52 protein-coding genes (1 of these 52 running past the window's edge) are annotated in these 57,671 nt (G+C 59.6%); 3 read left to right on the top strand and 49 right to left on the bottom strand.

Annotated elements, in window-relative coordinates; genetic code table 11:
- The 15 genes from PA598K_RS19040 to lspA all read right to left on the bottom strand — a co-directional run.
- Positions 1 to 657, bottom strand: partial view of an ABC transporter ATP-binding protein gene (locus PA598K_RS19040; protein WP_128658480.1) — the 5' portion only. The gene continues 171 nt to the left of window position 1, outside the view; only the first 657 of its 828 coding nucleotides appear in the window; it begins with the start codon at positions 655 to 657; the stop codon falls past the left edge of the window.
- Between the two features lie 218 nt (positions 658 to 875).
- Complete coding sequence (locus tag PA598K_RS19035; protein ID WP_260405490.1) at positions 876 to 1,700, bottom strand: ABC transporter permease; 825 nt, start codon at positions 1,698 to 1,700, stop codon at positions 876 to 878.
- Positions 1,684 to 2,493, bottom strand: a complete 810-nt coding sequence (locus tag PA598K_RS19030) for an ABC transporter permease (RefSeq protein WP_185602090.1) — start codon at positions 2,491 to 2,493, stop codon at positions 1,684 to 1,686. The genes PA598K_RS19035 and PA598K_RS19030 overlap by 17 nt, the downstream gene beginning before the upstream one ends.
- Positions 2,490 to 3,500 (bottom strand): ABC transporter ATP-binding protein, encoded by a 1,011-nt coding sequence (locus PA598K_RS19025; protein ID WP_128658479.1) that lies wholly within the window; start codon positions 3,498 to 3,500, stop codon positions 2,490 to 2,492. The genes PA598K_RS19030 and PA598K_RS19025 overlap by 4 nt, the downstream gene beginning before the upstream one ends.
- A 285-nt stretch (positions 3,501 to 3,785) precedes the next feature.
- Entirely contained in the window at positions 3,786 to 4,238 is a 453-nt protein-coding gene (locus PA598K_RS19020) for an AraC family transcriptional regulator (RefSeq protein ID WP_128658478.1), read from the bottom strand.
- A 205-nt stretch (positions 4,239 to 4,443) separates the two neighbouring features.
- On the bottom strand, positions 4,444 to 5,088 hold the full coding sequence (pyrE, locus tag PA598K_RS19015) for an orotate phosphoribosyltransferase (RefSeq protein WP_128658477.1): 645 nt from the start codon (positions 5,086 to 5,088) through the stop codon (positions 4,444 to 4,446).
- Positions 5,085 to 5,813, bottom strand: a complete 729-nt coding sequence (gene pyrF / locus PA598K_RS19010) for an orotidine-5'-phosphate decarboxylase (protein WP_128658476.1) — start codon at positions 5,811 to 5,813, stop codon at positions 5,085 to 5,087. Before pyrF ends, pyrE begins: the two co-directional genes overlap by 4 nt.
- 126 nt (positions 5,814 to 5,939) lie before the next feature.
- Positions 5,940 to 9,152, bottom strand: a complete 3,213-nt coding sequence (carB, locus tag PA598K_RS19005) for a carbamoyl-phosphate synthase large subunit (RefSeq protein WP_128658475.1) — start codon at positions 9,150 to 9,152, stop codon at positions 5,940 to 5,942.
- On the bottom strand, positions 9,139 to 10,284 hold the full coding sequence (locus tag PA598K_RS19000) for a carbamoyl phosphate synthase small subunit (protein WP_128658474.1): 1,146 nt from the start codon (positions 10,282 to 10,284) through the stop codon (positions 9,139 to 9,141). Before PA598K_RS19000 ends, carB begins: the two co-directional genes overlap by 14 nt.
- A gap of 120 nt (positions 10,285 to 10,404) precedes the next feature.
- Positions 10,405 to 11,691 (bottom strand): dihydroorotase, encoded by a 1,287-nt coding sequence (locus PA598K_RS18995; RefSeq protein ID WP_128658473.1) that lies wholly within the window; start codon positions 11,689 to 11,691, stop codon positions 10,405 to 10,407.
- A 22-nt stretch (positions 11,692 to 11,713) separates the two neighbouring features.
- Entirely contained in the window at positions 11,714 to 12,613 is a 900-nt protein-coding gene (locus tag PA598K_RS18990) for an aspartate carbamoyltransferase catalytic subunit (RefSeq protein WP_128658472.1), read from the bottom strand.
- On the bottom strand, positions 12,610 to 13,173 hold the full coding sequence (pyrR, locus tag PA598K_RS18985) for a bifunctional pyr operon transcriptional regulator/uracil phosphoribosyltransferase PyrR (RefSeq protein ID WP_128658471.1): 564 nt from the start codon (positions 13,171 to 13,173) through the stop codon (positions 12,610 to 12,612). Before pyrR ends, PA598K_RS18990 begins: the two co-directional genes overlap by 4 nt.
- A gap of 315 nt (positions 13,174 to 13,488) precedes the next feature.
- Positions 13,489 to 14,724 (bottom strand): LL-diaminopimelate aminotransferase, encoded by a 1,236-nt coding sequence (locus PA598K_RS18980; RefSeq protein ID WP_128658470.1) that lies wholly within the window; start codon positions 14,722 to 14,724, stop codon positions 13,489 to 13,491.
- Between the two features lie 209 nt (positions 14,725 to 14,933).
- Complete coding sequence (locus PA598K_RS18975) at positions 14,934 to 15,896, bottom strand: RluA family pseudouridine synthase (protein ID WP_128658469.1); 963 nt, start codon at positions 15,894 to 15,896, stop codon at positions 14,934 to 14,936.
- A complete protein-coding gene (gene lspA / locus PA598K_RS18970) occupies positions 15,868 to 16,392 on the bottom strand; it encodes a signal peptidase II (protein WP_128658468.1) in 525 nt (174 codons plus the stop codon). Before lspA ends, PA598K_RS18975 begins: the two co-directional genes overlap by 29 nt.
- Before the next feature lie 223 nt (positions 16,393 to 16,615).
- On the opposite strand from lspA, the gene PA598K_RS18965 reads away from it, so the two are divergent.
- Positions 16,616 to 17,317, top strand: a complete 702-nt coding sequence (locus tag PA598K_RS18965; RefSeq protein WP_128658467.1) for a TraR/DksA C4-type zinc finger protein — start codon at positions 16,616 to 16,618, stop codon at positions 17,315 to 17,317.
- Between the two features lie 18 nt (positions 17,318 to 17,335).
- Here PA598K_RS18965 and PA598K_RS18960 read toward each other — a convergent pair whose 3' ends face one another.
- From PA598K_RS18960 to PA598K_RS18800, 33 genes are all read right to left on the bottom strand, one after another.
- Positions 17,336 to 17,668, bottom strand: coding sequence for a DUF5665 domain-containing protein (locus PA598K_RS18960; RefSeq protein WP_128658466.1), 333 nt, complete (start codon positions 17,666 to 17,668; stop codon positions 17,336 to 17,338).
- Positions 17,669 to 17,768: 100 nt separating this feature from the next.
- Positions 17,769 to 20,858: an isoleucine--tRNA ligase gene (gene ileS, locus PA598K_RS18955; RefSeq protein WP_128658465.1), complete on the bottom strand. Its 3,090-nt coding sequence runs from the start codon at positions 20,856 to 20,858 to the stop codon at positions 17,769 to 17,771.
- Between the two features lie 729 nt (positions 20,859 to 21,587).
- Positions 21,588 to 22,079, bottom strand: a complete 492-nt coding sequence (locus tag PA598K_RS18950) for a DivIVA domain-containing protein (RefSeq protein WP_128658464.1) — start codon at positions 22,077 to 22,079, stop codon at positions 21,588 to 21,590.
- 82 nt (positions 22,080 to 22,161) lie between these two features.
- On the bottom strand, positions 22,162 to 22,944 hold the full coding sequence (locus PA598K_RS18945; RefSeq protein WP_128658463.1) for a YlmH family RNA-binding protein: 783 nt from the start codon (positions 22,942 to 22,944) through the stop codon (positions 22,162 to 22,164).
- Positions 22,945 to 22,965: 21 nt separating this feature from the next.
- On the bottom strand, positions 22,966 to 23,238 hold the full coding sequence (locus PA598K_RS18940) for a YggT family protein (RefSeq protein ID WP_128658462.1): 273 nt from the start codon (positions 23,236 to 23,238) through the stop codon (positions 22,966 to 22,968).
- Between the two features lie 7 nt (positions 23,239 to 23,245).
- Positions 23,246 to 23,710: a cell division protein SepF gene (locus PA598K_RS18935; RefSeq protein ID WP_128658461.1), complete on the bottom strand. Its 465-nt coding sequence runs from the start codon at positions 23,708 to 23,710 to the stop codon at positions 23,246 to 23,248.
- Positions 23,710 to 24,408, bottom strand: coding sequence for a YggS family pyridoxal phosphate-dependent enzyme (locus PA598K_RS18930; RefSeq protein WP_128658512.1), 699 nt, complete (start codon positions 24,406 to 24,408; stop codon positions 23,710 to 23,712). The genes PA598K_RS18935 and PA598K_RS18930 overlap by 1 nt, the downstream gene beginning before the upstream one ends.
- Before the next feature lie 16 nt (positions 24,409 to 24,424).
- A complete protein-coding gene (gene pgeF / locus PA598K_RS18925) occupies positions 24,425 to 25,279 on the bottom strand; it encodes a peptidoglycan editing factor PgeF (protein WP_128658460.1) in 855 nt (284 codons plus the stop codon).
- Between the two features lie 62 nt (positions 25,280 to 25,341).
- On the bottom strand, positions 25,342 to 25,638 hold the full coding sequence (locus tag PA598K_RS18920; protein ID WP_128658459.1) for a YlmC/YmxH family sporulation protein: 297 nt from the start codon (positions 25,636 to 25,638) through the stop codon (positions 25,342 to 25,344).
- A 530-nt stretch (positions 25,639 to 26,168) separates the two neighbouring features.
- Complete coding sequence (gene sigG, locus PA598K_RS18915) at positions 26,169 to 26,951, bottom strand: RNA polymerase sporulation sigma factor SigG (RefSeq protein ID WP_128658458.1); 783 nt, start codon at positions 26,949 to 26,951, stop codon at positions 26,169 to 26,171.
- 132 nt (positions 26,952 to 27,083) lie between these two features.
- The gene (sigE, locus tag PA598K_RS18910; protein ID WP_128658457.1) at positions 27,084 to 27,806 is read right to left on the bottom strand and encodes an RNA polymerase sporulation sigma factor SigE; all 723 of its coding nucleotides are present in this window, start codon (positions 27,804 to 27,806) and stop codon (positions 27,084 to 27,086) included.
- 20 nt (positions 27,807 to 27,826) lie between these two features.
- Positions 27,827 to 28,765: a sigma-E processing peptidase SpoIIGA gene (spoIIGA, locus tag PA598K_RS18905; protein WP_128658511.1), complete on the bottom strand. Its 939-nt coding sequence runs from the start codon at positions 28,763 to 28,765 to the stop codon at positions 27,827 to 27,829.
- A 272-nt stretch (positions 28,766 to 29,037) separates the two neighbouring features.
- Positions 29,038 to 30,153 carry a cell division protein FtsZ gene (gene ftsZ / locus PA598K_RS18900; RefSeq protein ID WP_128658456.1) on the bottom strand — a complete coding sequence of 372 codons (1,116 nt, stop codon included), beginning with the start codon at positions 30,151 to 30,153 and terminating at the stop codon, positions 29,038 to 29,040.
- A gap of 14 nt (positions 30,154 to 30,167) precedes the next feature.
- The gene (ftsA, locus tag PA598K_RS18895) at positions 30,168 to 31,409 is read right to left on the bottom strand and encodes a cell division protein FtsA (RefSeq protein WP_128658455.1); all 1,242 of its coding nucleotides are present in this window, start codon (positions 31,407 to 31,409) and stop codon (positions 30,168 to 30,170) included.
- Positions 31,410 to 31,643: 234 nt separating this feature from the next.
- Complete coding sequence (locus tag PA598K_RS18890) at positions 31,644 to 32,402, bottom strand: cell division protein FtsQ/DivIB (protein ID WP_128658454.1); 759 nt, start codon at positions 32,400 to 32,402, stop codon at positions 31,644 to 31,646.
- Positions 32,403 to 32,597: 195 nt separating this feature from the next.
- Entirely contained in the window at positions 32,598 to 33,881 is a 1,284-nt protein-coding gene (murA, locus tag PA598K_RS18885; protein ID WP_128658453.1) for a UDP-N-acetylglucosamine 1-carboxyvinyltransferase, read from the bottom strand.
- Between the two features lie 15 nt (positions 33,882 to 33,896).
- Positions 33,897 to 34,802 (bottom strand): UDP-N-acetylmuramate dehydrogenase, encoded by a 906-nt coding sequence (gene murB, locus PA598K_RS18880; protein WP_128658452.1) that lies wholly within the window; start codon positions 34,800 to 34,802, stop codon positions 33,897 to 33,899.
- Positions 34,803 to 35,005: 203 nt separating this feature from the next.
- Positions 35,006 to 36,118: an undecaprenyldiphospho-muramoylpentapeptide beta-N-acetylglucosaminyltransferase gene (gene murG / locus PA598K_RS18875; RefSeq protein ID WP_128658451.1), complete on the bottom strand. Its 1,113-nt coding sequence runs from the start codon at positions 36,116 to 36,118 to the stop codon at positions 35,006 to 35,008.
- A 7-nt stretch (positions 36,119 to 36,125) separates the two neighbouring features.
- Positions 36,126 to 37,223, bottom strand: a complete 1,098-nt coding sequence (gene spoVE / locus PA598K_RS18870) for a stage V sporulation protein E (RefSeq protein ID WP_128658450.1) — start codon at positions 37,221 to 37,223, stop codon at positions 36,126 to 36,128.
- Positions 37,224 to 37,269: 46 nt separating this feature from the next.
- The gene (gene murD / locus PA598K_RS18865) at positions 37,270 to 38,697 is read right to left on the bottom strand and encodes a UDP-N-acetylmuramoyl-L-alanine--D-glutamate ligase (RefSeq protein ID WP_128658449.1); all 1,428 of its coding nucleotides are present in this window, start codon (positions 38,695 to 38,697) and stop codon (positions 37,270 to 37,272) included.
- A 74-nt stretch (positions 38,698 to 38,771) separates the two neighbouring features.
- Entirely contained in the window at positions 38,772 to 39,734 is a 963-nt protein-coding gene (gene mraY, locus PA598K_RS18860) for a phospho-N-acetylmuramoyl-pentapeptide-transferase (protein WP_128658448.1), read from the bottom strand.
- Between the two features lie 13 nt (positions 39,735 to 39,747).
- Positions 39,748 to 41,154, bottom strand: a complete 1,407-nt coding sequence (locus PA598K_RS18855; protein WP_128658447.1) for a UDP-N-acetylmuramoyl-tripeptide--D-alanyl-D-alanine ligase — start codon at positions 41,152 to 41,154, stop codon at positions 39,748 to 39,750.
- Positions 41,151 to 42,644, bottom strand: a complete 1,494-nt coding sequence (locus tag PA598K_RS18850; protein ID WP_128658446.1) for a UDP-N-acetylmuramoyl-L-alanyl-D-glutamate--2,6-diaminopimelate ligase — start codon at positions 42,642 to 42,644, stop codon at positions 41,151 to 41,153. The genes PA598K_RS18855 and PA598K_RS18850 overlap by 4 nt, the downstream gene beginning before the upstream one ends.
- A 40-nt stretch (positions 42,645 to 42,684) precedes the next feature.
- Entirely contained in the window at positions 42,685 to 44,625 is a 1,941-nt protein-coding gene (locus PA598K_RS18845; RefSeq protein ID WP_128658445.1) for a stage V sporulation protein D, read from the bottom strand.
- A 114-nt stretch (positions 44,626 to 44,739) separates the two neighbouring features.
- Positions 44,740 to 47,052, bottom strand: a complete 2,313-nt coding sequence (locus tag PA598K_RS18840; protein ID WP_185602089.1) for a penicillin-binding transpeptidase domain-containing protein — start codon at positions 47,050 to 47,052, stop codon at positions 44,740 to 44,742.
- Positions 47,053 to 47,067: 15 nt separating this feature from the next.
- Positions 47,068 to 47,475, bottom strand: a complete 408-nt coding sequence (locus PA598K_RS18835; RefSeq protein WP_128658444.1) for a septum formation initiator family protein — start codon at positions 47,473 to 47,475, stop codon at positions 47,068 to 47,070.
- 24 nt (positions 47,476 to 47,499) lie between these two features.
- A complete protein-coding gene (rsmH, locus tag PA598K_RS18830; RefSeq protein ID WP_128658443.1) occupies positions 47,500 to 48,450 on the bottom strand; it encodes a 16S rRNA (cytosine(1402)-N(4))-methyltransferase RsmH in 951 nt (316 codons plus the stop codon).
- A 44-nt stretch (positions 48,451 to 48,494) separates the two neighbouring features.
- A complete protein-coding gene (gene mraZ / locus PA598K_RS18825; RefSeq protein WP_128658442.1) occupies positions 48,495 to 48,932 on the bottom strand; it encodes a division/cell wall cluster transcriptional repressor MraZ in 438 nt (145 codons plus the stop codon).
- 207 nt (positions 48,933 to 49,139) lie between these two features.
- Positions 49,140 to 50,402, bottom strand: a complete 1,263-nt coding sequence (locus PA598K_RS18820) for an adenosylhomocysteinase (protein ID WP_128658441.1) — start codon at positions 50,400 to 50,402, stop codon at positions 49,140 to 49,142.
- A gap of 52 nt (positions 50,403 to 50,454) precedes the next feature.
- The gene (gene bshC, locus PA598K_RS18815; protein WP_128658440.1) at positions 50,455 to 52,101 is read right to left on the bottom strand and encodes a bacillithiol biosynthesis cysteine-adding enzyme BshC; all 1,647 of its coding nucleotides are present in this window, start codon (positions 52,099 to 52,101) and stop codon (positions 50,455 to 50,457) included.
- A gap of 120 nt (positions 52,102 to 52,221) precedes the next feature.
- Positions 52,222 to 52,620 carry a DUF3397 domain-containing protein gene (locus tag PA598K_RS18810; protein WP_128658439.1) on the bottom strand — a complete coding sequence of 133 codons (399 nt, stop codon included), beginning with the start codon at positions 52,618 to 52,620 and terminating at the stop codon, positions 52,222 to 52,224.
- Positions 52,621 to 52,638: 18 nt separating this feature from the next.
- Positions 52,639 to 53,568, bottom strand: a complete 930-nt coding sequence (locus tag PA598K_RS18805) for a ketopantoate reductase family protein (RefSeq protein ID WP_128658438.1) — start codon at positions 53,566 to 53,568, stop codon at positions 52,639 to 52,641.
- Between the two features lie 139 nt (positions 53,569 to 53,707).
- Positions 53,708 to 54,349, bottom strand: a complete 642-nt coding sequence (locus PA598K_RS18800; protein WP_128658437.1) for an RsfA family transcriptional regulator — start codon at positions 54,347 to 54,349, stop codon at positions 53,708 to 53,710.
- 306 nt (positions 54,350 to 54,655) lie between these two features.
- Here PA598K_RS18800 and PA598K_RS18795 point away from each other — a divergent pair, with 306 nt between their 5' ends.
- Together PA598K_RS18795 and PA598K_RS18790 are read left to right on the top strand one after the other, a co-directional pair.
- Positions 54,656 to 54,892: a DUF2626 domain-containing protein gene (locus PA598K_RS18795; RefSeq protein WP_128658436.1), complete on the top strand. Its 237-nt coding sequence runs from the start codon at positions 54,656 to 54,658 to the stop codon at positions 54,890 to 54,892.
- A gap of 223 nt (positions 54,893 to 55,115) precedes the next feature.
- On the top strand, positions 55,116 to 56,201 hold the full coding sequence (locus PA598K_RS18790; RefSeq protein ID WP_128658435.1) for a hypothetical protein: 1,086 nt from the start codon (positions 55,116 to 55,118) through the stop codon (positions 56,199 to 56,201).
- Between the two features lie 28 nt (positions 56,202 to 56,229).
- Here PA598K_RS18790 and PA598K_RS18785 read toward each other — a convergent pair whose 3' ends face one another.
- A complete protein-coding gene (locus tag PA598K_RS18785) occupies positions 56,230 to 57,507 on the bottom strand; it encodes an ABC transporter substrate-binding protein (protein WP_128658434.1) in 1,278 nt (425 codons plus the stop codon).
- Positions 57,508 to 57,671 lie beyond the last annotated feature (164 nt).

Genomic DNA, 57,671 nt, shown 5'->3' with positions numbered 1-57,671 from the left:
AAGCAGCAGCTTCGGACGATGCGCGATCGACTTGGCGATCGCTACCCGCTGCTGCTCGCCGCCAGACAGCTCGAACGGCCGGTGATGCATCCGCTTGGCGAGTCCCACCATATCGAGCACCTCCGTGACGCGCCGCTTCCACTCGCCTCGCGGCACCTGCGCCATGCGCAGCGTCAGCTCGACGTTCTCATAGGCCGAGAGCATCGGCATGAGCGCGTACGCCTGGAAGATGAAGCCCATATCCCGCCGCCGCACCACAGTCCGCTTGTCATCGCTCAGCTTGTGGAACGGCTTCCCGTCGAACCAGATTTCGCCTTTGGTCGGCTGATCGAGCCCGCCGATCATGTTCAGCAGCGTCGTCTTGCCCGAGCCGGAGCGGCCTCTCAGCATGAGCAGCTCGCGCCGCTCGATCCGGGCGTCGATGCCCTTCAGCACATGCAGCGGGCCTCCGGCTACGTGGAATACGCGCTCCACGCCTTTGACTGTGAGCAGCGGTCCGGTCGGCTCCGGCTCTGCCGCGCGTTCCTTTGCCTTCGGCTTTACATTATCCCCCATGCCTGCCAACGTCTCTTCGACCGGTTCTGCGGCAGCCGCCGCTTCCTCGATTGTTGCTGTCGTCTCATTTGTCGGGGGGCTTTTTTTTCGCAGCCAAGCCATCTTGTGTCACGCTCCTCCTCCCTATGTCCCTGTATCGCAGGGTTTCATTATATCGTATAGACGATAGGGAAAGATTAAAAGTTACATATTTTTCTCATCTTTCCTAACTTAATTTTTCCTAAAGAAGCCCGGATCGCCGCAAGCCCAGCCTTCCAAGTCTAGTAATCGCATCCATCCGCGCTGCGGCGATCCATAGAGATGAGCTCCAATACGTCGGATTAGCTTCTCATCATGATCTGATTGCCCGAGGTGTAGCGGCGCAAGCCGTAATAAAAAGCGGCAAAGCTGATCGCTCCGAGCAGGAGCATCATCCCGACCGCTTGCAGCAGGAAACCGAACCCCGCCGTCTCCCGCAGCAGACCGATCGGCATGTAGCTGATCCAGCCCGCCGGCACGACCGTGAACAGCAACAGGCGCGCCGCGCCGCGGAACAGATCGGACGGATAGGTCGTCAGCGCAAGGAAGCTGTTGAACACCTGGAAGGCCAGACCCTCCGACTGCCCGATATAAAACACTAGCGTATTGGCCAGCAGCACGAAAAACAGGAACAGACAGCCGCTGATCAGCAGCCCGCAGCCGAAGCGGAAGGCGCCGAGCCAGCTATGATCCCCTACCCAGGCGTAGATCGCCAGTCCGAACAGGAAGTCGCCGATCGCCGTCAGCGACATCCGGCTCACCAGCAGATGGATCAGCACCGGCTTGGGCTGTGCCAGGTACAGGTCCAGCTCGCCAGCCGCCGTCATCGTCGCCACCCGCGTGAAGTTGCCGAACAGTATGCTCGCCCAGCCAAAGCCGCCCGCGCTGATCGCCCAGAGCAGCATCACATCCTGCAGCTCCCAGCCGTTGACGACCGGGAAGCGCGTGAAGAAGATGCCCCAAAACGCCAGCCAGATCATATTGTTGACAAACATCATGCCCGCCGTCAACAGGAAGCTCATCCTGAACTCCATCGCTCCTGCCAGATTCAGCTTCCAACATGTCCACACCAGTCGCCAGACGGCGACCGGCGTTGCCCGCTCGGGCCGATTATCCGCCATTGACATGCAGCTTGCTCACTCCTCTCCGATACATCAACATGACGACTGCGCCAAGTACCGCCACCCAGCCCCACTGGATGAGCAGATACGTCCGCAACAGTTCAGCGTCATAAGAGACGGCCATGCGCGCCGGCACATACAGCACCGCCTGGAACGGCAGCCAGGCGCAGATCGACTGCAGCCAGTCCGGCATCATCTCCAGCGGCAGCAGCATGCCTCCGACCGTGAACTTCAGCTTCTGCAGCACGAACTCCAGTCCTCTTGTCTCCTCGACCCAGAAGGCGCACAGCGCCACCGTCATCAGCAGCAGAAACGCCACGACGAACGATCCCGGCGCCAGCAGCGCCAGCGCACCCAGCCCGAGGCCAAAGTCCGGCGGGCCGACGAACAGCCAGGCGATCAGACTGCCCACCGCCAGATGGACGAGGAAGCGCAACCCAGCTTCGCCCAAATAGGCCGCCAGGTGATAACCAGTATAAGACAGCGGACGCAGCAGCCGGGTTGCGATGTCGCCTTGCTTGACCTCGGCCTCGACCTTCTCCGCAAGCCGCGGGCTCGCCATCGTCAGCGACTCGGTGAAGACGAGATACCAGACGATCTGCTGCAGCGTGAATCCGGCGATCACTGCCTCCGTGTCGCCTGCGTACGCGGCGCTCCACAGCTGGATGAAGACGTAGAGGATGAGCAGCAGGAACAGCGAGCGCAGGACAAAGTCCGTCACATAGGCCAGTTGATGCCGCATGGTGATGACTCCGACCGCTTCGTACTTGCGCAGCTTGGATACGATTCGCAGCCTCATGCATCCCCCTCCTCCCGACGACCCAAGCCACCCTGGTAGATCGCCCGGATAACATCGTCCATCGGCGGGTCCTCCATCGTCATATCCTCGATCCGATAACGCGCCATCAGCTCAGTCAGCACCTCGGTCATGCTCACAGCCGCCGTATCGACCATCAGACGCAGCACCCTTGGCGCTTCGCGATGCGTCTCGACTCCTGGCAGCGCCGCGAGCTCGGCAGCTTCCTCGGCCAGCCTGACGACAACCCGCTTGTAGCTGAGCACGTTACGCCGCAGCCGTTCGACCGGCTCGTCGACGATGACGCGCCCGTGATCGATGACGATCGCGCGGCGACACAGCCGTTCGATATCCCCCGGGTCATGCGAGGTCAGGAATACCGTCGTCCCCTCCTCACGGTTCAGCTCGAAGATCAACTCGCGGATCCGCTGCTTGACGATAGCGTCCAGACCAATCGTCGGCTCATCGAGGAACAGCAGCTCTGGTCGATGCAGAAAAGCGATCGCGATCTCGCAGCGCATTCGCTCGCCCAGCGACAGTCGGCGCACTGGCGTATCGATGTACCGTCCCAGCTCGAAGCGCTCGATCAGCAGATCGCGCCGCTGGCGGTAGACGGCCCGGTCCAGCTCATAGATACGACTCATCAGCTCAAAAGAGTCTGACGGCGGCAGGTGATACCAGAGCTGCGACTTCTGACCGAACACCGCGCCGATTCGGTAGGCCAACGCCGTCCGCTGCCGCCATGGGTCGTAGCCAAGCACATGCGCCTGCCCGCTCGTCGGATGGAGGATGCCGGTCAGCATCTTGATCGTAGTCGATTTCCCCGCGCCATTTGGTCCGAGGAAGGCGACCGTCTCGCCCCGTTCCACGCGCAGATCGATGCCGTCGACTGCCTTTTTGTCCTCGTAGCTCGGCCGCCACAGCGTCCGCAGACTGCCGCCCAGCCCTGGCAGCTTGCGCTTGACGCGGAAGTGCTTAGTCAGCCCCTCGACTTGCAATGCCTCATTCATCGTCTCTGTCTCCTCCCCCGTTATCAGTCACAGCGACAACAAGCCCACCAATGCAAAAAAGACCACCGGCAGCCGCCTCATAAAAGGCGGAACTTGCCGGAGGTCTTTTATTCCCCTGGTGTAACGCATGCCGGTCTCCCGGACACGCGCCGGTTTCGCTTGGTTCGCCCGCAGGCCACCAATCGCGCGGCCCGTTCGTCGGATCCCTAGAAACCCTTCCGTTTGATGTTATATATTACTATCGGATCAGGATATTGGCAACCGTTAATTTGGAGCGCGCTAACTTTACAGCTCCCGAACGGGGATACAGAGCTCGCAGCGGTCTGCAAGCAGCAGCTGTCCACGGTAACGTTCGATTATTGGTCTATCGTCGATGGAGTACCCTTCGGCAACCAGTCTTGCCGGAATCGACGCCCATGCCTGCTCCATCGCCGCTGCCGTATGCTCCAGCTCGAACACGGCATAACGACCGCCGCCCCATGTCCCTGTAGCCACCTCATCCTCCGCCAGCGCTTCCTCATCGCCGATGATGAGGCAGGCATCATAGCGACATGCCTCCGGAACCGTCGTCCTCGGATCATCTTGCGGGATGCCGAGGAAAACCGCCTCCTCCGTCAGCCTTCCCTCCTTCGCGGCCCAACGCTTCAGCGTCTCCATGGCCTCTCGGTTGTCGGGACCGTAAAGCCCCATTTTGCGGACATAGGCAATTCTACAAGCGGCAATCGTTTCCATTTGCATCGATTATTCTTCCTTTCCATATGGAGGTTTCACTACAAGCTGAATGCTAACATGATATAAAATATATTTACACACCTTTTTTTAGTAAATTTTCAAATCAAACGTTCTAAAACACAAATAAAACGGGCAAGCTCTTCTGCAAAAGAAGAACTTGCCCGTGATATCGTCTATAGTCAAGAATTCGTGGAGACGCTTCGTGCTTCGCTTACTTCCCGAAGCTCTGCGGGTCCTCGCGCCACGAATGGAGCACCGCCATCTCTTCGCTCGTGATCGCGCCGATCTCGCCTGCCGCCTCGACGAGCTTGGAGTAGCTCGACAGCGTCGTCAGCGGGATGCCGGCATTAGCGAAGGCTTCGAGCGCCTGCGGGAATTCGTAGGTGAAGATCGCCAGCGTCGCCAGCACCTCGCCGCCCGCCTCGCGTACCGCCACGCCTGCCTTAAGCGAGCTGCCGCCGGTGGAGATCAGATCCTCGATGACGACGACCTTTTTGCCCTCCGGCAGCTTGCCCTCGATCAGGTTTTGCTTGCCGTGACCCTTCGCCTTGTCGCGCACGTAGATCATCGGCAGCTGCAGCTTGGCAGCGACCCATGCCGCATGTGGGATGCCGGCGGTAGCCGTGCCTGCGATCACCTCGACTTCCGGGTAGCGCTCGCGGATGATCGAGGCGAAGCCGTCGGCGATGCTCTCGCGAATCTCTGGATAGGACATCGTCAGCCGATTGTCACAGTAGATCGGCGCCTTCAAGCCGGAGGCCCAGGTGAACGGGTCTTGGGGACGAAGGACGACTGCTCCGATCTGGAGCAACTGCTTGGCGATATGGTTCGCCAGTTGATCTGTAGTCTGAGTCATGCGTGTACCATCTCCTCTAGGATAGATTCGAGCGCCGCTCGCGGGTCGGCGGCCGCCGTGATCGGTCGGCCGATGACCATATAGTCCGTGCCTTGCGCGACCGCTTCGCGCGGCGTCATGATCCGGGTCTGGTCGCCGAGCGCAGCGCCGGACGGCCGAATGCCCGGCGTCACCGTCAGGAACGATTGGCCGCAGGCTGCCTTTACCGCTGCCGCTTCCTGCGGCGAGGCGACGACGCCGTCGAGACCGCTGGCGGCCGTCAGCTTCGCATAGCGCAGCACCGCATCCTCGACCCGGCCCTCGATGCCGATCTCCTCGTTGAGCACCGCCTGACTTGTGCTCGTCAGCTGCGTGACCGCGATGACGAGCGGTCTTCTGCCCGTTCCGCTGGCAGCGGCTGCCCCTTCCATCGCCGCCTCCATCATCGCCGAGCCTCCGGCGGCATGGACGTTGAACAGATCGACGCCGAGCCTCGTGACGCTCGCTGCGCCCCCCTTGACCGTGTTGGGGATATCATGCATCTTGATGTCGAGGAAGACGGAGTAGCCCCGCTCCTTCAGACTCGCCACGAAGCCTGGACCCGCCGCATAAAACAGCTGCATACCCACCTTCATGTAGCAAGGAACGCCAGCCAGTTCGTTCAGCAGCGTCTCGGCGGCTGCCGCGTCGGGATAATCCAGCGCCACCATGATCCGTCCGGCGGCCTCTTCTCTTGTCAGCGACATTGCTGCACACACTCCTTACGTTTACGGATAGTGACTTGACTGCACACAAGGGCGGCCATCCGCCGCGCTGCCATCCCGATCCTGTCGGGACGACAGCGCGCGGCTGGCCGCGTCTCTCGAAGCTCTCTATTGCAGCACCGGCATCGGCCGGGAGGAGAAGTTTATCGTCTGCATCATGACGAGCAGCGCCCGCACCGTGTCGAGCGAGGTCATACAGACGACGCCGTTCTCGACCGCCTCGCGGCGGATTCGGAAGCCGTCGCGCTCTGGCGTCTTGCCCTTGGTCAGCGTATTGACGACGAAGTGCGCCTGGCCGCCTCGCAGCAGATCGAGGATGTTCGGCGAGCCTTCGCTCAACTTGTTCACTCTCGTCACGCGCATGCCCGCTTCCTCGAGCGCCTGGGCTGTGCCGCCGGTAGCGATCAGGTTGTAGCCCAGCTCATAGAAGCCGCGCAGAATCTCGATCGCTTCCGCTTTGTCCTTATCCGATACGGTGGCGATGATGCCGCCCGATTGCGGTACGCGCATGCCGGCGCCGATCAGACCTTTGTACAGCGCCTTGGCATACTGCACATCGCGTCCCATGACCTCGCCTGTCGACTTCATCTCCGGCGTCAGCGTCGGGTCGACGCGGCGCAGCTTGGCAAAGGAGAATACCGGCACCTTGACGGAGACATACTCGTCCTCCGGCCAGAGGCCCTCGGAGTAGCCTTGCTCCGACAGCTTGGCGCCGAGGATCAACTTGGTCGCCAGGTTCGCCATTGGGATGTTCGTCACCTTGCTCAGGAATGGCACCGTACGGGACGAACGCGGGTTGACCTCGATCACATACACCTTTTCATTGAAGATGACGAACTGGATGTTGACCAGACCGAGCACCTTGAACTCCTTGGCGATCTTGATCGTGATGTCGACGATCTGCTGTTTGATATCCTCCGAGAGCGACTGTGGCGGGTACACCGCGATCGAGTCGCCGGAGTGAACGCCCGCGCGCTCGACATGCTCCATGATGCCGGGGATCAGCACCTGCTCGCCGTCGCAGATCGCGTCGACTTCGGCTTCCTTGCCCAGCATATAGCGGTCGATCAGCACCGGATGCTCCGGATTGATCTTCACCGCTTGCTCCATATATGTCAGCAGCTCCTGGTCGGAGTATACGATCTCCATCGCCCGGCCGCCGAGTACGTACGACGGACGCACCAGTACCGGATAGCCCAGGCCGCTCGCGGTCTCGACCGCTTCGTCGACCGAGATGACCGTCTTGCCTTCCGGCTGCGCGATATCCAGCTTGCGGAGCAACGCCTCGAACTTCTTGCGATCCTCGGCAGAGTCGATCGACTCGAGACTCGATCCGAGGATGCGCACGCCTGCCTTGCTCAGCGGCGCCGCCAGGTTGATCGCCGTCTGTCCGCCGAACTGGACGATGACGCCGATCGGCTTCTCTTGCTCGATGACGTTCATGACGTCCTCGAAGAACAGCGGCTCAAAGTAGAGGCGGTCCGACGTATTGAAGTCCGTCGACACCGTCTCCGGGTTGTTGTTGATGATGACCGCTTCATAGCCGGCATCCTGGATCGCCCATACTGCATGCACCGTAGAGTAGTCAAACTCGATGCCTTGGCCGATCCGGATCGGACCGGAGCCGAGCACCAATACCTTTTCCTTCTCGGTATGGAGCACTTCATTCTCCGTCTCGTAGGTCGAGTAGTAATAAGGCGTCGTCGCTTCGAACTCGGCCGCGCATGTGTCGACCATCTTGTATACCGGCTTCAGCCCTTGCGCCAGACGATGCGTACGGATATCGTCCTCGCGGGTCAGCTCGGCGCCCGGTTGGCCTTCCTGGCGCAGCTCGGCGATCGCGCGGTCGGTGAAGCCCATCCGCTTCGCCTCATACAGCAGCTCGTCGGTCAGTGCTTCCTTGCGCAGTCTGTCCTCGAACTTGACGATCGCCTCCAGCTTGTCGAGGAACCACCAGTCGATGTTAGTCAGGTCCTGGATCTCCTGCAGCGCATAGCCTCTGCGGAATGCTTCGGCGACCAGGAACATCCGCTCGTCGTCCGGCTTCTGCAGACGAGTGCGAAGGATCGCGTCGTCGAGCTGCTCCGCATCCTTCAGGTAGATACGGTGCGCGCCGATCTCCAGCGAGCGGACCGCCTTGTGCATCGACTCCTCGAACGTACGGCCGATCGCCATGACCTCGCCAGTCGCCTTCATCTGCGTGCCCAGCTTGCGGTTCGCCGAGATGAACTTGTCGAACGGCCAGCGCGGGATCTTGGAGACGATGTAGTCGAGCGTCGGCTCGAAGCAGGCATACGTCTGGCCTGTGACCGGGTTGACGATCTCGTCGAGCGTGTAGCCAATCGCGATCTTCGCCGCCATCTTCGCGATCGGATAACCAGTCGCCTTGGACGCCAGCGCCGAGGAGCGGCTGACGCGCGGGTTCACCTCGATGACATAATATTGATAGCTCTGCGGATCCAGCGCGAACTGCACGTTGCAGCCGCCCTCGATATTGAGCGCGCGGATAATTTTCAGCGACGCCGAGCGCAGCATCTGGTACTCGCGGTCGGAGAGCGTCTGGCTCGGCGCGACGACGATGCTGTCGCCCGTGTGGACGCCTACGGGATCGAAGTTCTCCATGTTACAGACGACGATACAGTTGTCGTTGGCGTCGCGCATGACTTCGTACTCGACTTCCTTCATGCCGGCGATGCTCTTCTCGATCAGACATTGGTTGATAGGGCTGTACCGGATACCCGAGGCTACCGTCTCGAGCAGCTCCTCTTCGTTGGCGCAAATGCCGCCGCCAGTGCCGCCGAGCGTATACGCCGGACGGACGATAATCGGATAGCCAATCTCATTGGCGAAATCTACCGCTTCCTGCACCGTCGTGACGATCGTGCTGTCCGGTACCGGCTGCTCGAGCTCGCGCATCAGGTCGCGGAACAGGTCGCGGTCCTCCGCCTTCTCGATGGCAGTCAGCTGCGTGCCGAGCAGCTTGACGTTCTCGCGCTCCAGTACACCGGCGCGTGCCAGCTCAACCGCCATGTTGAGGCCGGTCTGACCGCCCAGTGTCGGCAGCAGGCCGTCGGGACGCTCCTGACGGATGATCTGGGAGACGAACTCCAGCGTGATCGGCTCGATGTATACTTTGTCGGCCATGTTGGTATCGGTCATAATCGTCGCCGGGTTGCTGTTGATCAGGACGACCTCCATGCCTTCTTCCTTCAGCGCTTGGCAAGCTTGCGTTCCGGCATAGTCGAACTCGGCCGCCTGTCCGATGACGATCGGACCGGAGCCGATGACGAGAATTTTTTTGAGTTCTTTATTTTTGGGCATACTGAAGTTCTCCTTTCGACGCTTCGGACAGCTGCGCCTGGCGCGGCGGTTGCGGGTGATTCTGCTTGTGACGGCGGATCATCTCCAGGAACTCGTCGAACAGATAGCTCGAGTCGAATGGTCCCGGAGCCGCCTCCGGATGATACTGCACCGTAAATGCCGGATGCGTATTATGCTTCAGACCTTCGATGGTCCGGTCATTGTTGTTGATATGGGTGACGCTCAGGTTGGTGCCCTTGATCGAGTCCTCGAGCACCGTGTAGCCATGGTTCTGCGAAGTGATGTAGCAACGGTCGGTCGCCAGCTCCTTCACCGGATGGTTGCCGCCGCGATGGCCGAACTTCAGCTTCGTCGTGTCTGCGCCGCAAGCGAGCGCGAACAGCTGGTGGCCCAGGCAGATGCCGAACATCGGATATTCTCCGATCAGCTGGCGCAACGTCTCTACCGATTGAGGCACGTCCTTGGGGTCCCCAGGGCCGTTGGAGAGCTGGATGCCGTCCGGGTTCAGCTTGCGGATCTGATCGGCGGTCGCATCATGCGGCACGACGACAACGTCGCAGCCGCGCTTGGTCAGCTCGCGCAGGATGCCGCTCTTGGCGCCATAGTCGATCAGGACGATCCGCTCGCCAGCTCCAGGGCTGGAGAACACATGCTTGGTCGAGGTGCGCTTGACCTGATCGCGCATAAGCGGCGAGGCAGACAGACGCTCCATCAGCTCCTCTACACGCTCGCTGCCAGTCGTCAGGATGCCCTTCATCGTGCCGTAGTGGCGCAGCTTGCGCGTCAGCATCCGGGTGTCGATGTCGCTGATGCCGGGGATGCCGTATTCCTTGAGCAGCGTGCCTAGCGAATACTCGGCGCGCCAGTTGCTCGGCACCTCCTCGTGACGACGCACGACGAAGCCGTGGATATAAGGCGAGATCGACTCGAAGTCGTCGCGGGTAATGCCATAGTTGCCGATCAGCGGGTAGGTCATCGTCACGATCTGACCACAGTACGACGGATCGGACAGCACCTCCTGGTAGCCTGTGATGCCTGTGTTGAATACAACCTCTCCCGTTTGCTGCGCTTCCGCGCCAAAGGAACGTCCGGTGAACAACGTTCCGTCTTCCAGTAACAATCTCGCTTGCATCCGTATCACTCCTTAAGTCCATGATGGCTCATTCATATCGTGTGTGGCAAATTTCGTGCCTGCGCGGACGGATCATTCTTCCGATCGCTGTTGTCCACAGATTTTTCATTATATTAGGGTTTATTGTTCCGACCAGGCAACTTTTCCATCCACGATGGTGGTCACTGGCCAGCCTTGCAGCTTCCAGCCGCCGAACGGCGTGTTGCGGCCCTTGGAGAGGAACGTCTCGGTGATGACGTCCTGCTCGCTGTGCAGATCGACGATCGTGATGTCGGCTGGCGCGCCTGCGACCAGTTGGCCGCTCTCGAGTCCGAACACGCGGGCCGGGTCAACGGTCATCCGTTGCAGCAGGAAGCCCAGCGTCCACTTGCCGGTCAGGACGAACTTGGTGTAGAGCAGCGGGAAGGCCGTCTCGAATCCGACGATGCCGAACGGAGCCAGCTCCAGCGCCCGCGACTTCTCCTCCTGGCTATGCGGCGCATGGTCGGTAACGATCATGTCGATCGTGCCATCCTCGAGCCCTTCGATGACCGCCTGCACGTCGCGCGGGCTCCGCAGCGGCGGGTTCATCTTCCAGTTGGCGTCCATGCCCGGGATGTCCTCGTCCGACAGCACCAGGTGATGCGGACATACCTCGGCGGTGACGCGGATGCCGATCGCCTTGGCCTGGCGGATCAGTCGCACCGACTGCTCGGTGCTGACATGGCATACATGGTAGTGTACGCCTGTCGCCTCCGAGAGCAGGATATCGCGGCCGACATGGATCGCTTCCGACTCGTTCGGGATACCCTTGAGGCCGTGCTTCTCGGCGAACTTGCCTTCGGTAAAGGCAGCTCCCACCACCAGCGAGTCGTCCTCGCAGTGAGCGATGATCGGCATGTTCAGCGACACCGCCAGCTTCATCGCATCCTTCATCATCTGCGCGTTCTGCACGCCGACGCCGTCGTCGGTGAAGCCGATCGCGCCTGCTTCTTTGAGGGCTGCGAAGTCCGTCAGCTCGCGGCCGAGCTCGTTTTTGGTGATCGCCGCATATGGCAGCACCTTGACGACGCCTTGTTCAGCGGTCTTGTCGAGGATGTAGCGCACGGTCTCCGGCGTATCCGTCACCGGTCGCGTATTCGGCATGCAGGCGATGGTCGTGAAGCCGCCCTTCGCTGCCGAGCGGGTACCGCTCTCGATATCTTCCTTATATTCGAAGCCCGGGTCGCGCAGGTGGACGTGCATATCGATGAAGCCAGCCGAGACGAGCTTTCCGGCAGCGTCGATTACCTCGTCGCCATTCGTCTCGGGGCTGACATCCGCCTCCAGCACACCGGCGATCCGATCGCCTTCGATGCGCACATGCTTCGTCTCGAGCTCACCCTTCTCCTGGTTCCACACCTTGCCGTTCAGTATCCACAATGCCACTCTATATCGTCTCCCTTCGATTTTAGCTAAGCGCTCGCTCGATGACCGCCATCCGCACCGGCACGCCATGGCTCATCTGTGTGAAGATGCGCGACTGCGGATGCTCCACCAGCTCGTCGTCGATCTCGACGTTGCGGTTGACCGGGGCCGGATGCATGATGATCGCATGCGAGGCGATCCGTGCCGCGCGCTCGGTCGTCAATCCGTACTGACTGCGATACTCCTCTGCTGAGCGGATCATGCCGCTCTCGTGACGCTCGAGCTGTACGCGCAGCATCATCACCACATCGGCCTGCAGCGCCTCGTCCATCGTCACATAAGGCGCGTCCAGCTCTGTTGCCTGCATGTTCGGCGGCGCGCAGAACACGACGCGAGCGCCGAGCGCGCGCAGCGCCCACAGATTGGAGCGGGCGACGCGGCTGTGCAGAATATCGCCGATGATGGCGACCGTCAGCCCGGCCAGCTCGCCGAACTGCTTGCGCATCGTGTACAGGTCGAGCAGCGCCTGCGTCGGGTGCTCATTGTTGCCGTCGCCAGCGTTGATGAGCGGCACCCGTATGCGCTCGGCCAGCTCAGCCAGCAGCCCGATCGGCTTGAGACGGATGATGCCAGCGTCGATGCCCATCGATTCGAGCGTCCGCACCGTATCGTAGATCGACTCGCCCTTCTCGACGCTAGAGGCGGCCGCCGTGAAGTTGAGCACCTCGGCGCCCAGCCGCTTCTCCGCCACCTCAAAGGAGAAGCGAGTCCGCGTGCTGTTCTCAAAAAACATATTCGCTACGAACTTGCCAGAGATGACCGGCTGCACCTTCTCCGGCTGACTCTCCCAATAGGCCGCGCGATCGAGAATCGAGAGAATTTCTTCTTTGTCCATATCCTTCAGGCCTAGCAAGCTCCTCTGTCTCAGCTGCGTAATCGTCATGCTTGCTGCCCCCTCTGTTGGATGATCGTTACTTTGTCTTCGCCGTCCAGTTCGCTCAGGCTTACCTCGATCTTCTCCAGCTTGGAGGTCGGTACGTTCTTGCCGACGTAGTCGGCGCGAATCGGCAGCTCGCGATGTCCCCGGTCCGCTAGCACCGCTAGCTGGATCAACTGCGGCCTCCCGTGATCCATCAGCGCGTCCATCGCCGCCCGGATCGTCCGGCCCGTATAGAGCACGTCGTCGAACAGGATGACCCGCTTGTCCTGCAGTGCCAGCGACTGCCCCGCTTCGTCGACGCATGCCGCTCCGCTCGATACCGGGCGTGTGCTGCGATCGTCGCGATAGCTCGTAATATCCAGCTCGCCAACCGCGACCTGCTTGCCTTCGATCTCGTGGATGCGCTCGGCGAGCCGGCGAGCCAGGTAGATGCCGCGCGTCCGGATGCCGACGAGCACGCAGTTGTCGATGCCCTTGTTTTTTTCCAAGATCTCATGGGCGATCCGGGTCAGCGCTCGTCGGATCGATGTCTCGTCCATAATATCATGACGTTCCTCGCTCACGTTACCCCTTCTCCTTCCTGGCTGGGCTACACAACAAAAACTCCTTGCGCAGGGCGCAAGGAGTTATGCATGTCCTCAAAAGCTGCCGACACGGACATGACGAAGGTCCAGACCGAATTATACCGGTACTGGTCCTGCATCAGGGGATCGACGCCTCTTCAAACGCACGTTACCTTGACAGCCTCACGGGACTGAACTTAAAGGCACTTCGTTTCATTAAGAAGCATTATCCCACGTTCGACAAAAGAAGTCAATAGTTTTGCCTGCCGCCTGCCCGCCGCTCGGAACCGCTGTCGCTGCCCCGGCTTCGTGTCTTTACAGGCTCAGCTTGCGGATTCGCTCGACCGCTCTTTCGGTATTCTCGCGGCTGCCGAAGGCCGTCAGGCGGAAGTAGCCTTGACCGCTCTGGCCGAAGCCGACGCCCGGCGTACCGACGATATTCGCCTCGGACAGCAGCTTGTCGAAGAAGGCCCACGAGTCCATGCCGTTTGGCGTCTTCAGCCAGATGTACGGAGCATTGACACCGCCGTATACCTCAAGGCCCAGCGATTGCAATCCGTCGCGGATGATCGCCGCATTGGTCATATAGTAGTCGACCAGCTCGGCGATTTGCGCTTGACCTTCGGCCGAGTAGATCGCTGCCGCGCCGCGCTGCGTCACGTACGAGACGCCGTTGAACTTGGTCGTGTGACGGCGATTCCACAGATCATTGACCAGCACTTCGTTGCCTGCAGCGTCGCGAGCCTTCAGCGCGCGCGGCACGACCGTATAGGCGCAGCGTACGCCGGTGAAGCCTGCCGTCTTGGAGAAGCTGCGGAATTCGATGGCCACTTCGTGGGCACCTTCGATCTCGTAGATGCTATGCGGCACCTCTTCCTCGCGGATGAACGCTTCGTACGCCGAATCGTAGAGGATGATGCAGTTATTGGCGCGAGCATAGTCGACCCACGTTTTCAGCTCGTCCTTCGTCAGCGTCGTGCCTGTCGGATTGTTCGGGTAGCACAGGTAGATGACATCGACCTTCGATTGCGGCAAGCTTGGCTTGAAGTTATTCTCCGCATTGGATGGCAGATAGACGATGCTTTCGTATTGGTTTTTGTCCTTGTTGAACGAGCCGGAGCGGCCTGCCATGACATTCGTGTCGACATAGACCGGATAGACCGGGTCCTGTACAGCGACGATGCTGTCCTGGCTGAAGATCTCCTGGATGTTGCCGACGTCGCACTTGGAGCCATCGCTCACGAACACTTCATTGCTCTGGATGTCGATGCCGCGCGACTTGTAGTCGCCCTCGATGATCGCATTGACGAGGAAGTCGTAGCCTTGCTCCGGGCCGTACCCGCGGAACGTTCCGGCTTCAGCCAGCTCGTCGACCGCTGCATGCATCGCCTGCGTGATCGCTGCCGGCAGGCCGCGCGTCACGTCGCCGATCCCGAGGCTGATGATCTCCGCATTCGGGTTCTCCTGGATAAACTTCGTACGACGCTTGGCGATTTCCGAGAACAGGTAGCTGCCTTGCAGCTCGAGGAAATTCTGATTGATCTGTGTCATTGTATATAAACACCTTCCTATGCATTGAATTGGAACGCCTGCGCACAGCGGCTTCCTAACGTATTCAGCATAGCTCAGTTCCCTGTGTCGACATAATGCAGGATGTAGCGAAATGTTTGCACTATTTGCATCGATGCAAGGGAAAACGGCACATCGCAAGGCGATGTGCCGCGGTTACGTCGTCCTCTGTGGGCCCACTCCAGCAATAGCTAGCTCTGACGTAGTATGTCCAACTCCCGTACAAAATCGGCCGGAAGCGGCGCTTCGTATTCATGGTATGCGCCGGTGCGCGGATGATCGAAGCCGAGCACGGCCGCATGAAGCGCCTGCCCTGGCAGAGCGATCGTCTTGTTGCGGCCATAGACCGGGTCGCCGGCAAGCGGATAGCCGATATACTTCATATGGACGCGAATCTGGTGCGTCCTGCCCGTCTCCAGCTTCAGCTCTACCAGCGTAAAATCGCCGATCCGCTCCAGCACGGCAAAATGCGTCACCGCATCCTTGCCGCCGCGATCCGTCACCTTGAACAGCTTGCGATCCTGCGGGTCGCGTCCGATCGGCGCATCGATCGTGCCATGGTCATGCGGCAGATTGCCGTGCACCAGCGCGATATATTTGCGCGTCACGGTATGTGCCTTGAGCTGCTCAGCCAGCGCATGGTGCGCGAGGTCGTTTTTGGCCGCCATTAGCAGCCCTGTCGTGTCCTTGTCGATCCTATGCACGATGCCGGGCCGCAGCTCGCCGCCGATGCCCGCAAGGTCCTTGCAGTGATACATCAGCGCGTTGACGAGCGTGCCGTCAGGATGCCCTGCCGCCGGATGGACGACCATGCCGCGCGGCTTGTTGACGACGATCACATCGCCATCCTCATAGACGACCTCGAGTGGAATATCCTGCGGCGTCAGCTCGGCCGACTCCAGCGCCGGCGGCATCACGACAATCCGATCCTCCGCTGCCACCTTATAGTTCGGCTTGACTGTCCGTCCGCCGACCTGCACATGACCGCCGCGTATCCAGTCCTGGATCTGGGTCCGGGACACCGACTCCTCCTCGAGCGCCTCGGCGAGCAGCTTGTCCAGCCGTTCGCCGGCGCCTTCGTCGTCGATGATCATCTCCCACGCTTCTTCTTCATTAGATACGTTGTTAGACGGGTTGCTTGTATTCTTGGTCATGATCGTCTCCATTTTGCTTGTCAGCTTTTTGTTTGTCTTCATTCTTGATGTCGAGGATCGTGTCGAGCAGGATCAGACCGACGCCGATGACGATGCCCATATCGGCCACGTTGAAGATCGGGAATGTCCACGAGCCGAAGTTAAACTGCAGGAAGTCGACGACCTCTCCCTTGGTCGCACGATCGAGGAAGTTGCCAAACGCGCCGCCGAGCACCAGCCCGAGTGCACAGAGCAACCGGATCTTGCCGGAATTGCGATTCATGTAGATGTAGCCGACGATGCCGATGACGACCAGCGAGGTAACGATGATGAAGAACAGCGTCTGCTCCTGCAGGATGCCGAAGGCCGCACCCCGGTTGCGGTGAGAGGTGATAATGAAGAAATTGCCGAGCACCTGAATCTTGTCGCCGATCTCCATCTGGGTTTCGATGAGCTTTTTGGTCACGAGATCGAGGATGAATACCGCGATGGCGATCACATAATAATAATATTTCACTTGATTTACTCCCCCCGGCTAGATAACTGTAATCATCCCAAATATTGTAGCATACGCTCAGGCCTGGTTGCCAGCAAACCGGGTGCCAAAATTTCGCGGTCCTGCGGCAGCGCTGCCCGGCGCCCCGCGTCGATTAAAAAAAGCCGCCTCCGCAAATGCTAGAGGTGGCTGAACTTAAGTTGAACCAACTGCAGCCGAATCCAATATCGGAAGGCGGCGAAATATGAATTCTTTATCCCCTCATCAATTGTCTGCCTTGTCGAATGAACTGAAACGCCAGCGACAACGACTCGAGGATCAGCTCGACGAGAACAACGCCTTCGGTCTGGCAGCTTCGCTCCGGGATGCTACCGGCGAACTGTCGACGCTCGACAACCATCCTGCCGATCTCGGCTCCGAGCTGTTCGAGCGGGGCAAGGATCTCGCCTTGCTGGAGCAAGCCGAGCTGGCCTTGATGCGCACCGAGGAAGCGCTGCGCGCCATCGAGGACGGCCGTTACGGCCGCTGCATGGCATGCGGCGACGACATCCCGTTCGCCCGTCTGCAAGCCGTGCCGGAGACGCTTTTCTGCACCGAGCATGCACCGCGTCGTCACGTCTCGGATCGCCGACCGATTGAGGAGCAGCTCCTGCAGCCGCCCTTCGGTCGCACCAGCATGGACGAGCCGGAAGCGTACAACGGCTTTGACGGCGAGGACAGCTGGCAGATCGTCGAGGCGTGGGGCAACTCCGATTCGCCAGCGATGGCCGAGCATGATGTCGCCGACTACGCGGAGATGGGCATCGAGTCCGGCGAGCCGGACGGCTATGTCGAGGACATCGAGAGCTTCCTTGCCACCGACATGACCGGCACGCAACGCTATTTTTACCGCAATCGCGCCTATGACGAGTTTATGCACAGCGAAGAGGAGCAGAGCGCCGATTAAGACGTGTCTGACAACGCCCTAATACGACTTGCCCTCCAGCTGATTCTGGACGATCTTGACGATGTCTGCGATATAGTCGCCGATGATCGGCAGATTAAGCGCGCCGAGCATTTGCAGCACGTAGAGGATCGTCGCAGCGAAGAACGTAAAGCCGATCGCGATGCCGACGCCGCGCGCCGTGCCAGCGAGCAGATTGCGCCAGATCAGCGATCTTGGCCGGTTCAGCAGCTGCACATAATCGGCGATCATCGAGCGCTCCATATCGACCGTTACCTTTTGCAGCCGCGTCTCCAGCGCTTCCAGCGCGCTGCGGAGCTGATCCCAGTCTCTCGTCTCGTCCTTGTCCGCCATCGAGCTTCCCCCTCATATGCAGCAACATCGAAGACGAGCTCTTTACCTAGGTAGAGAGCTCGCTTCGCGTACCGGGTCTTCTACTACCAGTATATCCGGTTTATTGCAGGGAAATTCCGATCGTTTTGTCCCCCAGCTCGACGCGCTCCATATCTGCGGCTTCGCCGAATGCCACCGAAGTCAGCAGCACATTGTCTTGCAGCACATGGTCAAAGGCGACCAACGCCTCCCGCAGCTCCTCGTCTACGGACAATGTCAGCGCCACCCGCTTCTCGATCGCCAGATCGCGCTTCTTGCGCGTATCCTGAACGGCGCGGATCACCTCGCGTACCCAACCCTCCTGGATCAGCTCCGGCGTCACCTCGGTATGCAGCGCTACCGTCAGACTGTTGCCGGAGGCGGCAGCGTAGCCGGCCTTCGCCTGCTTCTCGACGAGCAGCTCCTCCTTGTCGATGACGATCGTCTCGCCGGAGTCGGCGGTGTAGGTCAGACTGCCGCTCAGCACCGCTTCGCGCGTCTGCTCCGGCGCCAGTCCTTTCAGGTAGGCCTGGATCGGCCCAACCTGCTTGCCGTACTTGCGTCCGGCCAGCTTCAGATTGAGCTTGAGTGTGAAGTCGACGAAGCCGCTGTCGCCTTGCTCAATCTCGATCGCCTTGACGTTGATCTCATCCTTGATGATCTCCTCGTAGGCCGCCAGCTCGAACGGGCCGTCCAGCGAGACGATCAGCTTGGCGAGCGGCTGCCGCGTCTTGATGCCCGTCTCGTTGCGGACATTGCGCGCCAGCTCGACGATGCTGCGCGCCGTCTCCATGTCGCGCTCCAGCTCGCTGTCGATCAGCGACTCGTCGGCGACCGGGTAGTCGGTCAGATGGATGCTGCCCTCGCCGCCCAGATTACGGTGCACTTCGTCCGCCAGCATCGGCGCATACGGCGCGATCAGCCCGGAGAGCGTCAGCAGCACCTGACGGAGCGTCTGGTACGCTTGCAGCTTGTCATCGGTCAGTCCGCTGCCCCAGAAGCGGTCGCGCGAGCGGCGGATGTACCAGTTGCTCAGCTCGTCGACGAACGTCTCGATTGCCTTGGCCGGGTTGAGGAAGTCATTGGCCTCCAGCCCTTTGCTCACTTGCTGGATCAGCGTATGCAGACGCGAGACGATCCAGCGATCCAGCTTGTTGTCTGCCGCCTGCTGCGGATGCGCCTGCGGGTCATAGCCGTCGATCGACGCATAGAGCGCGTAGAAGGCGTGGGTGTTGACGATCGTGTCGATCACCTTCGACTTCGCTTCGCCGACGATGCCCTTGGAGAATCGCTTGCTGTTCCACGGCGCGCTGTCGGCCAGCAACGCCCAGCGGAAAGCATCGGTGCCGTACTCGTTGATGATCTCCCACGGATCGATGACATTGCCCTTGGACTTCGACATCTTCTGGCCGTTCTCGTCGAGGATATGGCCGGTCGAGATGACCGCCTTGTACGGCGCTTTGCCATTGTAGAGCGTAGAGACGGCCAGCAAGCTGAAAAACCAGCCGCGCGTCTGGTCGATGCCCTCGCAGATCATATCCGCCGGATACTGCTGCGCGAAGCGCTCCTCATTCTCGAACGGATGATGCTGCTGGGCGAACGGCATCGAGCCGCTGTCGAACCAGACATCGATCACCTCGGAAGTGCGGGTCATCGTGCCGCCCTCGCAGTGCGGACAGCGCAGATGGATGCCGTCGACGTAAGGCTTGTGCAGCTCGATATCCTCCGGCACGTCCTCGATCGCCCGTTCCCGCAGGTCGGCGATGCTGCCCGGCGCATGCTCGCCGCCGCAGCTGTCGCACACCCAGACGTTCAGCGGCGTGCCCCAGTAGCGATTGCGGCTGATGTTCCAGTCGACCAGGTCCTCGAGGAATTTGCCGAAGCGGCCCTCGCGGATATGGCCTGGATACCAGTCGACGCCATTGTTGTTGGCGATCAGCTGCTCCTTGACTGCGGTGGTCTTGATAAACCAGCTCTCCGTCGCATAGTACAGGAGTGGCGATTTGCAGCGCCAGCAGAACGGATAGCTATGCTCGTAGCGCTCCTTGCTGAACAGCAGCCCGCGCTCGCTCAGCATCTTGACGATATCGACGTCGCAGTCCTTGACGAAGCGGCCGGCTAGATCCGTCACTGCCTCGACATAGCGACCCGACGTATCGACAACGCTTAGCATGCTCAGCCCGTGCTGACGCACCGCCTTGTAGTCGTCCTCGCCGTGCGCCGGCGCCAGATGGACGATGCCGGTACCGCTGCTGTCGGTGACGAAGTCGGCGGCGATCACGACATGACCGTTCTCGACCGTCGCATAGGCGAACGGCGGTACATACGCCAGTCCGGCCAGCTCCGAGCCCTTCACCGTGCCCAGCACCTCGTGCTCGCCCTTGACGACGCTCTCGACCAGATTCTCGGCGACGATGACGACATCGCCGTCCACGCGCACGCGGCTGTACGTCAGCTCCGGATTAACCGCCAGCGCGACGTTGGCCGGCAGCGTCCACGGCGTCGTCGTCCAGGCGAGGATTGCTTCCTCGCGATCCTTCAGACGGAACTTGACGGTCGCGCTCAGATCCTTGACATCCTCGTAGCCCTGCGCCACCTCATGCGAGCTCAGCGTCGTCTGACAGCAAGGGCAATACGGGCTGACGCGATGGCCGCGATAGAGCAGACCTTTGTCATGGATCGTCGAGAGGATATGCCAGACGCTCTCGATATAACGATTGTCGAGCGTGATGTACGGATCATCCATGTCGGTCCAGTAAGCAATCGCCTCGGTCAGCTCGCGCCATTGCTTTTCGTATTCGAACACGCTGGCCTTACACTTCTTGACGAATTCCTCGATGCCATAGTTCTCGATCTCCTGCTTGCCCGAGATGCCGAGCTGCTTTTCGACGCCGAGCTCGACCGGCAGACCATGGGTATCCCAGCCTGCCTTACGGACGACCCGATAGCCGGTCATCGTCTTGTAGCGACCGATGAAATCCTTGATGACCCGACCCAGCACGTGGCCGATATGCGGCGCGCCGTTCGCCGTCGGCGGCCCTTCGTAAAATACGAAGTTTGGCTTGCCCTCGCGATTGTCGATCGATTGCTTGAACGTTCCTTCCCGCTCCCATTGCTCCAGCACCCGCAGCTCCCGCTGACGGGCGCGCTCCTTGACGTCTACACGTTGCACTCTCGTCATCCTTTCTCATTGTCCAATCTGGACCCTATTGATATTATTGGCCTTCTCAGCAGCGCTTCTTTCGTTGCAGCGCCCGCAGGCGGCCCTTTTGGCCGTTTAGCGAAAGTTTCTTTCGTTGCAGCGCGCACCCTTCTTCTGCAAACGTTTCGAGCAACAAAAAAAACCTCTCCCAAAAGGGACGAGGTTTACTCGCGTTACCACCCTACTTCCGATCCCCTGCCCAAAACAGAACAGGCGCAATCGGCGCTCTAGTCGCGGACAATGATCCGCACTCCATGGTAACGGTGGACACCCGGCAGCACCTACTCTTTTAGAGGAAGTTTAAAAAGGGCGCTTTTGATCACGATGCCATCCCGGAGAAGCCGACTCGACGTCGAATCTTGAATGCCATTTAAACTTCCGGTGCTCACGTAGGCTCACCTACGCTCCGCTCCTCATTTTAAATGGCCTCCAACCTTCTCGGTGCTGAAAAGCGACCTTTTTAAACCTTAATTTAAAAGTTTAAAAAGCGCGCTTTTGATCATATTGCAATCAAGCCCCAACCTACCTCTAATGCTTCGGCGTTGCTTCTCGGAGAGGATCTTCGGCTGCAGTCTGAACATCGGCTCTCAGCAATCGCCGACTCTCTGGTGATCATCCATGCAACGTACTCGTTCTCGTCATCGAAGTTACATATACCTTGTTAGTATTCCCTATTTATAACGCGTTTCAAACCGTTTGTCAACGTTCGAGAGCGGCCTCCTCGGGCTGCGGCGCCTCCAGCGCGTCCCAGTCGTCCTTGCTCAGCATCTCGAGCTGCGCTTCGACGAGCATCCGGAACCGGGAGCGGTAGATCGAGGCCTGCTTCCTCAGCTCCTCTACCTCCAGCGACACTTTGCGCGATTTCGACAGCGAATCGTTGATGATCCGATCGGCGTTTTTCTCGGCTTCCTTGATGATTAGCTGCGCTTCCTTTTTGGCGTTGCCCTTCACTTCATCGGCCGCTTCCTGAGCGACGATGATCGTCTTGCTGAGCGTTTCCTCGATATTAGCGAAGTGGTTCAGCTTTTCCTGCACCGCCAGCAGCTGATTTTGCAATTCCTTGTTTTCGCGGATCAGCGACTCGTAATCCTTGATTACCTGATCGAGAAACTCGTTGACCTCGTCCTCGTCGTACCCGCGCAATCTGCGGCCGAATTCCTTGTTATGTATGTCCAATGGCGTTAACGGCACTGGCGCACCTCCTATCGAAATGACGATCCCCTCAGCTTTCAATCAACCAATTCGACAATTAGGCGCAAAATCCTTCAATCGCTCAAATAAATTTGCCCGCTCTGACGCGTATCCGGCCTTTCTTGGTCACTCCTTCGACCTCCAGCAGCTTGAACCGGCCAAGACCCTGAATTGAGACGACATCGCCTTCCTTGAGCAGTCTCGACGGGTCCTCCGTCACCTTCCAGTTGACCCGGCAACGACCCGCCCGGATCGGCTCGACGATGCGCGCCCGGCTGAAGCGATGGACATCGCTGGCGATCCCGTCCAGTCGCATCGATGCGACCGACAGACTCATCTCCTCGAACTCCGACACCGATGGCCGCAGCTCTGCGAGTGGCAGCACCTCCGTTAGTACAGCGGCGCGGTGCACCTGCCGCAGATGGACGTTCAGATACGAGGCGATCTCCTCCGTCACCAGACAGTGGCAGCTGTGCTCATGCACATGGATGTCGCCGACGCGGTCCCGCTTGATCCCAAGGCCCAGGATAGCGCCCATGTAATCGCCATGATCCAGCTCCAATGGGCTGCGGTCGCTCGCTGCGATGGCGAGTACGGCTATGCCGATCGGCTCTGCCTCGAGCGGTCGGTAATCCGGCGCGACGATCGCGCGCTGCCGCTCGGCGCCCTCGTAGCCGCCGTCCAGACGCAGGTGCACGTCGGGATGACGCTGCGCCAGCGTACGCAGGATAAAGGCTTGACGGGGATCGAGGAAGTCGGTTCGCTTCACCTCATGCCAGTCGCCCGCCCGGTCCACCCACTCGGAGGCCCGGTCGATGAAGGGGCGTTCGTCCGGGTGAAAATGCTCATATATATCTTGATTCATCACATTCGCTCCAGGTCGCTTCTACATAAAGTAGGTGATGACGGCGATCAATCCCGCCGCGACGAACTGCAGCGCGAACACCGCGAGGATCGGGGACAGATCGAGGACACCGCCGATCGGCGGGATGATCCGACGGAACACCGACAGGTAAGGCTCGACGAGCTTGCCCAGCAGTTCGCCGATGAAGCTCTCCCTCAGGTTAGGCAGCCATGACATCAGCACGTAGCCGATAATCATGAAGGTATAGATCGTTCTAAGTCTCTGAATAAACTCCACTACTACTAATTCGCTCAACGAAAGGTCACCTCATTTTGTTGTACTCAACATCCTCCGCCATCATCTCCGTGATGGTGCCCTGAATTTCGACCGAATCCGGCGTGCACAGGAAAATATGGGGTCCGAGTTTGGAAATGTTGCCGTTCAAAGCGTATACTGTACCGCTCAAAAAGTCAACGACGCGGACCGCCTGCTCCTTGCGCACCCGCTGCAAATTGACGATGACCGGACGTCGCGAGCGCAGATGGTCGGCGATCTCCTGGGCTTCGTCGTAGGTGCGGGGCTCGATGAGCACGACGCGGACATTTTTCTGGGAATGAATACTGACGACGTTGTTGCTTTTTGGTTGTTGTTGCTGTTGCTTGCGCGCCTCAAACGCATTGTCCTGCTCCGACTCCTCTTGGGTCGGCGTCATTACCTTCTCGCGCTCAATGACTTCTTCTTCTTCCTGCAAGCCGAGAAAGTTCATAAAGCGGTTCATAACACCCATTACGCTTCCTCCTCCTTGCCCACCAGGACGGTGCCCAGCCTCAGCCAGGTCGCTCCCTCCTCGACGGCAATCTCAAAATCGTTGGACATACCCATCGACAACTCGTGTAATGGCTCAGGCAGCACAGCCGCCCGATTCAACTCATCCCGTAGCTCGCGCAATCGCCGGAATACCGGCCGCGTCTCCTCCGGCTCCGCCTCGTAAGGAGCCATCGTCATCAATCCGGCGGGCTGAATAAACGGCAGATCAGCCAGCGATGCGGCAAACCCGCGCAGCTCCTCCGGCTGCAGGCCGTGCTTCGTGTCCTCGCCGGAGACGTTGACCTGCAGCAGGCAGGGCACCCGAATGCCGAGCTGCTCGGCCTTGCGGTTAATCTCCTTGGCGAGGGAAGGCCTGTCCAGCGAGTGAATGCAGGCGAACCGCCCGACCACCTCCTTGACCTTGTTGGTCTGCAGAGAGCCGATAAAATGCCAGGTTAGAGCAGGTCCATTAATATCCTGTAGCGCATGCCATTTCGCCTGGGCGTCCTGCCAGCGATTCTCACCGAGCTGCAGCAAGCCGTGACGGACAGCCTCTATCGTCGTCTCGGTCGATACGTACTTGGTTACCGCGATAATTCGGACCTCTTCGCGGTTGCGTCCGCTGCGCGCGCAAGCCTCCTGGATGCGACGCTCTACTTCATCTATGCGTTGCTGCATTGTTGTCAAGCCGTACTCACCTCTTCTCCATGCCGATCCAGCTGGCCATCCTTCCCGTCCGGCCTCCCTCCATCCGATGGGAGAAGAACAGATCGGTCCGACAGCCGGTACATCGGGTACTTAATTCGATATGCATCGGCAATATTCCTGCTTTTATCATAATCTGTCGGTTTATTTCTTTCAAGTTCAGCCGCCCTTTGCCCGGCTCGGTCTCCTCCAGCATCCCACTGAGATCCGCATCATTCTCAGCTGCAAGCTCCTCGATCAGCGGTACAGCGCGAGTCAGGACAGGCTCGTCGACCTCATAGCAGCAGCTGCCGATCGCCGGTCCGATCGCCGCGCGCACCTCTGCTGGGTTACAGCCGTACCGCTCCTCCATCTCCCCGAGCGTAGCTTCCGCGATCCGCAGCACGGTTCCCTTCCAGCCGGCATGCGCCAGCGCCACGACCTCATGACGCGGATCGTAGAAGTAAAGCGGTACGCAGTCGGCGTAGAGCGAGGTCAGCAGAACGCCCTTCTCCGCCGTCACCACCGCATCGCAATCCGTCAGCGCATCCTCGCGGCTCAGCCGGCCGCGTCCCCGCTCGCAGGCGCCGACATGGCGGACGACGGCGCCATGCACCTGCTCGCTGCTCGTCCATGCCTCGGCCGACCAGCCGATCGCCTCGGCGACGAGCTCGCGGTTGCGGACGACGGCGGCCGGATCATCTCCCACATGCAGGCCGACATTCAGCGACTCCCAGGGCGTCCCGCTGACGCCGCCATGCCGCCCCGTGAATCCAGCCGTCAAGCCTGGATAGCGCTCTACCCAGGCAGACAATACGTATAGAGATGGACGCTTCTCCGCATCCATCGCAGCAAATGGCTCCATCCTCATCACCTCTGTACCAGTGTACCACAGGTGAGGCCTAGCTTTCGAGCGCAGCGGCTGCCCTAGAGCGGCTCGTTGTCCTGCTCCTCATACCGGTAGGTCTTGCTATCGTCCCGGTACGCCTTGTTGTCGTCGAGCCGGACAAGCACGACATCCGCGCCGATCTTGACGATATTGCGCCACGGGATGACGACGTCCGCACCGCCGCCCATCAAGCCAAAGAACCGCGTATACGCCGGGACGACGATCGAGTCGATACGCCCCTGCCTCAGGTCCAGCTCGAGGTCGCTCACATGGCCAAGACGTTTGCCGTCGACGATATTGATAACATCCTTGGATTGAAAATCTGATATTTTCAAGGCTCCCACCGCCTTTTCGAGTCTTCTGTGCCGGCTTGTCGGACTGGCCTGACCGACAGCTCCGGCATTCCTACTATCACTATATGTTGACCCTAGGCAAACATACACAGCGGATTTTGCACACTTGTCATCCCTAATTCTAACGCTTGCACCGCAGCCTTATTTCTTCAAATGCAAGGGCTCTCGTTCTAACGCTCTCGCCCAGGAGCTTATTCCGGTAAAATCGTGCTGGAATGGGCGTTTCTCCGAAAATAAGTGCCGTGGCGAGCATTACAGTCATGATGGTGCTAGTCAGCATGATAAACCAGCTGTACCGTCCTTTAGCGGCGTAACAAGCTTCTTTCCGGAGACAAAAAAAGGGACAGCGCGTGCGCCATCCCTTGTCCCGTAAGCCTTTATCCGTGCCTTTACACTAGTCTCTACTCGCCTACTCCTTAACATTCCCTATGCCTTTGCAGCCCCCTTCACTCGTCTATGCCTCTAAACGAGTGTACTCGCTTTGCCTGTAGACGCTCATGTCTTATCTTGCGTCAAGTCTTCACATGCTTTTGCATCTGCTGGATCGCCGACTTCTCGAGTCGTGACACCTGCGCTTGCGAGATGCCGATCTCGTCGGCGACCTCCATCTGCGTCTTGCCCTCGAAGAAGCGCATCGACAGGATCATCTTCTCGCGGTCGCCCAGCTTGTGCATGGCCTCGCGCAGCGCGATCTCCTCGATCCAGGTAACATCCTTGTTTTTGTCGTCGCTGATTTGGTCCATGACGAAGATCGGGTCGCCGCCATCCTGATAGATCGGCTCAAACAGCGATACAGGGTCCTGGATCGCATCGAGCGCGAACACGATGTCCTCCTTTGGTACATTAAGCGCCTCTGAGATCTCGAAGATCGTCGGTTCGCGGGAATTTTGATTGGTCAGGCTGTCCCTGACCTGTAGGGCCTTATAGGCGATATCCCGCAAGCTCCGCGAGACGCGGATCGGATTATTATCTCTAAGATAACGTCGGATCTCTCCGATAATCATCGGCACGGCGTAAGTGGAGAATTTGACGTTTTGCCCAAGATCGAAATTGTCGATCGCCTTCATCAGTCCGATGCAACCGACCTGGAACAAATCATCGACGAATTCGCCGCGGTTGTTAAACCGTTGTATCACGCTGAGCACCAGCCGCAGGTTGCCATTCACCAGCTTTTCTCTTGCGGACAGCTCCCCCCTCGTCTGCAATGCCGTGAATAGCTCTCTCATCTGGGCGTTGGTGAGGACAGGCAGTTTGGCAGTATCCACTCCACAGATTTCAACTTTGTTTCGGGTCAACGTGATTACCTCCCAAGGAGAAACATTACTGTACATTATCCCCTTGGCCACCCGAATTATTCCTTCGTTAGCAACGTTGCATTCGCCTTGAAAATCCGTTAAAATGCACTGTTAACGACTTGGGTCAGTAGCTTAAACCATCTTGTTGAACTCCTTGCGGAGCCGTTTGATAATGCGCTTCTCAAGCCGCGAAATGTACGATTGGGAGATGCCGAGCAGGTCGGCGACATCCTTCTGCGTCTTCTCCTCGCCGTCGGTCAGGCCAAAGCGCAGCTCCATGATGATCCGCTCCCGCTCCGTCAGCTTTTCCAGCGCCTTATGCAACAGCTTGCGGTCTACCTGCTCCTCGATATTGCGGTAGATCGTATCATTTTCAGTGCCCAGCACATCCGATAGCAGCAGCTCGTTGCCGTCCCAGTCGATGTTGAGCGGTTCATCAAAGCTGACCTCGGAGCGCGTTTTGCTGTTGCGCCGCAGATACATCAAAATTTCGTTTTCAATGCAGCGAGAAGCGTAGGTGGCGAGCTTGATTTTTTTCTCCGGATCGAATGTATTGACCGCCTTGATCAGCCCGATCGCGCCGATCGAGACGAGATCCTCGATATGAATGCCGGTGTTCTCGAATTTGCGAGCGATGTAGACGACAAGCCGCAGGTTGCGCTCGATGAGCATCGCCCGGATGGCCGCATCGCCCGTCGTCAGCTTGCCGAGCAGATACTCTTCCTCTTCGCGCGTCAATGGCGGGGGCAGCGCTTCGCTGCCGCCGATGTAATAGATCTCGTTGCTTTTTAACCCGAATAAAAACAGCACACGGTAATAATATAACTGCAGGACCAATCTCCACTTCACAACCATGCGTGCAAGCCTCCCTGTCGTCAACCGTCATGAGACGACGATTCGTTAGATTCTGACATGAGCGATGGGTGTATTATTGCCTGATACACATCGTCTGCCGACAGTTTGCCGCCATCCAGACCGATCAGCACCCTGTGCGTTTCAATGATCCTTCCCTCCTGCTCGATCCGTACCCGATCCGGTTTGAGGGCCAACATGAATTGCGTACCGCGATTGATTCCTCGGTAGGGTACCAGTCTCAGCCGATCCTGCCAGACCCCGCTCTCCTCGCCGAGACCGGACACGAGTCGGTCAACCTCCGACTCCCGGATGCGCTCCAGCCACGAGGCTGGCAGCTCCTCCCGCCATAGCGTCGCCTCCATCACCATCACCGGGATGCGTGTCAGCGGATCATAGAGATGATTGCCCGTATCGACCAGCCCTTTGCACTTGCATTCCTTGTCGTCGATGTACACCGTTACCCAGACCACGTGCTGGCCGATCTGCTCCCGGCGGCGGCGGGCAGAGAGCACGCTGCGATAGATCAACAAGCCTGCCGCCAGCAAGACAGCCAGCAGCAGCAAGCCCAGATTCAACTCCAACCCCATCCCTCCGGATCGTGTGAACCATAGACCGCTCCACAGCTCGCTTGAGCTCTGCAACAAGTAATAACCGCCTAGCACCGCGCCGGCTGCCGCAAAATTCACGCCGTAGAACGCCGCCACATGCCGGGCAAAGGTCTGCAGTCCGCCAAAGCCAAAAGCGGTCCAGAGCATCAGGAGCGAGAGCGCGATCTTGATCGCAAAGGTGAATAAAAACGATACCGGCGGGAAGAGCATCATCGCCGCGTAACAAGCGCCAATCGCTGCCGCGGCAGCGAGACGCCACTTGCGCGGGCGGATCCCCCTTACCCATGCCGTTACATACAACAAGCCGCCGTCAATCACAAAGTTCAACAAAAAAACAAGGTCGATGTACACCAACGGATCGGTTCACCTCCTGACTTGACGCGCCTGGGACAGTGAACCACCGGCGGCACCCTCCGGCGGAAACGGTTGAGACTAGTATAGTAAAATACTATTTCAATGTCTGTCTAATCATGCCGTCATGACCGATCTTTTTTTGTCGAGGAACGCCGTTGTCCTCTCCTGCGCAGCTCGTCCAGCGCTCTAAAAAAGCGCAACAAAAAAGCCGGGCCTTATCGAACCGGCTACGGTCCAATAAAACACAGCTCTAACGTTGACTGTTGATATTAACGATCATTGCGCGGACGATTGCGCAGGAATGCAGGAATATCCAGCTGATCGCTGCTCGTCGGGGCGCCAAATGTCTTCGGCGTGGACGACGGCTGACGCTGCTCGCCGGATGTATCTGCGGCAGGCTGGCCTGGCGCGCGACGGGCAGGGTCCGGACCTTTATGCTCGAAGCCGGTCGCGATCACCGTTACCTTGATCTCATCCTTCAGCTCCTCGTCGATAATCGCACCGAAGATCATGTTTACCTCAGGGTCCGATGCGGCAATGACGATCTCTGCCGCTTCATTAACCTCGTACAGCGACAGATTCGAGCCGCCGGTGATGTTCATAATGACGCCGCGCGCGCCATCGATCGACGTCTCCAGCAGCGGGCTCATGATCGCCTTGCGCGCTGCCTCGGCCGCACGGTTCTCGCCGGTCGCTACGCCGATCCCCATCAGCGCCGAGCCGCGCTCGGTCATGATCGTCTTGACGTCAGCGAAGTCAAGGTTGATCAGACCCGGTACCTTGATCAGATCGGAGATGCCTTGGACCGCTTGGCGGAGCACATTATCCGCTTCGCGGAACGCTTCGAGCATCGGCGTCTTCTTGTCCACGATCTCGAGGAGACGGTCGTTCGGGATGACGATCAGCGTGTCGACCTTATCCTTCAGCGCCTCGATGCCGAACTCGGCTTGTCCCGAGCGTTTGCGGCCTTCGAAGGTGAACGGACGCGTCACGACGCCTACGGTCAGCGCGCCGCATTCGCGGGCGATCTCGGCGATGACAGGCGCCGCTCCCGTACCGGTGCCGCCGCCCATGCCGGCCGTGACGAACACCATGTCTGCACCCTTCAGCGTGTTCGCGACGAGATCGCGGGATTCCTCAGCCGCCTTTTTGCCGACCTCGGGGTTTGCGCCTGCTCCGAGACCTCTTGTCAGCTTGTCCCCGATCTGCAGCTTATGCTCCGACTTGGCGAGATGCAACGCCTGTGCATCCGTATTTACGGTTATAAATTCAACGCCCTGGACGCCGTGGTCGATCATGCGGTTAACTGCATTGCTGCCCCCGCCGCCCACGCCGATCACTTTGATCTGCGCCAGCTGCTCCATATCAAAATCGAACTCCAACATTCTGTTTCCCCCGATCAAATAAATTCACTAAACATATTTTTTATCCGCTCAAACAGGCCGGGCTTGGATGGCTCTGCGGGAGCTGCCTTCCGATGGCCCGATTTTTTCGGAGCATTGGCCGGGCGGTTGCGCATATATTTCGATACGTACTGAATCATACCGACGCCGCTCGTAAAGGCCGGGTCGCGAACGCCGATATAGTCGGGCACCGCGATACGTACCGAAGACTCCAGCTCGCTCTGTGCGAGCGGCAGGACGCCGGCCATCGAGACCGTACCTCCCGTTAATACGTACCCGCCGACCTTGTCGCCGAAACCAAGCCGGCGAACCTCCTGCCGGACCAGGTGGAAGATCTCCTGCATGCGGGGTTCGATAATATTGGCCAGATCGACCTGGGTAAATTCCTTCTCGACATTGCTGCCCATACGCATCACCTTGAAGTGCTGATCGTCGGCGGCGCTGTCGATCAAGGCGCAGCCATACTTGAGCTTGATCTTCTCGGCCTGCTCCGTCTGCGTGCGCAAGCCGTAGGAGATGTCGTTGGTGACGTATTCGCCGCCAATCGGCAACGTCGACGTAGCGACCAGACTGCCTTGCTCAAAGATGGCCAACGTGCACGAGCCCGCTCCGACATCGACGAGCACCGTTCCCATCATCTTCTCATCCTTGGTCAAGGCCATCTGGCCGGAAGCCAGCGACATCAGGATTACGCCGGAGATATGAAGCTCCGCCTTCTCCACACAGCGCATCAGGTTATGTATCGCCGTCTTGGCGCCGGTGATGACGGTCGCCTCCACCTCGAGACGGACACCGATCATGCCGCGCGGGTCTGAGATGCCGTCGAGCCCGTCGACCAAAAACTGCTTCGGCACCAACCCGATAATCTCCCGCTCTGGCGGCAAGGCCACAACCTTGGCAGCCTGCAATACGCGTTCGATATCGTCCTCGCCGATTTCGCGATCTTCATTGGAGACCGCGACGACGCCATGATTGGTCGCCAGACCGATATGATTGCCTTGAATGCCGACATAAACGTCGGTAATCTGAATCCCTACCATACGTTCCGCGTGATCCACCGCATTGCGGATCGACTGGACCGTCTGATCAATATCAACAATTGCCCCTTTCCGAATCCCTTCCGAGTCGGCAGATCCAACACCAATAATATTAATGGCTCCATTCGTAATCTCGCCAATAATAGCACGTACCTTGGATGTACCGATGTCCAAACTAACAATGATGTCGCTGCTGCTCACTGCGGCACCTCCGTTTCGCTAGAGAATAATTTACGGTTTTCAACACACTGAATCTACTTATTCAACGCGCTTTATATTATCCCTCTTTTTTCAACAATATTTTTGCCCAGGAACATTATGCCATCTGAATGGGCAAAACCCGCGACAGATAAGGCTTCTGCTCTCCCTGCCTTGCCTGAGAGCTCGCAAACTCCATAAATAAAATTCTACCATTGTTTAAAGGTATTGAGTAGTCTAATTTTCATTAGAATCTTCACTTTCTGAAGCATCTGGGACGTATGGCGTATAGGTGTCCGCTAGCAGCAATGTCAGCTTGCCCGGCTCCTGTGTCTCGACGATCGCGTGGAGCGTAGGCAGCTTCTCCCGGAGCAGCGATATGGCCGTAATCACTTCAAACTGCGTCCGCGTATAAATCTTGATCCGGTCGGGATATGACTTGGACGGCGCCGGGATAATCTCCGACAAGTCGGCCAGTTGCTCCGGTGGAATCTCCCCCAGCAGCTGGCTGAGCTCCGCCTTGTTAGGATCATCCGCCTCCCACATCGAGAGCACCGGCTTGTCCACCACATACTCCTTGCCCTGCAGATCCACATGCGCTCCGCCCGCTAGGATCGCCGTCATCTCGCCGCGCGGCGAGATCTCAAAGGCGACGGCCGGATATTCCTGGACATGGATGCTGACCTTGCCGGGGAACGCCTTGGCCATGATCGCTTCCTGCACAGGGGGCAGCCGTTCGGAGATGCGACGGCTCACTTCCTCGGTGCTGAAGCCGAAATAAGCATCCCCGGCGTGCAATCCAGCAGCCGCCATGATTTCTTCATTGGAGACAAAGGCATTGCCCGAAATCGTAATCGATGAAATTTTGCTCATGGAAGAATTAAAAAAAAGAACGGCTAATAAAATAAGAAATAACAGGAAGAGAACGGCAATCAACCTGCGGTTGCCGCGGCGTCTCGCCTTCGGCTCTCGCAATATCGGGATCTGCTCGGACACCTCGCTCCTCCTCCTTTGGCAGTGTGGAATGTATACCTGCGGCAGCATGCCGGCTGCAACTGCCGGACTGTCGCAGGCTTGCGGCACGTCAGGGCTTGGCCGCTGCGCCGCCAAAAAACATCCGGTTCCTCCTCCAGGCAGGTAAGAGGAAACCGGCAAACGTACATTGTCCTTGCATCTTGCTGCGCCTGGCTCTCAGCCAGACACCGACTGGGTGCCGCTGACCGAGGAGAAACGTGTAATCCGCGCTCCCAGCCGGGAGAACATCGTCTCGATCCGATCATATCCCCGGTCGATATGATGGACCTGTTCAACAATCGTCTTGCCCTGCGCCGCCAGACCAGCGATCACCAGCGCTGCGCCTGCGCGCAGATCGGTCGCCGCCACCGCAGCCCCGTACAATCGCGACACGCCGCGGATAAAGGCGCTGTTCATATCGACCCGGATGTCCGCTCCCATGCGCGCCAGCTCATCGACATGACGGAACCGACCCTCGAAGATCGTCTCCTTTATCACGCTCACGCCGTCGGCCAGCGCCAACAGCACCATCACCTGCGACTGCAGATCCGTCGGGAAGGCCGGATATGGCGAGGTGACGATCCGATCGATCGACCGAAGCCTGCCTCGGCTGCTGACCTTAATTATATCACCGTCCGCCGTCACTTCAACTCCAGCCCTGCGCAGCACATGGATCAGCGAAGTCAGATGGGCGGGGTTGGTGTTATGGAGCACGACTTCGCCTCCTGTAACCGCAGCCGCCACCATCACCGTGCCGCTGACGATACGATCAGGTATGACCTTATAACGACCAGGAACGAGCGACTGTACCCCTTCGACCGTTATCGTATCGCTGCCTGCACCGGACACCTTAGCCCCCATATGGTTCAAGAAGTTTTGAAGATCCTGGATTTCCGGCTCCCTTGCCGCATTGTTAATCGTCGTCACGCCGCTCGCCAGTACAGCAGCCATCATCAGATTTTCTGTCGCGCCTACGCTTGGAAAGTCCAGATGAATCTCCGCTCCGATCAAGCCTTGCGTCCGACAGATAATCCGACTGCCCTGCTCCTCAATCTCAGCGCCCAGCATTTGCAGTCCGCGTAGATGGAGGTCAATCTTGCGTTCACCGATCGCACAGCCTCCCGGCTGGTAGATCTCTACCTTGCCGAATCTGGACAATAAAGGCCCCATCAAAAAGATCGAGGATCGCATTTGCCGCATCAACGCCTCCGGCACGTGTGCGGAATGAGCCGCGGTCGTATCCAGCGACACTGTATGACCGTTATGATCGGCGCGGCAGCCCAGCTCGCGCAAAATCTCCAGCATCACTTCAATGTCGAGCAGCCGAGGCACATGGTCAAGCGTGACAGTACCCTTGACCAGCATACTGGCTGCCAGGATCGGCAATGCGGCGTTTTTTGCGCCTTGGATAACAATGGATCCTGAGAGTGGTTTCCCGCCTTCAATCACCAATTTGTCCAATCTATCACCTCCGATTTACCGCTCGCCCACCACCAGTACTTCCGGCACCAACTCAATTCCGTAACGTTCCTTGATGATGCGCTGCGTTTGCCCTATGAGGGTGAGGACATCCTCTGCGGTCGCTTGCCCGATGTTGACGATGAAGTTGGCATGCTGCTCGGAGATTTGGGCGCCGCCGCAGGTCATCCCCTTCAGACCCGCTTCCTCGATGATGCGCGCGGCATGGTCGCCGGGAGGGTTGCGGAAGACGCTGCCGGCCGAGGCCATCTTGAGCGGCTGCGTACGCATCCGCCGATCCTTGTAGGACGCCATCGCCGCAGCGATCTCCTTGCGATCCCCCGCTTCGAGCGCGAAGCCAGCTCGCACCACTACACCGCCCTGCTCCTGCAGGATGGAGTGCCGATAAGCGAACTTCATCTGCTCCTTGTCGTAACGGACCAACTCGCCGGTACCCAGGACGATATCCGCGTAATGCAGGATACGGGATACATCCGAGCCATGCGCGCCTGCGTTCATGTAGACGGCGCCGCCTACCGTGCCAGGGATGCCGCCTGCGAACTCCAGGCCGGTCAGCCCCGCTTTGCCTGCCAGCACCGACAGCTTGATGAACGAATGCGCAGCGCCCGCATGAACGAGATGGTCTTCAAAGCGTGCATAATCGAGACCGGTCCCGGGCTTCAGGACGACACCGCGGATGCCGTGGTCGCTGACGAGCATGTTGGAGCCGCGTCCGAGCGCTGTCCAGCTCACGCCGTGCTTATGGAGCAGAGCGACGATGCCGATCATTGCTTCTTCGCCGGAGGGCAGGATGAGGAGATCTGCCGGGCCGCCGATTTTCCACGTGGTATGCGCGGCCAGCGGTTCGTTGATTCTGATTTCCCCCCAGTCGTTGTCATGGATAAGTTGGATGATCTGCTGCATAAGCTGTGCCTCCTTCATGCTGCTCTGCTACTGCGCCATCAGGGTCTCCTCCCGGGCTTGGGATCCCACGCCTCTTGGGCATGCAACAACCGGTGCGCTCCCGGCCGCGCACGCTATGAGAGCCTGCGCAACCTTCAGAAGCGATCGCGATTATACCCTATCCTATGCCTGAGGCCATAGCAGTGTGACAAACGCCTATATCGTCATGCCCGGCCGACGATGCGCTGCAGCTCCGCAGCAATCCGCACAGCCGCTTCCGGCATGCCCAGACCAAGCGAGGCCTCGCTCATCGCCGCCAGCCGTGCTTTGTCCGAAGTGACAAGGCGGATCGTCTCAAGCAGCCGCTCGCCGCTCAGCTCGCGCTCGAGGATCATCTCGGCCGCCCCGGCATCGACAAGACTGCGGGCATTGGCCTCCTGATGGTTGGCCGTCACGTTGGGCGAAGGGACAAGGATCGACGGCAGGCCGAGCGCCGTAATCTCTGCCAGGGATGAAGCGCCCGAGCGACTGATGACGAGCGCAGCGTCGGCCAGCACCTCCGCCATATTATGAATATAAGGGCGAATATGAAGGTTGTCAGGCCGCCCGCCTTCTCTTGCCTCGAGCCGGCGCAACGTCTGTTCATAATAGATCTCGCCGGTGACGAAGACGAGCTGGATATCCCGAAGCGTCTCCAGTTCGCCCGCCATATCCAGGATCGCTTCATTAAACGCCTTGGCCCCGCGGCTGCCGCCGACACAGAGCACCAGCTTGCGTCCGCCGCGCAAGCCGAGCGAGGCGAGCCCTCGCCCGCGCTCCGCCTGCAGCACCGCAGTGGCGCAAGGGTTGCCGGTATACACCGCCTTCTGCCCCTCCTTGCCGAAGCGGGACAGCGACGCTTCGAAGCTGACTGCGACGACGGAGGCATAGCGGCTCAAAAACTTGTTGGTCAGGCCCGGGTCGACATTTTGCTCGTGGATCAATGTCGGAATGCCGAGCGCAGCGGCAGCGTAGACGACCGGCCCGCAGACGTAGCCGCCGGTGCCGACGACCACATCGGGCTTGAAGCTGCGGAGCAGCTGCTTGGAGCGGCTCACGCCGCGGAAGAAACGGATGATCGTCCGGACATTGTCCAGCGACAGCTTGCGCTTGAAGCCGGTAATATCGATTGCTTCGAACGGCACGCCGGCCTCCGGCACGATCCGGCTCTCCAGGCCGCGCTCCGTGCCAATGTAGAGCAGCTCGCTCTCCGGGTCGGACTGCCGCATCTGACGGCCGATTGCCAGCGCCGGGTAGATGTGACCGCCGGTGCCTCCGCCCGTCAATACTATACGCATCAGTGGATCACCTCGAATATCGGGATAGATTAAGCAATATGCCGAGCGACGTCAGCAGCAGCGTCAGCGAGGAGCCGCCGTAGCTGACCAGAGGCAGCGTAATGCCTGTCACCGGCATCAGGCCGATGACGACGCCGACGTTGATCAGCACCTGGACGCCGATGATGCCGGTGATGCCCGTCGCAAGCAGGCTGCCAAAGGCATCCTGGGCCATCATCGCCGTGCGGATGCCTCGCCAGACGACGATCAGAAACAGCAGGATAATCGCTGTGCCGCCGATAAAGCCCAGCTCCTCGGCAATGATGGAGAAAATAAAGTCGGTCTGCGGCTCTGGCAGGTAGCTGTACTTTTGCCGGCTCATCCCCAGCCCCAGTCCGACTAGGCCGCCAGGGCCGATCGCATACAGCGATTGAATGATCTGATAGCCGGAGCCGAGCGGGTCCTGCCACGGATCGAGGAAGGAAGTAATCCGCTCCAGCCGGTACGGCGCCGCCAGGATTAGTCCGACGAGTCCGAGCAATCCGGCCAGCGCCAGCGAGCCGAGATGAGACAGACGAGCGCCCGCGGCGAAAATCATCAGCATCGAAGCGCCGACCATCACCGTGCCCGTCCCCAGATCCGGCTGCAGCATGATTAAGCCGAAGGCCGCCCCCAGGATGGCGAGCGGCGGCAGTAGGCCCTTGGTGAACGAGGCGATCTTGTGCTGTCTGTCCGAGAGCAGCTTGGCGAGGAAGATGACCATCGCCAGCTTCATGAACTCCGACGGCTGGATGCCGAAGGAGCCGATGCCCAGCCAGCTGCGGGCGCCGCCCCGTACGACGCCGATGCCCGGGATGAGCACGAGCGCTAGCAGAGCAAAGCAGAGGATCAAGCCCGGCTTGGAGAACTTCCTCCACACGTTATAGTCCGTATTCATCGTCAGCGCCATGGCAGCCAGACCGAGTATGGCAAACAGCAGCTGCCGCTTAACATAATAGAAGGCATCGCCGAACTCGTTGAAGCTGAGCACGGCGCTGGCGCTGTAGACCATGACCAGACCGATCGCAAGGATCAGGATAATCGCCGCCATCATCCACAAGTCGGGAGCGGAACGGGCTTTTGACATCACGCACAACACCCTTTGCTAGTAGAAGTAGGGACAAGCCCTCTTCTTACAAGGTATGCGCCGAATCTTTAAACATGCGCCCCCGATGCTCGTAGGACGGGAACATATCCCAGCTTGCGCAGGCGGGCGACAGCAGGACGATATCGCCTGCCACAGCGGCTGAGGATGCAAGTCTGACCGCTTCGCGGAGCGTAGCTTCGGCGTCCTCCTCAGGTTCGACCGTTTGCACGTTAGCTAAACCTGCCAGCGCCGCCACGCCTGCCAGCTTGTCGCGTGTCTCTCCGAGCGCGACGAGCGCCTTGACCCGCTCGCGGAACAGCGGCAGCAGCTCCATATAGTCCGAGCCCCGATCCAATCCGCCAGCGATCAGGACGATGCCGCCCTGCAGCGAACGCACCGACATCGTCGTCGCTGTCGGGTTGGTCGCCTTGGAATCGTTGTAGTACTTGACGCCGCCATGCTCGAGTACGTATTCGAGACGATGCTCGACCCCGCGGAATTCGCGCAGCGGCGCCGCGAGGCGCTCCGGCGCAGCCCCGGCTGCGAGCGCAGCGGCCGCTGCGGCCATCGCATTGCCCGCATTATGACGTCCCGGGATGCCCAGCTCGTCGACACGGACGAGCCGATGCTCCCGCCCATCCCGCTGACGGTAGACGATCTCGCGCTCAGGCGGCTCCTGCTCATCGCCGACTGCAGGGAAGGGCGGCCGCACATAGACGCCCTGCTCCAGCTCCTGCGTCAGCGAGAAAGGCAGCACCTGTGCAGCTGTCGCGGCAGCGACGTCGCGGCACACCGGGTCGTCCCAGTTCAGCACCGCCGTGTCCTCCGTCGTCTGGTTAGCGAACAGCTTGCGCTTGGCGTCGATATAGTCCTCCATCGTACCGTGATAGTCCAGATGCGTCTCGACCAGGTTGAGCAGCATGCCGATGCGCGGCCGGTAGCCGCTCGTCCCCTTCAACTGAAAGCTGCTCAGCTCGGCGACGATCCAGTCGTCCGGGGCCGCTTCGACGGCCGCCTCGCACAGCGGCCGCCCGATGTTGCCCGCGACGATCGGATGTAGTCCGGCAGCGGACAACAGCTCGCCGATCCAGGTCGTCGTCGTGGTCTTGCCGTTCGACCCGGTGATGCCGATCATCGGCGCCGCCGACAGATGCCAGGCGACCTCGACCTCGGTGACGACCTCGACGCCGAGCTCCGCCGCCCGCTGCAGCGGCTGGATATGATAAGGGATGCCCGGGTTCTTGACGACCAGCGCAGTCGACGGCTCGATCAGATCCTCGGGGTGATGGCCGCAGATTACCGGGATCCCCAGCGCTTCGAGCTCTGCCGCCTCCGGCGACTCCTCGCGGGACTTACGGTCGTTGACCGTGACCAATGCCCCCAGGTCGTGGAAGATTCTGGCGACGCTGACGCCGCTGCGGGCCAAGCCCAGCACGACGACCGGACGCCCCACGTAAGCCGACGGATGGTTCATGATGTATACAACTCCTCATTCGTAATCAGTCTTGTCTGATTGGATTCGTCTTGCTTGGATTGCTGCCGCGCCTGCTACAGGCCGCGGTGCAGCAGCAGGCCTACCGCCGCCAGTACCAGACCCGCCAGCCAGAACGTCGTGACGACACGCCACTCCGACCACCCTGTCAGCTCGAAGTGATGATGGATCGGACTCATCTTGAATACTCGCTTGCCCCGCAGCTTGAAGGAAGCGACCTGGATGATGACCGACAGCATCTCCATGACGAAGACGCCGCCGATAACGATCAGGAGCAGCTCCGACTTGGTCAGAATCGCTACTGCGGCGAGCCCGCCGCCGATGCCGAGCGAGCCGGTGTCGCCCATGAACACCTTGGCAGGATGCTTGTTAAAGACGAGGAAGCCGAGCACCGCCCCGATCATCGCCGCGGAGAACACCGCGCTCTCCTGCTCAAACAGCTGCATCGCGATCAGTGCGTAGGCGCCGAACGCCAGAGCGCTCGTCCCCGCCAGCAGACCATCGACGCCGTCGGTGAAGTTCACCGAATTGCTCGTACCGAACATAATGATGATGACGAGCACATAATAGAACCAACCAAGCTCCCACTCCCATGAAGTGCCGGGCACCGGCAGCGCCGTGCTGTGATCCATCATATAGAGCAGGACGCAGACGATGATCGAGAAGAGCAGTTGCCCCGCCAGCTTCTGCCTTGCTGTCAGTCCGAGCGAGCGCTTCAGCGCGATCTTGATATAGTCGTCCAGGAAACCTACCAGCCCGAAGCCGAGCGACGCGGTCAGCAGCACCCAAAAGGCAAGCGAGACGTCCGAGAATTTCAAAAACGAGATTAAAAGGGCAACCATAATAATGATGCCGCCCATCGTTGGCGTGCCTTTTTTCTTCAGATGGCTCTGCGGCCCGTCGGTACGGATCTCCTGTCCGAACTTCAATCGACGAAGCAGCGGAATGAACAAAGGCCCGATAAGAACTGCAAGTAGAAAAGATGCGCCAATCGCTAGTAAAATGGCCTTCATGTCCATCAGCCCACCCCCTTCATCGATGTTGTATCGCCTGTACGATCTCTTCCATGCGCGTCCCCCGAGAACCCTTGACGAGCACGAGATCCTCGGGGTCCAGTCGGTCGCGCAGCCACTCAATCAGCGCCTGCTTCGTATCGAATGCCCGCACGGCCTCCACCGCGCCCCCGTAGGCCTGAGCCGCACCCTCCGCGATGTACGCTCCCAGCCTTCCGAACGTGAGCACACGCTCCGCTTTGGCAGGCGTAATGTAACGGCCGACATCACGGTGCATCTCCACCTCCTGCTCGCCCAGCTCCAGCATATCGCCTAGCACGAGCCAGCGACGGCCATAGCCTTGCAGTTGCTCCACCAGGTCGACGGCCGCGCGCATCGCGGTAGGGTTCGCATTAAAGGCGTCATTGAGCACGATCGCTCCGTTGAACGCTTCACTGCGCTCGATGCGCATCGCACTCAGTTGCAGGCCCGCGAGCCCGGCCGTGATCTGCTCCGCCGATACCCCAAGCGCCAATGCGATAGCTACGGCTGCTGCGGCATTCATCATATTGTGCACGCCTGCCGCGGGCACGGTTAGTTGCAGCTCTGTATCGCCTGGGCCGCGCAGACAGAGCTGCGAGGCCCGGGCGTCCATCCGCTGCGGCTCCATGATCCAGTCATTGTGCGGCTGCTGTCCGAATCGCAGCACCCGCACGCCCTCCGGCAGCGCGAGGACCTCCGGGTCGAGCAGCGGCTCGTCGCCGTTCAACACCAGCAGCCCGCCTGGGCGCAGCCCTGCGGCGATCTCCAGCTTCGCCCGGGCGATCCCCTCGCGCGAGCCGAGCTGCTGCATATGCGCATCGCCGATGTTGGTGATGATCGCCGCGTCAGGAGAGGCGATCTCGGAGAGCAGCTGGATCTCGCCGTAGCCGCTCATCCCCATCTCCAGCACCGCCGCTTCGACGGTGGCGTCCATCTCCAACACCGTCATCGGCAGGCCTATATGGTTGTTCAGATTGCCAGCCGTCTTATGGACACGAAAAACGGTGGCCAGCGCGGCTGCCACCATATCCTTGGTCGTCGTCTTGCCGTTGCTGCCGGTGATGCCGACAATCTTGACGGGCAGCTCCTTGCGGTAGGCTGCGGCCAGGCGCTGCAGCGCCGCCAGCGTATCGTCCACCAGCACGATCGGCCAGCCCTCGAGCTCGGCCGGACGCTCCCGGTCCGCTTGCCATAGCGCTGCGGCAGCGCCCCGCTCGCGAGCGACCACAGCATAAGCATGACCGTCATACCGGTCACCGACCAGCGGCACATACAGCTGACCCGGGGAGATCGTGCGCGTATCCTTGCTGACGCCTGTGAAGCTTGCGCTTCCGGCATCTTTATTTTCAGCTGCGAGCTGGCCTCCGCAGAGGGCGGCCAGCTCGGCGATCGTTTTATGTATCACGGCATTTGGCTCCTTATTAGTTGCTCGGCGATCTGTCGGTCATCGAAGTCAAACGTCCTCGATCCGATGATCTGATAGGTTTCATGACCTTTCCCCGCAATCAATACTACATCGTCAGAGCTTGCCATTTCAACCGCTTTTTTGATCGCCTCGCGTCGATCGACCTCCAGCGCATATCGCGATGGAGGCACCTCGTCGGCGAGCAGCCCCGCCTCGATATCCCGCAGGATCCGCTCCGGGTCCTCGCTGCGCGGATTATCCGACGTGATCAGCATATAATCCGCATGACTGGCGGCGATCCGCCCCATGATCGGACGCTTCGTGCGATCCCGGTCTCCGCCGCAGCCGAATACGCAGATGACGCGCCCCGCAGCGATCTCCTTGACCGCCTTGAGCACATTGTCGAGGCCATCCGGCGTATGCGCGTAGTCGACGATGACCGCATAGTCCTGCCCCGCATCGACTGCCTCCACCCTGCCCGGCACGCCGGCGATCTGCTCCAGGCTGTCGCGGATCTGCGTCAGCTCCAGCCCCTCTGCCAAGCCTGTGGCGACGGCTGCGAGCGCATTGGCGACGTTGAACTTGCCGACCAGCCGCAGCTGCACATCAAGCCCGCCACGGAACGTCTCCAGGTGGAACGAAGTGCCGCGCGCCGAGATCGCGATGTTCGATGCCCGCACATCCGCCTCCGCTTCGATCCCGTAGGTGATCACCTCGGCGGCCGATGCTTTGGCCAGCTGCACGCCATACGGATCGTCCGCATTGATGATGCTGTAGCTCCTCTCCGACGACTCGGGCGCATAGGCATTGCCTAGTCTGGAGAACAGCAAGCTTTTGGCCGCCGCATAGTTGTCCATCGTCTGATGATAATCGAGATGATCCTGCGTCAGGTTGGTGAAGACAGCGCTGCGGTACCGGATGCCCTTGACCCGCCCTTGCTCTAGCGCGTGCGAAGATACCTCCATGACGCAATACGCCGTATCCGTGGCCGCCATATCCGCCAGCGCCTGCTGCAGGTCCAACGACTCCGGCGTCGTCCCCGACATCGGCAAGGAGCGTCCGGCATAACGCATCTCGATCGTGCCGATGACGCCGGCAGGTCTGCCGGCGTCCGCGAGCAGACGCTCGATCAGATAAGTGGTTGTCGTCTTGCCGTTGGTGCCGGTGATGCCGATCATCCGCAGCCGCTCGCTCGGATACCCGTAGTAGTGGCTGCCGAGGATCGCCATCGCCAGTCGGCTGTCCTTGACGATAAGCTGAGGCAGAGCTACGGGCAGCGGGCGCTGGACGACGAGCGCCGCCGCTCCTCGCTCCGCAGCCTGCGCCGCATAGTCATGTCCGTCTACCGTATGTCCGGGCAGACAGATGAACAGGTCGCCCGGCACGACCTTCCTGGAGTCGATCCGGATACCGCCGATCTCCACCTCTGCGCCGCTGCTGCCATGCCACTTGGAGGTTAATAGCAGAGACGCCAGTTCATCCATTCGCATACGCTTCATCCCTCTCTATCGGTTATTATTTCCATCTTCATCAATGTTCATGTTCCTCGTCCGATTCCGCGCCCAGGTAGACTCTGATCGTCGAGCCTCGCTCTACGCGACTGCCCGCCTCCGGCGCCTGCCGGATGACGACCTTGCCGGTGCCGGCCGTCGCCAGGTTGAAGTTCATATTGAGATCCTCGTACAGCTCCGACACCGTTTTGCCGACCAGATTCGGGACCTGGACGATGGGCGTCTCATTCAGCTTGTATTCCTTGCCGATCTGATCCTGACGTGGCTCGACGCCCATGTGCACGAGCGAATCGGCCATAATGTTGCGGACGATCGGGGCCGCCACGACGCCGCCGAACTGGATGCCCTGCGGGTTGTCGACAGCGACGTAGACGACGATCTTCGGATCGTCCGCCGGCGCAAAGCCGATAAAGGAGACGATATGCTCATTGGGCGAATACCGCCCGTTGATGACCTTCTGCGCCGTGCCCGTCTTGCCGCCGACGCGATAGCCGTCGATGAAGGCATTGCCGCCGGTGCCTTTGGCGACGACGCTCTCGAGCGCCTCCCTTACCTGCCGGGACGTCTCCTCAGAGATGACCCGGCGCACCGGCTCGGGCTCGAGCTCCTCGACCGTCATCCCCGATACCGGATCGATCCATGCCTTGGCGACATGCGGCTTGTACAGCGTGCCGCCGTTAATCGCTGCCGACACCGCCGTGATCTGCTGGATCGGCGTCACCGACACCCCTTGCCCGAATGCCGTCGTCGCCAGCTCCACCGGACCGACGCGGTCAAGCTTGAACAGGATGCCGTTCTCCTCACCGCCCATATCGATGCCTGTCTTCTTCCCAAAGCCAAAGTCGCGGATATAGTCGAACAGCTTCTCCTTGCCCAGACGTTGTCCCAACGTGACGAAGCCGGGGTTGCAGGAGTTCTCCACGACCTCCAGGAACGTCTGCGAGCCGTGCCCGCCGCGCTTCCAGCAACGCAGCCTGGCGCCGCCGACCTCGATCGAGCCGGGATCGAAAAAACGCTCGTTGTGCAAGTCCACCTTGCCTTCCTCCAGCGCCGCCGACAGCGTGATGATCTTGAACGTCGATCCGGGCTCGTACGTCATCCAGATCGGCAGGTTGCGATTATATACTTCGCTCGGGACCTCCCGATATAAGTCCGGTTGATACGTCGGATGGCTCGCCATGCCGAGGATCTCGCCGGTCGCTGGATCCATCGCGATCGCCAGGATGCTGTCGGGCTGGTGCTGCAGCATCGCCTGCTCCAGCTCCCGCTCCATGATCGTCTGGATCTGCTTGTCTATCGTCAACTGCAGGCTCAGCCCGTCGCGCGGCTGATTGAACGTATCCGACGATCCCGGCATCAGCCGCCCCGCCGCATCCGACAGGAACGAGATGCTGCCGTTGAGACCGCTGAGCCGCTGGTCGTACGTCAGCTCGACGCCCGTCAGCCCCTGGTTGTCGATGCCGGTGAAGCCGAGTACATGGGCTGCCAAAGTACCGAACGGATAGTATCGCTTGTTGTCCTCGGCGACGACGATGCCTGGCAGCGACAGATTGCGGATCTCCTGCGCCTTTTCCGGCGTAATCTTGCGACCGCCCGGCTGCAGCTTGACGATCAGCTCGCGCTTGGTGATCAGTTGCTCGATCCGCTCGGCGCTCATGTCCATATGCAGCGACAGCTCTCTGGCCGTCCGGGGCGCGTCCTTCACCTGAGCCGGGATCGCCATCACCGTCGGCGAACTGATATTATAGGCGAGCTGGATCCCGTTGCGATCGAGGATCTCGCCGCGCTTGGCCGAGAACGGGATGTTGCGCCGCCACGAATCCTCCGCCTTGTCCGCCAGCTCGCCGCCTTGCACAAGCTGCACATAGGCCAGACGCACGCTCAGCGCCGCGAAGCCCGCGATCGCCAGCAGCATGACGACCAGCAATCTGCGTCTTACCGTTACATTGGATATTTTCATACGTATCCCCTCCGAATCGGCACAGCCTGCCGCCTCCTAAGGCATGCAAACACGCCCTAGCCGTAGACGGCCCTCTGTTTCAGCCTATTCGTAGCGATACGTCGATAGAACAAGCTATTCCTGTCCCGCCGGGTCCGACCCGTCCGATGGGTCGTCCTCTGCTTGTGGCTCTGCACCGTCGGCATCATCGTTTGCCTCGTTGTTGTCGACCTCGGTCTCGTCGGCCCCATCCGTATCGGCAGGCGGGTCGCTCTCCTCCGGCTCATACGGAGGTTGCAGCATCAGCTTGATGACATCCTCGCCGTCAAGCTTTGCCTTCATCTGCTCGATGACATAACCTTCGCCCTCGGAGACGCAGCGGATGTCGAGCAACGAGCAGACCTCCAGCGCATCCCGAAGCGACAGCCCCCTCATGTTCGGTATGGTGAGCTTACTTCGCTCCTCGGTGAGCAGATAGACCCGTTGGGAGGAAGGCACCGAGGTGCCCGCCTTCGGAATTTGCTTGACCACCTTCGTGCCGGTGCCGAGCAGCTCGTAGCTTAAGCCGCGGGCCTTGAGCTCGCTTTGCGCCTGTGCGATCTGCAGCTCCTCCAGCTCCGGCACATCGATGATCGTCGTCTGCAGGCCGTTGATCTCCTTCACCTGACCGTCCGTTATCGATGGGGCGACGCCCATATAGTTCAGACTCTGCTGGACGATCTCGCGGAATACCGGTGCGGCCACCGTGCCGCCGCCCGCATACGGGTCGTTTGGCTCATCGACGACCACATAGACGACGATCTTCGGGTCCTCTACCGGCGCGTAGCCGATAAACGACACCAGATACTTTTTGTTCGAATACCCTTTTTGACCGCCGCCGGCGGCTTTTTGGGCTGTGCCTGTCTTGCCTGCTACGCGATAACCCTCGATATAGGCGTTTTTACCCGTGCCGATGCTTTGATCCGAGACCACCTGCTCGAGGTAATCGCCCACCTTGGCCGACGTCTCCTTGGAGATGACCTGCCGCACCAGCTTTGGCTCGACGACGGTTACCGCGCCGGTCGTCGGATCCTCGATGCGCTTCACCAGATGCGGCTGCATCAGGTTGCCGCCATTGGCGACGGCTGCGACCGCCGTCAGCTGCTGGATCGGCGTCACCTGCAGCACCCCCTGGCCGAACGTCGCCGTCGCCACCTCGGTCGGCCGGTTCCAGTTGAAGTTCACCAGACCCGCCACTTCCCCCGGCAGATCGATGCCTGTCGTCGTGCCGAAGCCAAAGTTCGTAATGTACGTATTCAGCTTCTCCGCACCCAGCCGCTCGGCCCCCATCTTGACGAAGGCAACGTTACTGGAGTGCTTCAGCCCGTCGAGATAGGAGATCTTGCCCCAGCCTATGCCGCCGTTATGGTCGCGGATCCGCGTCTTGCCGACCATGATCGAGCCGGACATGTACGTATCGTACGGATTAAATTGATTTTCTTCGACCGCCGCTGCCAGCGTAAGGATTTTGAATGTCGACCCCGGCTCGAACAGCTGTCCTACGCTATGATTGTAGAAATTCCCTTGTTCCTTCGTCTCCCAGTAAGCATTGGGATTATAATTCGGATAACTGGCCAGTCCGAGGATCTCCATCGTGTTGGGATCGGCGGCGATTGCCGTGATGCTCTTCGGATTGTACGCCTTGCTCGCCTTCTTGATCGCCTCTTCAATATAGGACTGTATTTCGGTATCGATTGTCAACGTCAAATTATTTCCATCATGGGCTGGCGTGTACTCTACTTCTCCCTCCACGAGCTGGACGCGCTTGCCGTCCTTTTCGTACTTCAGCGAGCCCTTCGTCCCGCGCAACTTTTCATCGTAGAAGCGCTCCAGTCCATAGACGGCTTTGCCTTCATTTTTTTCGATGTAGCCGAGCAAGTGAGACGCTAGCGTGTCGCGCGGATAGTACCGCTTCTGATCCTCCATCAAGTAAATGCCGACCTCGTCCTGGTCCGTCTCCTCGCGCAGCTTATTGCGGAATTCGCTCACCTTGTCGGCCAGATCCTTGTCGATTTTCCAGCCGCCGCTGCGCACCTCGCGGTTGACGAGGAATTCGCCGCTCTCCTTTTTGGCGGTCACATCGCTCATCAGCCGCTCTCGCGGCGTGCCCAGCAGCTCATGCAAGCCATCGGCGATTCGATCCTCCAGCTTCAGCTTATGGATCACCTCCGGATTGACTGCGACCGTGTAGGCTGCAGCGTCCATCGCCAAAATATTGCCGTTGCGATCGGTGATATTGCCGCGTACTGGATTAATGACCTTGGAGGCCGACCAGACATTTTTGGCCAGCGCGAGATAACGATCGCCGTGCACGACTTGTACGAAGTAGATTCGACCCACCAGGACAACAAAAAGGAGGGTTATGAGCCCTCCGACCAGTATTGCGCGAAGTTTTATCCGTCTCGTCATGGTTGAAAACCCCCTTTACTCCCTGAACGCGACGCGGCTGGCCGTCTCGCCAACCTGCAGCGAGATCCGTTGATCCGACTGCACCATTCCTAGCTCCATGGCTTTCTTGCGGATGAGCTCAGGCGAGCTCAGCTGCTCCACCTTGCGCTGCATTTCCCGAATTTCGACATTCATCGTTTCGTACTCGCGCGTCATCTGCTGAACCTTGAGGTTTGTCTGGTACACCTCGGCATAGCGGAAGATGACGATGCACGCGACGATGACGCAGGCGACGATGGTCAGCAAGTAGAGCATCTTCTCCTGAACCGGCAACGATTTACGGCGGACGACTACATGTCGGGTTTCTTTGTAACGTTGCTGCTGTTGTTGTTCCTCGGGGCGTTTCTTCGGTTGGACCGCCAAATTGCCGTGCATATAGGCCATGTTTGCGACTCCCTTCGCTATTGTCTATAGTTTCTCCGCAATGCGCAGCTTGGCTGAGCGGGCACGCGGATTGTGCTCGAGTTCCTGCTCTCCGGGCACGATGGGCTTGCGGTTGACCAGCTTCAGGATGCCCTTGGTCCCGCATACGCACATCGGAAAGTCCGGCGGACACGTACATTGCCTGAGGTACTGGGCAAACGTCTGCTTGCAGATCCGGTCCTCCAGGGAATGGAACGTAATGACCGACGCCCGTCCGCCAGGCGCCAGACAGCGCACCGCCTGATGGAGCGCATGCTCCTCGGCGCCAAGCTCGTCGTTGACGGCGATCCGCAGCGCCTGGAACGTCCGCTTGGCCGGATGCGGCCCCGTGCGACGGGTCGCTGCCGGGATGCCCTGCTTGATCAACTCGACCAGCTCGCCGGTCGTGGCGATTGGCCGCTCTGCCCGGGCCTTGCCGATCTGGCGGGCGATCTGACGGGCGAATCGCTCTTCGCCGTAGGTCGAGAGGATACGCGAGAGCTCGCGCTCATCCCAAGTGTTGACGATCTCGTCGGCGGTCAGCTCGCCCTTCCGATCCATCCGCATATCGAGCGGCGCGTCGTGATTGTAGCTGAACCCCCGCTCCGCCTCGTCGAGCTGCGGGCTCGATACCCCGAGGTCAAACAGGATGCCGTCCACCTGAGGCACGCCTTCGGTCTGCGGCACGTCTTGGTCGCGCAACACATCCTCGAGATATCTAAAGTTGCTCCTCACCAGTCTTACTCGCTCTATGTATGGGGCCAATCGCTTGCGCGCATGATCGAGCGCCCAGTCGTCCTGGTCCAGCGCGATCAGCAGGCCCCCAGGGCCTAGCCGCGATGCGATCAGCTCGCTGTGACCCGCACCGCCAAGCGTGCAGTCCACATAGATGCCGTCTGGCTTGATGTTCAAGCCGTCCACCGCTTCTTCTTTCAGTACGGTAATGTGATCAAACACGCTTTAATCCTCCTGCTATCGTGATGCTATTCCTGTTGCAACATTTAGAAGTTGAAATCCAGATCGACCAGCTTCTCGGCAATTTCGTTAAAAGTCTCTTCAGATTGCTGGAAGTAACCTTCCCAAATCGCCTTGCTCCAAATCTCTACCCGGTTGGTCACACCCAGGACGATGCATTCCTTGTCCAGCTTGGCATATTCCCGCAAATTGGCAGGTACATTTACTCTTCCCTGCTTGTCCAGCTCGCATTCGGTCGCCCCGGAGAAGAAAAACCGGGTAAACGCGCGCGCGTCGGACTTCATCAAGGGCAGGCTTTTCAGTTTCTGCTCGAGTACCTTCCATTCGCTCTCCGGATAGACGAACAAGCAATTGTCCAAACCACGAGTGACGACAAACTGGGGTCCAAGCTCCTCGCGGAACTTAGCGGGGATGATGATGCGGCCTTTATCGTCGATGCTGTGTTGATGCTCACCCATAAACATAACGGCCGTCCCACCCCTCTACCCTTTTACACCACTTTCCCCCACTTTGCACCACCGCTTTTGAAATTATTCGCCACGCAGGCTAAAACTCCTTCTTCCCCCTCCTGCAAAATGTCGAAATCTTCGTCTCATGAACGATTTCTAATCTTCCGATGACAAGGCAAAAAAAAAGCATCCCTCCGAAGGAGAGATGCGAAAATCTTGAGTTTAGTGTTCAGTCCAGCTATCAAGGTAGGAACGCTGCTCGTCGCTGATTCGATCGATGCCGGTGCCAAGCGATTCGAGCTTGTAACGGGCCACCTGCTCATCCAGCTCGTACGGCACATTAAGCACCTTGCTGCCGATCGACTCATATTGCTCGTTGACATATTTGAGCGACATCGCCTGCAGCGCGAAGGTCATATCCATAATCTCCGCCGGGTGTCCGTCGCCCGCCGCCAGGTTGACCAGTCGGCCCTCTGCGAGCAGATAGATGCTGCGTCCATCCTTAAGCTGATATTCCTCGATGTTGCGGCGAACCGTCCGCTTGCCCGTGCTGAGCGCCTCCAGCTCCGGCTTGTTGACCTCGATATCGAAGTGGCCGGCGTTGGAGAGGATCGCCCCATCCTTCATCACTTCATAGTGCTCGCCGCGGATGACATCGCGATTGCCGGTTACCGTGACGAAGAAGTCGCCAAGCTTGGCGGCCTCGAGCATCGGCATGACCGCAAAGCCGTCCATATAAGCCTCTACCGCTTTGATGGCGTCGATTTCCGTGACGATGACATTAGCGCCCAGCCCTTTGGCGCGCATCGCGACGCCTTTGCCGCACCAGCCATAGCCGACGACGACGACTGTCTTGCCTGCCACGACCAGATTGGTCGTCCGGTTGATGCCGTCCCAGACCGACTGTCCGGTGCCATAGCGATTATCGAACAAGTATTTGCAGAAGGCATCGTTGACCGCGACGACAGGGAACTTCAGCTCTCCCTCTTTCTCCAGCGCCTTCAAGCGCAGGATGCCGGTTGTCGTCTCCTCGGCGCCGCCGCGCACGCCCGCGAGCAGATCGGGACGCTCGGAGTGCAGGATCGTCACCAGATCGCCGCCGTCATCGATGATCAGGTCCGGCTTCGACTCCAGCGCCTTGACCATCAGCTCCTTGTACTCGACTGGGTCGGGATTGTACTTGGCGAATACGGTGATGCCGTCTTCAACCAGTGCCGCACATACGTCATCCTGCGTCGACAGCGGGTTGCTGCCCGTAATCGTCACCTCGGCGCCGCCAGCTTGGATCACCTTGGCCAGATAAGCGGTCTTCGCTTCCAGATGAAGAGAGATGGCAACCTTCAGCCCTTTGAACGGCTGCTCTTGCTCGAATTGCTCGCGGATCCGGTTCAGCACCGGCATATGCGCTTTGACCCATTCGATTTTCAGATGACCTTCAGGCGCCAACGCCAGGTCGCGGACGATGCTTTTTTCCTTAACACTCATTTAGATGATTCCTCCATTTGTCAGATCAAAATATCGGTTCGGAAAACCAATCTTAGAGATAGACTAGCCGATGTCTGCCGCTCGGATCGTACGGCACGGCCAACAGCTGCCGCAGCCACTCATCGCCGTATCTCGACCAATAGGGAGCAAAGTTGAGCACCCTCTCCTGCGGCGCCCCGGGATGCAGCATCAACCGCAGGCGATCCAGCTGCCGCAGCGCCACCTCGTGGCGTCGCTCCAGCTCGGCCAGCACCCGCCGGCGCATAAATTCAACCTGCTCGCCCAACAACTCGCGGTTTTTGGCGGCGAGCCCCGCGAGCCCCGGCATCCGCTCTGTCACCTCGCCAAGCAGCGGCTCGTAGAGCGCGAGCAACTGCCGCTTCGTCTCCTCGAAGCGCGCCTCGAGCCACCCTTCGTCCTGCTCTGCCAGCCAGTCGTCGCGCCGCGCCTCGAAACGATCAATGATATCGTCCAGTGTCAGGTCGTACTTCTCCAGATGCTTGGCGCTGGTCTCATCGATCAGCGTGAAGGACATCCGGGGCAGGACGATCGGCATCTCCATGCCCATCAGCCGGAACGCCCGGCCGATGATGCCCCAGTATGCGATCTCGCCGGGACCGAGCACGGCAGCCAGCACCGGCAGCAGATAGTCCTGCATGATCGGCCGACTGAGCACATTATTACTGAAGCGCTCCGGCGCGTCCGCTGCTTGAGCCAGCGCCTCGTCCGCCGTCAGCCGAATCAATCCGCGCCGATCGGCGAACCCTTCTGCGGTGCGGTAGAGCTTGATGCGCTCGCTACGCTCAGGCGTTAGCGTCTCTTTTCTATAATAGAACAGATTGGCGCTTCCGTGCTCCGCTTCAGCCTGGAGGGCATATCCCCAGGCCGAGACGTCGCTCGCAGCCGCAGTGTACGCCTCCTCCAGCTCGCCATTGTCCGCCAGCATCCGTTGCAGCATCGGCGCCTCCAGCTGCCGCAACGCCGGGTCGTCGGCATCCAGCAGCACGAGCCCTTCGCCGGCGAACAGCCAGGCGAGGATCGCCGCCTGCTGATCGGACATCGTCTGCGCGCCAGCCGTCAGCGACTGCAGCTTCGTCAGCAGCTCAGGCTTGCGAGCGGTGTCCGGCAACACGGCTGCCAGCTCAGCCAGCTCCTGCTCCCACACATCGGGCGTCAGCGGCGTCTGACTGACCGAGGTACGAGGGCCCGCTGGCCGCTCGACCGCCAGCTTGCGCAGCTTGCCGTCCTCGGGCACGTAGGTGTGAGAGGCTTCCTCCCAGTCGTGATCCTCGCCCGCGATCCAGAATACCGGCACGACGGGGCGGCCGAGCCTGCGCTCGGCGTCACGGGCCGCCGCGATGATCGTCACCGCCTTGTGGATGACCATAAGCGGCCCGCCCCACAGGCCTGCCTGTTGCCCGCCGACGACCGCCAGCGCGCCGCCTGCCAGACGTTCGATTGCTTGCAGCGTCTGTGACGAAGCGCCATGGCTGCGATTGTAAGCGGTCAGCGCCCGGCCGAGACCCTCGCGGTCAGCGCGGTTGCCCACCTGATCGTCGAGCTGGGCGGCGCGGCGCTCCCAATCCCCCGCCTCCAGCGGATGGTAAGGGAACAACTCCCTCACCCTCGGGTCAGTGCGCCCGACGTACGCATCGGTCAAGGTCGAGCCGGGCCGTCTCTCGTGTACTTGCGTCTTCATGGCACTCCCCTAACCTCCATTACATTGCGCTACTTAGGTTTGATTGTACACAACCTGATTGACCCCGTCAAAGCAAAAACAACCCTTCTTCGAAAAGAAGAGCTGTCCGCAGATGTCCAGCTAGCCCGCCAGCAGGAACGTCTGCCCCATCCCCATGATCATAAACAAAATATACAGCATCGACATGACGAAAAAACCGATTCGCCAGACGCCGCGGAAGATGCGCTTGGCATCGATGCGGCCTTTGCTGCGATATTGTAAATTGCCGAGCAGCCCGGCGCCGAGCAACAGCAGCAACAAAATGCCGAAAAAGCCAAAGCTGCTGCCGAAGATTCGATTAAACAGCACGGTTACGCAGCCGATCAGCAGCGCTGTCGTAATGTCCATCGCCAAGCGAAAAGCTTTTTTTCGGTCGCCAAAATACGCGCTATAGCCAAGATAGATCAAGACAAACGGCACTACGGGTATGACGGCCAGAAAAGCGTAAACTTGCTTGGCGCTCTCCCACAACACCTCCACTGACGCTTCGCCCCTCTCTCACCTATCTGTTGCCTGTTGCTTCACCTGCGCCACGATCGCCTCATTAAGCGGCGTCTCGAGCCCCAGCTGCCGCGCAAGCGCAACGACGCCGCCGTTAATCCAGTCGATCTCGGTAGGGCGTCCGCTCCTCACATCTCGCAGCATCGAAGACTCATTGTCGGCGGTAAGCCGACACAACGCCAGCAAGCGCTCCCATTCGTCCCCGTCCAGCGGCAAGCCCGCCCGCTGCAGGACTGCGGCAGCTTCCTCGTGAAGCGCCCGCATGACAGCCAGCCGCTCCGGATCATCGGGAAGCTCGCCATTCTTCACCCCGAAGAGTGCTGTCAGCGGATTGATGACGCTATTGAGCAGCAATTTCCGGTACATGCGATTCTCCATTTGATTCGACAAAAACACGCCAATTCCTGCCTTTTTCATCGCCACGAGCAACTTTTTTTGACGTTCCGCCGCCTCTCTGTCCGCGCTCGGGATCTCCTCCAGCCACAGCTCGCCCACTCCGGTATGCCGCACCTCGCGTTGTCCGACTCGCAGTGCCCCGTCGGTCGTCACCGCCGCGAGGATGCGATGGCCCGGCAGCTCGGCGCGGAGCCGCTCCAGATGGCCGATGCCGTTTTGCAGACAGTAGATGTCTGCCGTCTGCGGTACGAGGCTCGCCAGCTTAAGGATCATGCGGTCATCGATATGGACCTGCTTGACTGTCAGCAGCACGGCGTCGGGACCAAAGTCCTCCAGTTCCTCTACTATCGCAGATGCTTGCACCGCTTCATGCCCATGCGCCGCCGAGCCGCTCCACTTGATGCCTTCGACTCGCAGCGCTTCCGCCTGCTCGGGAGTCCGCGTCAGGAGACGCACCACCGTTCCGCCAGCCGCCAGCCGGGCGGCATAGAGCATACCGATTGCGCCGGCGCCGATGATCCATATCCTCATCCCCGTCCACCACCTCTAGTATAAGCTGGCTCTATCTTACCAGAACAAAGCATCATTCGTTAAGCACGCACACCAAAACAGCCGCAAGCTGCGCCCGGATTGCTCCGAAGCACACTGCTTGCGACTGTCAGACTTGCAGCTATTCAATACGTTCCAGGTTTCCGTTGGCATCCATCTTGAAGCGCGGCTTCACTTCTTCTTCCTCGCCCAGCGTCGCCAGCTTGCGGGCCCGGTCCATAATCTGGATCAACGTCTTGTAATCGTCGTTGACTGTCCGATAGTCGGTCTGGGCGCTGTTGACCTCTCGCGAGAGCTTCTCGGCCTTTACTCGCAGCTCGAAGATTTCCTCATCTTTTTCTTTCAGTTCCTTCTCTAGCGTCTTGACGTGTCGATTCAGCTCTTGATAGTGACCCTTCCAGCTTTTAAGAAACCGAATGATCGCTTCAATCGTAATGTCGTCGGCGCCCATCGCTCTGCCGGCTTCTTCTCCGGCTTCGGCTGAGGCGATACCCGATACTTGCGGGACATTAGCGAAGCTTTGCTTCCGCAAATAATTACGCTTTTGGCGCTGCTGCTTGGCGAGCTGGATGCCCTCCTCGTGCCGTTTGCGAACGCAACTGTTCCATCGAAATCCGCACGCAGCCGATGTCCGGCCGATACGCTCGCCGACCTCCTCGAAGGCTGCAAGCTGGGTACTGCCCTCGCGAATGTGACGCAACGTCACTTCCGCCAGCATCAAATCGTCATCGGCGCTCCACGCGTCTTGTCTTACTGCTGTCATCCTTCCCAAAACCTCCTAACATAAAGGGCGCTCCATTTATCTCTATGCCCTTGGTAGAGTTCATAGAATCTATCGGATACTAAAATGTATATCCATTTTCTCCGACACTCATACATGGAAGTCATCCGTTATGCGCAAGATAAGCGGGAGGAAGCGCTGCACCCTGCGGTGGATAGCCGTTGCGGACAGCGGGTAATGCGGCAGAAAGTTTGCCATTTCGTCACCGATTTCAGTTTACAGTGCCTTAGGGCCGAGGTATAATGTTGTTTAGTATTGGGATGCGACTGACGGAAGGGGGATTGAAGCATGGCACGTATGTTTCGGGTACTTGGATTTTGGACGCTCGTGATCGGGCTGATGGCATATGCTGGTCATATGTATGAAATGGCGCTGTTGTTCTTTGCCCAGACCGCAGCGTTCGTCCTGTTGGGATATTTGAATTTCTCCGAGAGAACATACATATTGATGTTCTGGGGATATATGATCACTGCATTTTTGGGATTCACGTATTGGTCCGTTTTCGAGATGGGCTTGCCGTTTTAATACGACCGAACAGCGAATTGCATGATCGAAGCCAAAGCAGCCGGACGAGCGTCCGGCTGCTTTTTTAATGGCCTCGGAGAAGGTTGGTTGTCCGCATGATCGCGTCATTCTCGCATATATTCCTAAATAGGAGATACTCGCACAAATCGTTCGTTTGGTCGATTGCTTGCCTGGCAGCGGCAATGATATGATGCTATAACACCCAAAGGAGGGGAAGCCGTCCGTGAACTTGAAAGCGAAGCTTTTGCTCTGGGCAGCCGCAGGCTCCTTGTTGCTGCTGGGACTTAGTCCCTCCTCGCCGACGCTGGCGGTGCCTGCCGAGGAAGAGACGAGGCAGCTGCTGGAGAAAAGTCTGTCGGTTATCGAGATCGACAAGGAGATCGAGCGGATCGCGACACAACGCGAGGCGCTGCAGCGTAATCTCCGCTCCCTGGATGCCGACCTTGCGACCAAATCGGACGAGCTGGAGAGCCGTCGCGAAGAAGCCGGCCATGTGCTGCGCGCCTACTATACCGGAGAGAAGCAATCATTCTTGATGTCGATTTTCTCGTCCAAAAGCCTGCAGGACCTGATAGCTGTGCTGGACTATTACGATCATATCGTCTCCCGAGACAAGCAGACGCTGGACCTGCTGCTGAGCGAGCAGACCGAGCTGGCCGACGGACGAAGCCGTCTGCAGATCGAGCAGCTGCAGCTTGAGACGATCGATCGCAATCTGCAGCTGCAGCGGGCGCGTCTGATTGCGCTGCAAGAGGAGATCGACAGCCGGATGAGCCGACGCAGCGACAGCGAGCAGATCAAGCTGATGATGGAGGAGATCGCCGGCTTTTGGGAGAGCGTTGGCCTGCATGAGGTAAAGCAATACTTCCGGGCGCTCGCTGCGGCGATGGTCGAGCTGCCGAGCTGGCTGCAGAAGAACAGTGAGTATTTGTCGCTCAAGGGACTCGAATATACGATTGAACTGCCCGAGGATGCGCTCAACGCCTTTTTGCGCGAGCAAAATGAACTGTTCGCCAATTTTTCGTTCGCCTTCAAGGACGATCAGGTCATCGTCGAGGGCAAGCGCGAAGGGATGGAGGTGGCGATCCGCGGCCATTACACGCTGGAGCAGCAACCGCAAGGAGTCATCCTCTTCCATGTAGACGAGTTGATCTTCAACGGTCTGACGCTGCCCGATACGACCTCCCGCGCACTCGAGGAGGAGTTCGATCTCGGCTTTTATCCGCAGAAGATCGTCTCTCTCGTAGAGGCCAAGTCCGTCGCGGTGCGCGACGGCTATCTGATCGTCAAGCTGGGGCTCTCTCTGTGAGAAGCCCCTGTTCCGTGTGCTATCGCATCTACGAACTCGGCAACCGCGCCTCCCAGCCCTCGCGATAGGCCGCTGCCGTCAGCTCCCCCGCTTGCCAGCGCTGCCACAAGCTCTCATAGGCTGCCATGCGGGCGTACCAGTCAGGCCCGGACGGCATCAGCGCAGGCACCGAGAGCGCCTGCTCCAGCCAGACGGGGATCGTTCGCTCCTGACCGCTGGCACTCCCCGCATATAGCGAGAGGCGAGCCGGTATCGTCGTCCGGCGCGCTAGTGCTTCCCGCTGGGCGTCCAAGGAGACGGCAGCGGCTACCCAGTCATGAGCCAGCTCCTGCTCGGCAGACCGGTCGGCGATGACCCAGCTCCGTCCTCCAGGCGACAACAGACCGCCCTCCGGCAGCGACAGCTGCAGCTGCCCGGCGCCCAGCCGACTCGATACGAGCTGGTAGTCCGACCAGGTCATGACAGCCGACAGCAGCCGACCCGAGCTCAGCAGCTCTGCCAGCGCGAGCGGGTCCGACTCGGCCAGCTCGATCCGCCCCTCCGCCACCCCACTCTCCAGCCAAGCCCATAACCCGTCAGGCAGGGTCAACGCTTGCCTCGCCGTCGCCGCGCTGCCTGTGTGCAACGCGGCCAGCCAAGTCATCAGCGGCTCCCCACTAGACGCTCCAGCGAGCCAGAGGGGCGCTGGTCCCTCTCCCGCCGCTTCGCGGGTCGCGCCGATCAGCGTCGACAGACGCTCCCAGTCCGTCGGCGCTTCCTTCGCTCCCGCATCTTCTAGCAAGCTCCGGCTCCATACGATCACATTAGGGTCGGGATGGAGCGGCACGCCCCACAGATAGCCATTCCACCGCACCTGCTGCAGCAGCGAGGCCGGATGATCGGCCAGCGATTCGGCCGAGTACAGGTCGTCCACCGGGTCCAGATACCCTCGCGCTGCGAACTCCTGCACCCACTCGCTCTCAAGCAGCAGGATGTCCGGCAGCTCGTCCAGCGCGGCCTCGCGCTTCAACCGGTCGTAGAGCTCCTCACGCGGCATATTGTGGATCCGCACCTCTGCCCCCGGATGCGCGCTCTGGAAGCGATCGTTCAGCTGATCGAGCTCGGCGAGCTCGATCTCAGACATGGAAACGATTACATCAATCGATCTGTTACGCGGCTCTTCGCTCTGCACGGTGTCAGGCGACCAGCTCCACTCCTTGCCTTCGGTCGTCTTACTGATCGAGCCGGGCAGCATCAAGAGCGGTACCAGCATCAAGAGGACCATTCCGAGACCGAGGAGGAGCATGATGTAGCGACGGCGGGACATCGACAAGCTCCCTTCCTTTTAGAGGTAGTTCAAAACATCCGTTTTTGATCACGAAGTAACTCTGAGAAGCTGACTCGACATCGAATCTTGGATGCAGTCGTAACTTCCGGTGCTCACGTAGCTCCACTACGCTCCGATCCTCAGTTCCTCTTGCCTCCAACCTT

It is taken from the genome of Paenibacillus sp. 598K, from assembly GCF_003851045.1.
GTDB lineage: Bacteria > Bacillota > Bacilli > Paenibacillales > Paenibacillaceae > Paenibacillus_D.
The sequence above is the reverse complement of the archived record's forward strand: the minus strand, read 5'-3'. Positions and strand labels throughout refer to the sequence as shown.

Coding starts and splice junctions, on each gene's coding strand:
- PA598K_RS19035 (WP_260405490.1), bottom strand. CDS start 1,700: ATGTCAATGGCGGATAATCGGCCCGAGCGGGCAACGCCGGTCGCCGTC.
- PA598K_RS19030 (WP_185602090.1), bottom strand. CDS start 2,493: ATGAGGCTGCGAATCGTATCCAAGCTGCGCAAGTACGAAGCGGTCGGA.
- PA598K_RS19025 (WP_128658479.1), bottom strand. CDS start 3,500: ATGAATGAGGCATTGCAAGTCGAGGGGCTGACTAAGCACTTCCGCGTC.
- PA598K_RS19020 (WP_128658478.1), bottom strand. CDS start 4,238: ATGCAAATGGAAACGATTGCCGCTTGTAGAATTGCCTATGTCCGCAAA.
- pyrE (WP_128658477.1), bottom strand. CDS start 5,088: ATGACTCAGACTACAGATCAACTGGCGAACCATATCGCCAAGCAGTTG.
- pyrF (WP_128658476.1), bottom strand. CDS start 5,813: ATGTCGCTGACAAGAGAAGAGGCCGCCGGACGGATCATGGTGGCGCTG.
- carB (WP_128658475.1), bottom strand. CDS start 9,152: ATGCCCAAAAATAAAGAACTCAAAAAAATTCTCGTCATCGGCTCCGGT.
- PA598K_RS19000 (WP_128658474.1), bottom strand. CDS start 10,284: ATGCAAGCGAGATTGTTACTGGAAGACGGAACGTTGTTCACCGGACGT.
- PA598K_RS18990 (WP_128658472.1), bottom strand. CDS start 12,613: ATGACGATTACGCAGCTGAGACAGAGGAGCTTGCTAGGCCTGAAGGAT.
- PA598K_RS18980 (WP_128658470.1), bottom strand. CDS start 14,724: ATGACACAGATCAATCAGAATTTCCTCGAGCTGCAAGGCAGCTACCTG.
- PA598K_RS18975 (WP_128658469.1), bottom strand. CDS start 15,896: ATGACCAAGAATACAAGCAACCCGTCTAACAACGTATCTAATGAAGAA.
- PA598K_RS18965 (WP_128658467.1), top strand. CDS start 16,616: ATGAATTCTTTATCCCCTCATCAATTGTCTGCCTTGTCGAATGAACTG.
- PA598K_RS18960 (WP_128658466.1), bottom strand. CDS start 17,668: ATGGCGGACAAGGACGAGACGAGAGACTGGGATCAGCTCCGCAGCGCG.
- PA598K_RS18945 (WP_128658463.1), bottom strand. CDS start 22,944: ATGAATCAAGATATATATGAGCATTTTCACCCGGACGAACGCCCCTTC.
- PA598K_RS18935 (WP_128658461.1), bottom strand. CDS start 23,710: ATGGGTGTTATGAACCGCTTTATGAACTTTCTCGGCTTGCAGGAAGAA.
- PA598K_RS18930 (WP_128658512.1), bottom strand. CDS start 24,408: ATGCAGCAACGCATAGATGAAGTAGAGCGTCGCATCCAGGAGGCTTGC.
- pgeF (WP_128658460.1), bottom strand. CDS start 25,279: ATGGAGCCATTTGCTGCGATGGATGCGGAGAAGCGTCCATCTCTATAC.
- sigE (WP_128658457.1), bottom strand. CDS start 27,806: ATGGTTGTGAAGTGGAGATTGGTCCTGCAGTTATATTATTACCGTGTG.
- ftsZ (WP_128658456.1), bottom strand. CDS start 30,153: ATGTTGGAGTTCGATTTTGATATGGAGCAGCTGGCGCAGATCAAAGTG.
- murB (WP_128658452.1), bottom strand. CDS start 34,802: ATGCAGCAGATCATCCAACTTATCCATGACAACGACTGGGGGGAAATC.
- murG (WP_128658451.1), bottom strand. CDS start 36,118: ATGCGTATAGTATTGACGGGCGGAGGCACCGGCGGTCACATCTACCCG.
- spoVE (WP_128658450.1), bottom strand. CDS start 37,223: ATGTCAAAAGCCCGTTCCGCTCCCGACTTGTGGATGATGGCGGCGATT.
- murD (WP_128658449.1), bottom strand. CDS start 38,697: ATGAACCATCCGTCGGCTTACGTGGGGCGTCCGGTCGTCGTGCTGGGC.
- mraY (WP_128658448.1), bottom strand. CDS start 39,734: ATGGACATGAAGGCCATTTTACTAGCGATTGGCGCATCTTTTCTACTT.
- PA598K_RS18850 (WP_128658446.1), bottom strand. CDS start 42,644: ATGCGAATGGATGAACTGGCGTCTCTGCTATTAACCTCCAAGTGGCAT.
- PA598K_RS18845 (WP_128658445.1), bottom strand. CDS start 44,625: ATGAAAATATCCAATGTAACGGTAAGACGCAGATTGCTGGTCGTCATG.
- PA598K_RS18840 (WP_185602089.1), bottom strand. CDS start 47,052: ATGACGAGACGGATAAAACTTCGCGCAATACTGGTCGGAGGGCTCATA.
- PA598K_RS18835 (WP_128658444.1), bottom strand. CDS start 47,475: ATGGCCTATATGCACGGCAATTTGGCGGTCCAACCGAAGAAACGCCCC.
- mraZ (WP_128658442.1), bottom strand. CDS start 48,932: ATGTTTATGGGTGAGCATCAACACAGCATCGACGATAAAGGCCGCATC.
- PA598K_RS18820 (WP_128658441.1), bottom strand. CDS start 50,402: ATGAGTGTTAAGGAAAAAAGCATCGTCCGCGACCTGGCGTTGGCGCCT.
- bshC (WP_128658440.1), bottom strand. CDS start 52,101: ATGAAGACGCAAGTACACGAGAGACGGCCCGGCTCGACCTTGACCGAT.
- PA598K_RS18805 (WP_128658438.1), bottom strand. CDS start 53,568: ATGAGGATATGGATCATCGGCGCCGGCGCAATCGGTATGCTCTATGCC.
- PA598K_RS18800 (WP_128658437.1), bottom strand. CDS start 54,349: ATGACAGCAGTAAGACAAGACGCGTGGAGCGCCGATGACGATTTGATG.
- PA598K_RS18795 (WP_128658436.1), top strand. CDS start 54,656: ATGGCACGTATGTTTCGGGTACTTGGATTTTGGACGCTCGTGATCGGG.
- PA598K_RS18785 (WP_128658434.1), bottom strand. CDS start 57,507: ATGTCCCGCCGTCGCTACATCATGCTCCTCCTCGGTCTCGGAATGGTC.